General features: G+C 69.5%; 56 protein-coding genes and 1 riboswitch (2 of these 57 running past the window's edge). Of the genes, 29 read left to right on the forward strand and 27 right to left on the reverse strand.

The genetic code is table 11. The annotated features are described in order from the left end of the window. Together sigR and rsrA are read left to right on the forward strand one after the other, a co-directional pair. Positions 1-85, forward strand: partial view of an RNA polymerase sigma factor SigR gene (sigR, locus tag ACH4YP_RS07880; protein WP_361072152.1) — the end only. Its footprint begins 596 nt before the window's first position; only the last 85 of its 681 coding nucleotides appear in the window; its start codon lies off the left edge, out of view; its stop codon occupies positions 83-85. After that, complete coding sequence (gene rsrA / locus ACH4YP_RS07885; protein WP_055617006.1) at positions 82-399, forward strand: mycothiol system anti-sigma-R factor; 318 nt, start codon at positions 82-84, stop codon at positions 397-399. Before sigR ends, rsrA begins: the two co-directional genes overlap by 4 nt. A gap of 164 nt (positions 400-563) precedes the next feature. On the opposite strand, the gene ACH4YP_RS07890 is transcribed toward rsrA, so the two are convergent. Then, positions 564-929, reverse strand: coding sequence for a hypothetical protein (locus tag ACH4YP_RS07890; protein ID WP_361069976.1), 366 nt, complete (start codon positions 927-929; stop codon positions 564-566). A gap of 160 nt (positions 930-1,089) precedes the next feature. On the opposite strand from ACH4YP_RS07890, the gene ACH4YP_RS07895 reads away from it, so the two are divergent. The 9 genes from ACH4YP_RS07895 to ACH4YP_RS07935 all read left to right on the forward strand — a co-directional run bounded on the left by ACH4YP_RS07895 (position 1,090) and on the right by ACH4YP_RS07935 (position 10,871). Continuing rightward, positions 1,090-1,455 carry a hypothetical protein gene (locus tag ACH4YP_RS07895; RefSeq protein WP_361069973.1) on the forward strand — a complete coding sequence of 122 codons (366 nt, stop codon included), beginning with the start codon at positions 1,090-1,092 and terminating at the stop codon, positions 1,453-1,455. After that, positions 1,452-2,378 (forward strand): DUF4388 domain-containing protein, encoded by a 927-nt coding sequence (locus ACH4YP_RS07900; protein WP_361069970.1) that lies wholly within the window; start codon positions 1,452-1,454, stop codon positions 2,376-2,378. Before ACH4YP_RS07895 ends, ACH4YP_RS07900 begins: the two co-directional genes overlap by 4 nt. Before the next feature lie 494 nt (positions 2,379-2,872). After that, entirely contained in the window at positions 2,873-3,262 is a 390-nt protein-coding gene (locus tag ACH4YP_RS07905) for a roadblock/LC7 domain-containing protein (RefSeq protein ID WP_055617004.1), read from the forward strand. Between the two features lie 300 nt (positions 3,263-3,562). Next, entirely contained in the window at positions 3,563-4,957 is a 1,395-nt protein-coding gene (locus ACH4YP_RS07910; RefSeq protein ID WP_398489830.1) for an HD-GYP domain-containing protein, read from the forward strand. A 56-nt stretch (positions 4,958-5,013) separates the two neighbouring features. Next, positions 5,014-6,267: an HD-GYP domain-containing protein gene (locus tag ACH4YP_RS07915; RefSeq protein ID WP_398489831.1), complete on the forward strand. Its 1,254-nt coding sequence runs from the start codon at positions 5,014-5,016 to the stop codon at positions 6,265-6,267. A 117-nt stretch (positions 6,268-6,384) separates the two neighbouring features. Next, on the forward strand, positions 6,385-7,365 hold the full coding sequence (locus ACH4YP_RS07920) for a hypothetical protein (RefSeq protein WP_055617768.1): 981 nt from the start codon (positions 6,385-6,387) through the stop codon (positions 7,363-7,365). Positions 7,366-7,451: 86 nt separating this feature from the next. Next, a complete protein-coding gene (def, locus tag ACH4YP_RS07925; RefSeq protein ID WP_398489833.1) occupies positions 7,452-8,105 on the forward strand; it encodes a peptide deformylase in 654 nt (217 codons plus the stop codon). A gap of 313 nt (positions 8,106-8,418) precedes the next feature. Next, positions 8,419-9,504: an epi-isozizaene synthase gene (cyc1, locus tag ACH4YP_RS07930; RefSeq protein ID WP_361069982.1), complete on the forward strand. Its 1,086-nt coding sequence runs from the start codon at positions 8,419-8,421 to the stop codon at positions 9,502-9,504. Further along, entirely contained in the window at positions 9,501-10,871 is a 1,371-nt protein-coding gene (locus ACH4YP_RS07935) for a cytochrome P450 (protein ID WP_361069956.1), read from the forward strand. Before cyc1 ends, ACH4YP_RS07935 begins: the two co-directional genes overlap by 4 nt. Positions 10,872-10,886: 15 nt before the next feature. On the opposite strand, the gene ACH4YP_RS07940 is transcribed toward ACH4YP_RS07935, so the two are convergent. Next, on the reverse strand, positions 10,887-11,858 hold the full coding sequence (locus ACH4YP_RS07940; protein ID WP_398489834.1) for a helix-turn-helix domain-containing protein: 972 nt from the start codon (positions 11,856-11,858) through the stop codon (positions 10,887-10,889). Between the two features lie 94 nt (positions 11,859-11,952). Between ACH4YP_RS07940 and ACH4YP_RS07945 the strand changes: the two genes are divergently transcribed. Continuing rightward, entirely contained in the window at positions 11,953-12,189 is a 237-nt protein-coding gene (locus ACH4YP_RS07945; protein WP_361069950.1) for a hypothetical protein, read from the forward strand. On the opposite strand, the gene ACH4YP_RS07950 is transcribed toward ACH4YP_RS07945, so the two are convergent. The 10 genes from ACH4YP_RS07950 to ACH4YP_RS07995 all read right to left on the reverse strand — a co-directional run bounded on the left by ACH4YP_RS07950 (position 12,102) and on the right by ACH4YP_RS07995 (position 24,899). Beyond that, positions 12,102-13,124 (reverse strand): ribonucleotide-diphosphate reductase subunit beta, encoded by a 1,023-nt coding sequence (locus tag ACH4YP_RS07950; RefSeq protein ID WP_398489835.1) that lies wholly within the window; start codon positions 13,122-13,124, stop codon positions 12,102-12,104. The genes ACH4YP_RS07945 and ACH4YP_RS07950 overlap by 88 nt on opposite strands. Next, positions 13,121-14,464, reverse strand: a complete 1,344-nt coding sequence (gene iscB / locus ACH4YP_RS07955) for an RNA-guided endonuclease IscB (protein WP_398490039.1) — start codon at positions 14,462-14,464, stop codon at positions 13,121-13,123. The genes ACH4YP_RS07950 and iscB overlap by 4 nt, the downstream gene beginning before the upstream one ends. Positions 14,465-14,798: 334 nt before the next feature. Further along, positions 14,799-17,219, reverse strand: coding sequence for a ribonucleoside-diphosphate reductase subunit alpha (locus ACH4YP_RS07960; protein WP_398489836.1), 2,421 nt, complete (start codon positions 17,217-17,219; stop codon positions 14,799-14,801). Positions 17,220-17,379: 160 nt separating this feature from the next. Then, positions 17,380-17,474: riboswitch (cobalamin riboswitch) on the reverse strand. A gap of 87 nt (positions 17,475-17,561) precedes the next feature. Next, positions 17,562-18,104 carry a GNAT family N-acetyltransferase gene (locus ACH4YP_RS07965; protein ID WP_398489838.1) on the reverse strand — a complete coding sequence of 181 codons (543 nt, stop codon included), beginning with the start codon at positions 18,102-18,104 and terminating at the stop codon, positions 17,562-17,564. A gap of 59 nt (positions 18,105-18,163) precedes the next feature. Beyond that, positions 18,164-19,153 carry a nucleoside hydrolase gene (locus tag ACH4YP_RS07970; RefSeq protein WP_398489840.1) on the reverse strand — a complete coding sequence of 330 codons (990 nt, stop codon included), beginning with the start codon at positions 19,151-19,153 and terminating at the stop codon, positions 18,164-18,166. 260 nt (positions 19,154-19,413) lie between these two features. Continuing rightward, complete coding sequence (mctP, locus tag ACH4YP_RS07975; RefSeq protein WP_398489841.1) at positions 19,414-21,039, reverse strand: monocarboxylate uptake permease MctP; 1,626 nt, start codon at positions 21,037-21,039, stop codon at positions 19,414-19,416. Beyond that, positions 21,036-21,299: a DUF3311 domain-containing protein gene (locus ACH4YP_RS07980; protein ID WP_361066610.1), complete on the reverse strand. Its 264-nt coding sequence runs from the start codon at positions 21,297-21,299 to the stop codon at positions 21,036-21,038. The genes mctP and ACH4YP_RS07980 overlap by 4 nt, the downstream gene beginning before the upstream one ends. 206 nt (positions 21,300-21,505) lie before the next feature. Continuing rightward, positions 21,506-21,718, reverse strand: a complete 213-nt coding sequence (locus ACH4YP_RS07985; RefSeq protein ID WP_361066607.1) for a YbdD/YjiX family protein — start codon at positions 21,716-21,718, stop codon at positions 21,506-21,508. Beyond that, positions 21,690-23,867: a carbon starvation CstA family protein gene (locus tag ACH4YP_RS07990; RefSeq protein WP_361066604.1), complete on the reverse strand. Its 2,178-nt coding sequence runs from the start codon at positions 23,865-23,867 to the stop codon at positions 21,690-21,692. The genes ACH4YP_RS07985 and ACH4YP_RS07990 overlap by 29 nt, the downstream gene beginning before the upstream one ends. A gap of 267 nt (positions 23,868-24,134) precedes the next feature. After that, positions 24,135-24,899, reverse strand: a complete 765-nt coding sequence (locus ACH4YP_RS07995) for a GntR family transcriptional regulator (protein ID WP_055613737.1) — start codon at positions 24,897-24,899, stop codon at positions 24,135-24,137. A gap of 427 nt (positions 24,900-25,326) precedes the next feature. Here ACH4YP_RS07995 and ACH4YP_RS08000 point away from each other — a divergent pair, with 427 nt between their 5' ends. The 4 genes from ACH4YP_RS08000 to ACH4YP_RS08015 all read left to right on the forward strand — a co-directional run bounded on the left by ACH4YP_RS08000 (position 25,327) and on the right by ACH4YP_RS08015 (position 30,051). Beyond that, positions 25,327-26,604 carry an extracellular solute-binding protein gene (locus ACH4YP_RS08000; protein WP_398489842.1) on the forward strand — a complete coding sequence of 426 codons (1,278 nt, stop codon included), beginning with the start codon at positions 25,327-25,329 and terminating at the stop codon, positions 26,602-26,604. A gap of 91 nt (positions 26,605-26,695) precedes the next feature. Continuing rightward, the gene (locus ACH4YP_RS08005) at positions 26,696-27,697 is read left to right on the forward strand and encodes a sugar ABC transporter permease (protein WP_361066620.1); all 1,002 of its coding nucleotides are present in this window, start codon (positions 26,696-26,698) and stop codon (positions 27,695-27,697) included. Next, the gene (locus ACH4YP_RS08010; RefSeq protein WP_398489843.1) at positions 27,694-28,524 is read left to right on the forward strand and encodes a carbohydrate ABC transporter permease; all 831 of its coding nucleotides are present in this window, start codon (positions 27,694-27,696) and stop codon (positions 28,522-28,524) included. The genes ACH4YP_RS08005 and ACH4YP_RS08010 overlap by 4 nt, the downstream gene beginning before the upstream one ends. A 9-nt stretch (positions 28,525-28,533) precedes the next feature. Next, positions 28,534-30,051, forward strand: coding sequence for a glycoside hydrolase family 3 protein (locus ACH4YP_RS08015; RefSeq protein WP_398489844.1), 1,518 nt, complete (start codon positions 28,534-28,536; stop codon positions 30,049-30,051). A gap of 156 nt (positions 30,052-30,207) precedes the next feature. Here the strand turns inward: ACH4YP_RS08015 and nagB are convergent, their stop codons facing one another. Next, positions 30,208-30,993, reverse strand: a complete 786-nt coding sequence (gene nagB, locus ACH4YP_RS08020; RefSeq protein WP_361066592.1) for a glucosamine-6-phosphate deaminase — start codon at positions 30,991-30,993, stop codon at positions 30,208-30,210. Positions 30,994-31,242: 249 nt separating this feature from the next. Here nagB and ACH4YP_RS08025 point away from each other — a divergent pair, with 249 nt between their 5' ends. Beyond that, positions 31,243-31,875, forward strand: a complete 633-nt coding sequence (locus tag ACH4YP_RS08025) for a TetR/AcrR family transcriptional regulator (RefSeq protein WP_361066589.1) — start codon at positions 31,243-31,245, stop codon at positions 31,873-31,875. Between the two features lie 410 nt (positions 31,876-32,285). After that, on the forward strand, positions 32,286-33,752 hold the full coding sequence (locus ACH4YP_RS08030; protein WP_361066617.1) for a PAS domain-containing sensor histidine kinase: 1,467 nt from the start codon (positions 32,286-32,288) through the stop codon (positions 33,750-33,752). A gap of 257 nt (positions 33,753-34,009) precedes the next feature. Here the strand turns inward: ACH4YP_RS08030 and ACH4YP_RS08035 are convergent, their stop codons facing one another. Further along, the gene (locus tag ACH4YP_RS08035; protein ID WP_016639615.1) at positions 34,010-34,267 is read right to left on the reverse strand and encodes a WhiB family transcriptional regulator; all 258 of its coding nucleotides are present in this window, start codon (positions 34,265-34,267) and stop codon (positions 34,010-34,012) included. 318 nt (positions 34,268-34,585) lie between these two features. Then, positions 34,586-35,554 carry a diacylglycerol kinase family protein gene (locus ACH4YP_RS08040; RefSeq protein ID WP_359950157.1) on the reverse strand — a complete coding sequence of 323 codons (969 nt, stop codon included), beginning with the start codon at positions 35,552-35,554 and terminating at the stop codon, positions 34,586-34,588. A 134-nt stretch (positions 35,555-35,688) separates the two neighbouring features. Between ACH4YP_RS08040 and ACH4YP_RS08045 the strand changes: the two genes are divergently transcribed. Next, complete coding sequence (locus ACH4YP_RS08045; RefSeq protein WP_398489845.1) at positions 35,689-36,150, forward strand: hypothetical protein; 462 nt, start codon at positions 35,689-35,691, stop codon at positions 36,148-36,150. Between the two features lie 251 nt (positions 36,151-36,401). On the opposite strand, the gene ACH4YP_RS08050 is transcribed toward ACH4YP_RS08045, so the two are convergent. From ACH4YP_RS08050 to ACH4YP_RS08060, 3 genes are all read right to left on the reverse strand, one after another. Beyond that, positions 36,402-37,529 (reverse strand): SigB/SigF/SigG family RNA polymerase sigma factor, encoded by a 1,128-nt coding sequence (locus ACH4YP_RS08050; RefSeq protein WP_398489847.1) that lies wholly within the window; start codon positions 37,527-37,529, stop codon positions 36,402-36,404. 17 nt (positions 37,530-37,546) lie between these two features. Continuing rightward, positions 37,547-37,960, reverse strand: a complete 414-nt coding sequence (locus ACH4YP_RS08055; protein ID WP_055512819.1) for an anti-sigma regulatory factor — start codon at positions 37,958-37,960, stop codon at positions 37,547-37,549. Positions 37,961-38,211: 251 nt separating this feature from the next. Further along, positions 38,212-38,472, reverse strand: a complete 261-nt coding sequence (locus ACH4YP_RS08060) for a UBP-type zinc finger domain-containing protein (RefSeq protein ID WP_398489848.1) — start codon at positions 38,470-38,472, stop codon at positions 38,212-38,214. A gap of 61 nt (positions 38,473-38,533) precedes the next feature. On the opposite strand from ACH4YP_RS08060, the gene ACH4YP_RS08065 reads away from it, so the two are divergent. Then, positions 38,534-40,129, forward strand: a complete 1,596-nt coding sequence (locus tag ACH4YP_RS08065) for a Na+/H+ antiporter (RefSeq protein ID WP_398489850.1) — start codon at positions 38,534-38,536, stop codon at positions 40,127-40,129. On the opposite strand, the gene ACH4YP_RS08070 is transcribed toward ACH4YP_RS08065, so the two are convergent. The 3 genes from ACH4YP_RS08070 to ACH4YP_RS08080 form a co-directional block, all read right to left on the reverse strand. Continuing rightward, complete coding sequence (locus ACH4YP_RS08070; protein WP_398489852.1) at positions 40,126-41,103, reverse strand: 1-aminocyclopropane-1-carboxylate deaminase/D-cysteine desulfhydrase; 978 nt, start codon at positions 41,101-41,103, stop codon at positions 40,126-40,128. The two genes, ACH4YP_RS08065 and ACH4YP_RS08070, sit on opposite strands and share 4 nt — an antisense overlap. 76 nt (positions 41,104-41,179) lie before the next feature. Then, a complete protein-coding gene (locus ACH4YP_RS08075) occupies positions 41,180-41,770 on the reverse strand; it encodes an N-acetylmuramoyl-L-alanine amidase (RefSeq protein ID WP_186001135.1) in 591 nt (196 codons plus the stop codon). Positions 41,771-41,916: 146 nt separating this feature from the next. After that, positions 41,917-42,150: a hypothetical protein gene (locus ACH4YP_RS08080; RefSeq protein WP_398489853.1), complete on the reverse strand. Its 234-nt coding sequence runs from the start codon at positions 42,148-42,150 to the stop codon at positions 41,917-41,919. A gap of 300 nt (positions 42,151-42,450) precedes the next feature. Between ACH4YP_RS08080 and ACH4YP_RS08085 the strand changes: the two genes are divergently transcribed. The 3 genes from ACH4YP_RS08085 (at position 42,451) to ACH4YP_RS08095 (ending at position 46,728) form a co-directional block, all read left to right on the forward strand. Beyond that, on the forward strand, positions 42,451-43,857 hold the full coding sequence (locus ACH4YP_RS08085) for a family 2B encapsulin nanocompartment shell protein (protein ID WP_361066568.1): 1,407 nt from the start codon (positions 42,451-42,453) through the stop codon (positions 43,855-43,857). Positions 43,858-43,969: 112 nt separating this feature from the next. Then, complete coding sequence (locus tag ACH4YP_RS08090) at positions 43,970-45,100, forward strand: family 2 encapsulin nanocompartment cargo protein polyprenyl transferase (RefSeq protein ID WP_361066565.1); 1,131 nt, start codon at positions 43,970-43,972, stop codon at positions 45,098-45,100. Positions 45,101-46,131: 1,031 nt separating this feature from the next. After that, positions 46,132-46,728: a GNAT family N-acetyltransferase gene (locus ACH4YP_RS08095; RefSeq protein WP_398489855.1), complete on the forward strand. Its 597-nt coding sequence runs from the start codon at positions 46,132-46,134 to the stop codon at positions 46,726-46,728. 125 nt (positions 46,729-46,853) lie between these two features. On the opposite strand, the gene ACH4YP_RS08100 is transcribed toward ACH4YP_RS08095, so the two are convergent. Further along, on the reverse strand, positions 46,854-47,450 hold the full coding sequence (locus ACH4YP_RS08100) for a TetR family transcriptional regulator (RefSeq protein WP_361066559.1): 597 nt from the start codon (positions 47,448-47,450) through the stop codon (positions 46,854-46,856). Between the two features lie 119 nt (positions 47,451-47,569). Between ACH4YP_RS08100 and ACH4YP_RS08105 the strand changes: the two genes are divergently transcribed. From ACH4YP_RS08105 to ACH4YP_RS08120, 4 genes are all read left to right on the forward strand, one after another. Then, on the forward strand, positions 47,570-48,154 hold the full coding sequence (locus ACH4YP_RS08105; RefSeq protein WP_361066556.1) for a dihydrofolate reductase family protein: 585 nt from the start codon (positions 47,570-47,572) through the stop codon (positions 48,152-48,154). A 60-nt stretch (positions 48,155-48,214) separates the two neighbouring features. Then, the gene (locus tag ACH4YP_RS08110) at positions 48,215-48,478 is read left to right on the forward strand and encodes a hypothetical protein (protein WP_398489857.1); all 264 of its coding nucleotides are present in this window, start codon (positions 48,215-48,217) and stop codon (positions 48,476-48,478) included. A gap of 126 nt (positions 48,479-48,604) precedes the next feature. Then, entirely contained in the window at positions 48,605-49,024 is a 420-nt protein-coding gene (locus ACH4YP_RS08115) for a YciI family protein (protein WP_398489859.1), read from the forward strand. Beyond that, positions 49,021-50,271 (forward strand): RNA polymerase sigma factor, encoded by a 1,251-nt coding sequence (locus tag ACH4YP_RS08120; RefSeq protein WP_398489860.1) that lies wholly within the window; start codon positions 49,021-49,023, stop codon positions 50,269-50,271. The genes ACH4YP_RS08115 and ACH4YP_RS08120 overlap by 4 nt, the downstream gene beginning before the upstream one ends. A 32-nt stretch (positions 50,272-50,303) precedes the next feature. Here ACH4YP_RS08120 and ACH4YP_RS08125 read toward each other — a convergent pair whose 3' ends face one another. Then, positions 50,304-50,717, reverse strand: coding sequence for a helix-turn-helix transcriptional regulator (locus ACH4YP_RS08125; protein ID WP_361066545.1), 414 nt, complete (start codon positions 50,715-50,717; stop codon positions 50,304-50,306). A gap of 114 nt (positions 50,718-50,831) precedes the next feature. Beyond that, complete coding sequence (gene sodN, locus ACH4YP_RS08130) at positions 50,832-51,227, reverse strand: superoxide dismutase, Ni (protein WP_007491258.1); 396 nt, start codon at positions 51,225-51,227, stop codon at positions 50,832-50,834. A gap of 145 nt (positions 51,228-51,372) precedes the next feature. Between sodN and sodX the strand changes: the two genes are divergently transcribed. Then, positions 51,373-51,807 (forward strand): nickel-type superoxide dismutase maturation protease, encoded by a 435-nt coding sequence (gene sodX / locus ACH4YP_RS08135; RefSeq protein ID WP_200395911.1) that lies wholly within the window; start codon positions 51,373-51,375, stop codon positions 51,805-51,807. Here sodX and ACH4YP_RS08140 read toward each other — a convergent pair. Beyond that, complete coding sequence (locus ACH4YP_RS08140) at positions 51,711-52,340, reverse strand: CGNR zinc finger domain-containing protein (protein WP_361066542.1); 630 nt, start codon at positions 52,338-52,340, stop codon at positions 51,711-51,713. The genes sodX and ACH4YP_RS08140 overlap by 97 nt on opposite strands. Before the next feature lie 98 nt (positions 52,341-52,438). Between ACH4YP_RS08140 and ACH4YP_RS08145 the strand changes: the two genes are divergently transcribed. Continuing rightward, positions 52,439-53,197: a class I SAM-dependent methyltransferase gene (locus ACH4YP_RS08145; RefSeq protein WP_361066539.1), complete on the forward strand. Its 759-nt coding sequence runs from the start codon at positions 52,439-52,441 to the stop codon at positions 53,195-53,197. A 586-nt stretch (positions 53,198-53,783) separates the two neighbouring features. Here ACH4YP_RS08145 and ACH4YP_RS08150 read toward each other — a convergent pair. Together ACH4YP_RS08150 and ACH4YP_RS08155 are read right to left on the reverse strand one after the other, a co-directional pair. Further along, positions 53,784-54,575 (reverse strand): amino acid ABC transporter ATP-binding protein, encoded by a 792-nt coding sequence (locus ACH4YP_RS08150; protein ID WP_361068601.1) that lies wholly within the window; start codon positions 54,573-54,575, stop codon positions 53,784-53,786. Next, positions 54,572-55,424, reverse strand: the 3' portion of a protein-coding gene (locus tag ACH4YP_RS08155; RefSeq protein WP_398489862.1) for an amino acid ABC transporter permease. Its footprint extends 92 nt past the window's final position; the window shows 853 of its 945 coding nt (coding positions 93-945); the start codon falls outside the window, past its right edge; its stop codon occupies positions 54,572-54,574. Before ACH4YP_RS08155 ends, ACH4YP_RS08150 begins: the two co-directional genes overlap by 4 nt.

Consider the following 55,424-nt stretch of genomic DNA (forward strand, 5'->3'; position numbering starts at 1 on the left):
CATGCTCGAGGACTACGCGAAGGACCGCGGCCTGGTCCCGGCGGGCGCCGGGGAGTCGGACGGAACGAAAGGCTCGGGCTCATGAGCTGCGGAGAGCCGCACGAGACGGACTGCAGTGAAGTACTCGATCATCTCTACGAGTTCCTCGACCGGGAGATGCCGGATGCCGACTGCACCAAGTTCGAGGTGCACTTCGAGGAGTGCTCCCCGTGCCTGGAGAAGTACGGTCTGGAGCAGGCCGTGAAGAAGCTGGTCAAGCGGTGCTGCGGCCATGACGACGTGCCGACCGACCTGCGGGCCAAGGTCATGGGCCGTATCGAGCTGATCCGCTCCGGCGAGACCGTCCCCGAGCACGACGTCGCCGTCGCCGACATCCGCGGGGCGGCCACGGAGGGCTGACCGCCCTGATGCCCGGGCCGCCGCCCGGGTTCTGACACCGGCTCAGTCGCTCACACCGGCATGCGGGCCGGGTTCTGACACCGACACCGGTCGCCACGCTGCCCGCGGCCGGACCGGGTTGACCGGTCCGGCCGCGGGCAGCGGCGTCCGACGTCCGGGCCTCTTCAGATCTCCAGGCCGTTCTCGATCCGCTTCAGGCTGTGCCTGGCCAGTGCCAGGTTGCTGCGGGAGCGGTCGAGCGCGAGGTAGAGGAAGAGCGTGCCGCTGCTGCTGCCGAGCGGGCGGATCAGGTGGTACTGCTTGCCCAGCGTGATCAGGATGTCCTCGATGGTGTCGTCCATGGCCAGCGACGCCAGCGTGCGCATCTTCGAGCGCACCACCTCGGTGTTGCCGGCCGCGGCGAGTTCCAGGTCGAGCGCCGGCCCCCCGCCGAGCGTGCCGAGGGACATCCCGCTTTCATAGTCGACGAGGGCGATGCCGATGGCCCCGTCCACGGTCATGGCTTCCTTGAGTGCGGTCTCGATGTTCACGTTGCCCCAATTCCTCAGTGACGCTGCCGGTCGATGCTCGTGCAACTACGATCGGATACGAGTGGCTCCTGCGTCACAAAACAATAATTTTGTTACCTGTTGCGTTAGTTGATGTTCAAAGTACTGTGCGACGTTCGGACGTGAAGGGGGAAACGGGGAAATGACAACGGCCGTTGAAGCCGCACTGGCCCGGCTCCTCGACTCTCCCGGGGTCACCGGTGTCGCCCTGGTCGACGCGGTCACGGGCCTCACCTACGGGGTGGCCGGCGACTCCGAGGAGGCAGCGGGCGGCGCGGAGTGCGCGGAACTCGCCGCGCTCATCGCCGAACGGCTCGGACAGGCGGGCGCCGAGGGAGAATTGGAGAGCGTGATCACGACCAGCACGCGGCGCCACCAGGTGCTGCTCGCGGTGGCGCGGCCGGCCGGTGATCCCCTGCTGCTGGCGGCGGGCATGGACCGGGAGCGGGCCAACCTGGCGCTCGCCACGCGGAGTCTGGGCGACCGCGTCGCAGAGGTGCTCGCATGACGGGAGCCCCGGCGCGCAATCTGCCCGCGCTTCTCCAGGGGCTGCACGAGGAGGGCTTCACCGGCACGGTGCGGGTCTCCGGCGCCCCGGGCGGAACGATTCATTTGAGGGACGGTCTGATCGGCGCGGTCGAGACACCGGGCGCGCCGACCGCCACGTCGGTTCTGCTCACACCGGGCCGCATCGACGACGAGGCCTGGCTGGCCGCGTGTGCGGCGGAGCGTGACATGGACAGGCTGGGCGGGCAGTTGGTGGCCGCGGGTCTGATCGGCGCCGCCGAGCTGGAGATCGTGTGCGCCGCGGCCGTGTTCGACGCGGCCTTCGCCATGGCGCTCGGCCCGCCCGGCAACTGGACGCTGGACGACCCGGAGCCCACCCTCCTCGCCACGTCGGGTGTGGAGCCGCGGCGGCTGACCGAGGAGACCACGCGGCGGATGGTGCAGTTGTCCGGTCCGTGGGGGGCGCCGGGAGAACTCGCGCGCGTGCGGCCCACACTGGTTCCGGGCCCCGGGCCGGGGCGCTGGCTGCCGCTCCGCCATCAGTCCGTGCTGAACACCGTCAACGGACGCCGTACGGCCCGGGACATCGCCTTCACGCTCGGGCGCGGGCTGTACGCGGTCATGCTCGACCTGACCCGGCTGGACGGCCTGGACCTCGTCCGGTGGGGAGAGGGCCGGGAACCCGGCGGCAGGCCGAGCACCGCGCCGCGCGCACTGCCCGAACGGCACTCCGCGACACCGCAGCCGACGAGGTCGGGAGCCGGGTCGGGGTCGCAGTCGAAGGCCGAGCCGCTGCCGAGGCGCAGGCCCGGCGGTGCGTCGAGGGTGGGAGAGGGCCCGGCACGGGAGGGTCCGGCGGGCCAACGGCCCGCGGAGGGAAGCAATGCTTTTTCCGCAGGGAAGGATGGGGGGACGGGGGGGTAGTGAGTTCACGCAGACGTCGGGCAGCGATGCGCCGACGGAGCACGGAGGCCGAAGCGAGGCGGGCCGCGAAACGGCGGGCACGAGGACCGGACGCGGACGCCCCACAGGCGCGGCCGGGGCGCTCCGCCCAGTCAGGCACTCCACCACAGGCGCCGCGGGTCCCACAGGAACCGCAGGTGCAACAGGTTCCGCAGGTACAACAGGCACCGCCGCCCCGACCGGTACCACCGGTCGGGAGACCGCCGCTGCCTGTGCGGGGCGCGTCGCCTCCGGCCTCCGAGGCCGACGGGGAAACCGATGGTGAAGCTCCGGAGGCGCAGCCGTTCGTCCTCCCGATGCTCTCGCCCGAGGACCTGGCCGCCGACCAACCCTCCATCGACATGCTGAGGCGCGTCCGCCGGGGCCTGACCGGACTTTCGGAATCCGACTGACCCCTTGGAACGTATCAGTTGGACCGTACCAGGATTGCATATGCCTTTAGCAAGGAGCTCGTCATGAGTGAACAGCCGCCACCCAGTCCCCTGACGGAGATCCTGACCTCGCTGCGGGATCGGGTGATGGGCATATCCCAGAGCGTTCTGTCCACGGCGGACGGCCTCCTCGTCGTCCACGACTCGGACTCCGTCCACCCCGAGTCGGTCGCCGCGCTGGCCGCCGCGACGCTCGGGGTGGGGCGGCGGATGGCGGACCAGGCGGGCGTCGGCGCGCTCCGCGAGGTGGTGGCGAGGTGCGGCTCCGGACACGTCATCGTGATGGCGGTCGGCGACCGGGCACTGCTGACCGTCATGGGGGACGACGGCCTCGACATCCCCGCGTTCCAGCGCGAGTCACCGGCCACGGTGGAGCAGCTGAGCCGGGCGCTGGCGGCCGATGTGGCGCACTGACGGCCGTTTCGACGCGCTGATGGCTTCGATGAGGCTCCTGAGGCGCTGAGGGCGGTCTGACGGCAGTTCGGCGGCCGTCTGACGGCGGTCTGGCGGGGCAAGGACGGCGGAGCGCCCCGTGTGTACCCGGCTCACTCGAACGGGCGAATCTGCCTTCTGGGCCCGGCGAATCGTTCCATGCCTCCCCCGAGCCGTGCCCGGCCGCCCTATCGTCCATGTCCCAAGGCCTGTACGGGGCTTGTGCCGGAGCCGCCCCGCCCGGTCGGCCGACAGGGGCCGGGCCACAGGGAAGGGGACGCCATGCGGCCGGTTTCGCCGTGGGCGCGTGTCTACGTCGTCTGCGTCGCGCTCGGAGCGGCGTGCTGTGCGCTCCGGCTGCCGGCCACGCACGCCCCCTGGGGTGCGGTGCTGCTCTTCGCAGGGCTGTGCGCCGGGTGCGAACGGCTCGCCGGAAGCCGGTTCGCCGCCGGCCGCACACCCGAGGGCGCGGGGGTGGCCGGGGAGCCCGGCGGTTCCCCCAGGTGGCATACGCCCGTGCTCCTCGCCGCGGCCTTTCTGCTGCCGCCTCCGGCCGCGGCGCTCGTGGCCCTGCCGGGGGCGCTGCTGGCCCGGGTCGAACAGCGGCCGCGGTGGCTGCGCCGGGTGTGGCGGGCCGGACAGCTCGCGCTCGCCGCGTGGGCCGCCTCGTGGGCGCACTGGGCGCTGGGCGGGCGGGACGCGGTCCTCGCGTCCGACTTCCCGTACGTCCTCGTGACCGCCGGCGCGGCCGTCGTGGCGTTCTGCCTGGTGCTGACCGTGCTCGACGGGGGAATCCTGGTCCTCGCCGAGCGGGTGCCCGTACGGGCCGCCTGGCGCGGTCTCTTCCTCCGCTCGCTCGCGCCCGTCGCCGTGCACGGGCCGGCCGGGCTGATGATGGCGGTGCTCTGGCGCAGCCCGTACGGGCCGGTCGCCGCGCTCCTCGTGCTGTTGCCGATGTACGTGTCGTGGTGGGTGTTCGCGCAGTACCACCGGGAACGGGCCGCCCACCAGGCGACCATCCGGGCGCTCGTGCAGGCCGTCGACATCAAGGACGGGTACACGCGCGGGCACAGCGAGCGGGTGGGGCAGGCGTCGATGGTGATCGCGCGCGAACTGGGCATGGACGACGAGCGGGCCGAGGTGCTCAGGTTCGCCGGGATCCTGCACGACGTCGGCAAACTCGGGGTCCCCACACGGCTGTTGCGCAAGGACGGGCCGCTGACGCCGGAGGAGCGGCGGGTGATCGAACTGCATCCCGAGTACGGGCACGAGATGGTGCGCGGGATCGGATTCCTGGGGGAGGCCAGGTCGGCGATCCTGCATCACCACGAGCGGCTGGACGGGAGCGGGTATCCGTACGGGCTCAAGGGGGGCCAGATTCCGGAGTTCGCGCGGGTGGTGGCGGTCGCGGACGCCTTCGACGCGATGACGTCGAGCCGGTCGTACCGGCGGGCGCGGCCTGTCGCGGCCGCGCTTGAGGAGTTGGAGCGGTGTGCGGGGGCGCAGTTCGATCCGCGGATGGTGGAGGCGCTTGTGCGGGGGCTTGCCCGCGGGGGCTGGCATCCCGTCGTCACCGCTGACGAGACGCCGCTGCGCGGCGATCCTCACTCACCCGCTCCGCCCGTTTCCAGCACGCCACCAGGTCACCGCAAAAGCCTCGACGGAACCAGACCATGAGGGCCCCCCGGCCCCTCCTGCCGCGTGCCTCGGCATACAGCCCGTCGGAGGTCCCCGTGAACCCGTCGCGCCCCCTGCCAGTGCTCCCCCTCGCCCGCGCCACCGCCGCCCTCCTCGCGGGCCTCGCCCTCGTCGCCACCCTCTGGCACGGCCTCGACGAGCGCGGTGTCGCTCTCGCCTTCGGGGTGCTGATCGCCGTTGGGGAGCTGGCTCGGTGGGGTGGGGGTGAGCAGCGGGAGTCGGCGCCGCTGGGGGCGGCCGGGGCGCTGGCGTACGCGCTGCTGGGGGAGAACGGCGGGCAGAGCACGCACCACGGGGTGCTGCAGACCGTCGCCGTCGTCGTGGCGGCCTCGTTGGTGGGGTGCGTGCCCCATGTGGCCAAGGGGCACGGGCCCACCGCCGACCACCTCACGCGGCGCGTCCTGACCGTCGGCTTCGCCGCCGTCTGTTTCCAACCCCTCTACAACCAGGGCAGGTTGAGGGAGTGGGCCGAGGACGGACCCACGTACGCGGCCCTCGTCGTCGCGCTGCTCGTGCTGTCCGCGCTGTGGGACGCCGTGCTGGCCGCCGCCATGGCGAACGCGCGGACCCGCTGGCCGTTCGGGCCGCTGCTGCGGGACGAGCTGCGGGGCACCCTCGGCATCGGGTCGGCCGTCTGCGCGACCGGCGCCGTGATGGCGCTCGCGGTCGCCGTCGCCGGCCTGTGGGCGCTGCCCGTGTTCTCGCTGCCGCTGCTGCTCACCCAGCTGTCCTTCCGGCGGTACGCGGCCGTGCGGACCACCTACCGCCAGACCATCGCCTCCCTCGCCCGGGCCACCGAGATCGCCGGCTACACCCCGGCGGGGCACGCCAGACGCGTGGCCGCGCTCAGCCGGGCCGTCGGCCGCGAGCTGGGTCTCTCCGAGCCCGAACTGACCGTTCTGGAGTACGCGGCCCTGATGCACGACATCGGTCAGCTGTCCCTCGTCGATCCCGTTCCCGCGGGAGCCACGGCCTCCCTCGCCCCCGACGACCAGCGGCGCATCGCCCTGCTCGGCGGCGCCGTGGTGCGCCAGACCGGGGTGGACGCGGAGGTCGCCGTGGTGGTGGAGCGCCAGGCGGACCCGTACCGCGAACAGCCGGTCAGCGCCAGAATCGTACGGACGGTCAACGCGTACGAGGAGAAAGCCCGGGAAGCAGGTCCCGGCGGGCCCCTCAGGGCGTTGGAGGAGCTGAGGCTCGGCACCGGCCGGGACTATCAGCCCGAGGTGGTGGAGTCGCTGGCCAGGGTGCTGGCGAGGGGCAGTCTTATGCTGCCCCTGGCTGGGTAACCCATGGGTAATGAGCGCCCGTCCGACCGTCCGTGGTTGGATGCGAGGAAGAGGACATCAGGGGGCACAGTCCAGCCCGAGGCTGCACGCTCTTCAACGAACTGGCAGGCGGGAATCGTGAGGATCTTCGGCAAGGGACGGCACCGGCCCTCCGCCTCATGGCGGCAGGCCACCGACCGTGCGTTCACGCTGATCGGCGACGGCCGGTACGAGGACGCGGGGGCGCTGCTCACGCGCGCCGCGGACCTGGAACCGTGGCTGTCCGAGTCGTGGTTCAACCTCGCGCTGCTGCACAAGTTCCGGCACGACTGGGAGCAGGCGCGGGCGGCCGGTCTGAGGGCCGTGGCACTGCTCGACCGGGAGACCGGGGCCCCTGATTGGTGGAACGTCGGCATCGCGGCCACCGCGCTGCAGGACTGGCCGCTCGCGCGGCGGGCCTGGCAGGCCTACGGACTGCGGGTGCCCGGCGGTGCCACCGCCTCGGGCGAACCGGTGGGCATGGACCTCGGCAGCGCGGCCGTACGGCTGTCGCCCGAGGGCGAGGCCGAGGTCGTGTGGGGGCGGCGGCTCGACCCCGCCCGCATCGAGGTCCTCTCCATTCCGCTGCCGTCCTCCGGGCGGCGCTGGGGCGAGGTCGTGCTGCACGACGGGGTTCCGCACGGCGAGCGGACGACCGCCGCGGGCCACTCCTATCCCGTGTTCGACGAGATCGAGCTGTGGGCGCCCTCTCCCGTGCCGACCTGGGTGGTGCTCCTGGAGGCGGAGACCGAGGACGACCGGAACGCCCTGGAGCGCCTCGCGGCCGACGCCGGGTTCGCCGCCGAGGACTGGTCGTCCTCCGTGCGGCTGCTCTGCCGGATGTGTTCCGAGTCCCGGATGCCGTCCGACGAGGGGGACGGGGAGCATCTCGATCCGCACGACCACAGCGAGCCGGGGCATCCGGGGCCCCTCGGGCACCGGACCGACGGGCAGCTGTGGGTGCCCGAGCGGGAGTGTGGGCTCGCCGCCCCCGCCTCGTTGGTGCGGGGGCTGCTGGACGGGTGGGTCGCCGACAGTCCCGACTCCCGTGACTGGCGGGATCTGGAAGAGGTCTGTTAGCGGTCGCGCGGACCGTTGCAGGGGACGTGCCCCCGTACCCTGTTCAGCATCACAACCCTGTTTTCCGAGGAAGGCTTACGTCGGTCATGGCGCAGCAGGACACCGATCAGCAGCACGTGGGCGTGCTCCCCGTGGACGACGAGGGCTTCGTCATCGACAACGAGGACGAAGCGGGGGAGCGTGAGGAGGCCTATCGCGGGCGTGGCACCTCGCGGCCCATCACCGTCGTCGGGAACCCCGTACTGCACAAGGAGTGCAAGGACGTCACGGAGTTCGGCGACGACCTCGCCGAGCTGGTCGACGACATGTTCGCCAGCCAGCGCACCGCCGAGGGCGTGGGCCTGGCCGCCAACCAGATCGGCGTCGACCTGAAGGTCTTCGTCTACGACTGCCCGGACGACGAGGGCAAGCGGCACGTGGGCGTGGTCTGCAACCCCGTGCTCGTCGAGCTGCCCGCCGAGCGGCGCCAACTGGACGAGAACAACGAGGGCTGCCTGTCGGTGCCGACCGCGTACGTGGCGCTGGCCCGCCCCGACTACGCCGAGGTCACCGGGCAGGACGAGAAGGGCAACCCGATCAAGGTGCGCGGCACGGGCTACTTCGCTCGCTGCCTCCAGCACGAGACGGACCACCTGTACGGGTACCTGTACATCGACCGGCTCTCGAAGCGCGAGCGCAAGGACGCGCTGCGGCAGATGGCCGAGAACGAGCCGCGGTACCCCGTCGTCGCGAACGACTGATTCGGACAACCGCTGAGTCCGAGAACGACAGTTGGGGCGTGAGCGTCCCGTACCCACGGCGCCTGGTCGGATCCTCTCCGACCAGGCGCCGTTCGTCTGTGCGTCGCACGTTCGATCCCTTGTGCCCTCGTGATGATCCATATTCAGTCACGGGAGGGGAGATTCTCGGCACGGTGGGGTAGTGAAGGAAGCAAATCCGTTCCCAGAACGGTCAGTTGTGGTGCTGAATGGGAAGTGCGGGGATACGCAACGGCGCACGCCCGGCACAGCGGGAGGGGCGTGTCGCCAACAGGCGGCTGAGAGGGGTTTGTTCGTGCCTGCTTTCCCACAGAGCACCACAACGACGTACACCGCGATCTCGGTTCCACCGGCGCTCTCTCTCCCGGTGATCGAGAGGGAGTTTCCCCGTCAACTCCATCCGTATTGGCCCAGGCTTCAGGAGAAGACCAGGGCCTGGCTCCTGGAAAAACGCCTCATGTCCCCGGACAAGGTCGAGGCATATGCCGACGGGCTCTGCTACACGGACCTCATGGCGGGCTACTACATTGGCGCCCCCGATCAGGTCCTCCAGGCGATAGCGGACTACAGCGCGTGGTTCTTCGTCTGGGACGACCGTCATGACCGCGACGTCATACACGGCCGGCCGGAGGCCTGGCGCAGGCTCCGGCGTCGACTGCACAGGGCTCTCGACTCCCCGTGGGACCACCTGCACCACCAGGATCCCCTGGTCGCGGGGTTCGCGGACAGCATGGTGCGGCTGTACTCGTTCCTGGGCGAGGGGTGGAACAGCCGGTTCGCCGACGACTTCCACGCCGTCATCGAGGCGTACGACCAGGAATTCAGCAACCGAACGGAAGGAACTGTCCCGACCGTCGACGAATATCTCGAACTGCGGCGGATGACTTTCGCGCACTGGATCTGGATCGACCTGCTGGAGCCGAGCGCCGAGTACGAACTTCCCGCCGCCGTACGGGAGAACTCCGCATTTCGGCGGGCTTCTTTGCTGTGCCAGGATTTCGCCGCCTGGTACAACGACCTCTGTTCGCTCCCGAAGGAAATCGCGGGCGACGAGGTCCACAATCTCGGAATCAGTCTCATTCACCACGAGGGAATGCGCCTCGAAGCAGCGGTGAAGGAAGTGAGGCGTCGGGTCGAGGAATGCATCGCCGAATTCCTCGACGTCGAGAAGGAGGTATTGCGGTACGCCGACCGGATCGACAACGGCTCCGCGCGGGGCGCCGAATTGGCGGACGCCGTGCGCGCGTGTCTGTTCAATATGCGGAACTGGTTCAGTTCCGTGTACTGGTTCCACCACGAGTCCGGCCGGTACATGGTCGACAGCTGGGACGACCGCTCCACACCCCCGTACGTCAACAACGAAGCGGCAGGTGAGAAATGACCGTCGAGTCCGTGCGGCCCGCTGCACCCCAAGCGGCAGAACTGTCCACCCCGCCCCTCGCAGGAGGCGGTGTCCCCGGCCTCGGACACGGCCTGAAACTGGTCCGTGACCCGCTGGGCTTCCTGGCCCGGCTGCGCGACCAGGGCGACGTCGTCCGGCTGAGGCTCGGCCCGAAGACGGTGTACGCGGTCACCACGCCGGCCCTCACCGGGGCGCTGGCGCTGAACCCCGACTTCAAGATCGACGGTCCCCTGTGGGAGTCCCTCGAAGGCCTGCTCGGCAAGGAGGGAGTGGCGACCGCCAACGGGCCGCGGCACCGGCGCCAGCGGCGGACCATCCAGCCCGCGTTCCGGCTCGACATCATCCCCGAGTACGGGCCGATCATGGAGGAGGAGGCGTACGCCCTCGCCGAGCGCATGGGGTCAGGCGAGACGATCGACTGCACCTCGGAGTCGTTCCGGGTCGCCGTCCGTATCGCCGCCCGCTGTCTGCTGCGCGGCGACTTCATGGACGAGCGCGCCGAGCGGCTGAGTGTCGCGCTCGCCACGGTGTTCCGCGGTATGTACCGGCGCATGGTGATCCCGGCGGGACCGCTCTATCGGCTGCCGATTCCGGCCAATCGCAAATTCGACCGGGCCTTGGCCGATTTGCACCTCCTGGTCGACGAGATCGTCGCCGAACGCCGGGCATCCGGTCAAAAGCCGGACGATTTGCTGACGGCGTTGCTGGAAGCGAAGGACGACAATGGCGACCCGATCGGCGAACAGGAGATCCACGATCAGGTCGTCGCGATACTCACGCCCGGCAGCGAAACAGTCGCGTCCACGATCATGTGGCTCCTGCAAGTCCTCACCGAGCATCCGGAACACGCGGACCGCGTACGCGAAGAGGTCGAATCCGTCGCGGGGGACCGTCCGGTCGCATTCGCGGACGTGCGGAAGCTGTCCCACACGAACAATGTCGTCGTCGAGGCCATGCGGCTGCGTCCCGCCGTATGGATATTGACGCGCCGGGCCGTGACCGAAACCGAACTGGGTGGGTATCGAATTCCGGCCGGGGCGGACATCGTCTACAGCCCGTACGCGATCCAGCGCGATCCGCGGTCGTACGACGGCAACCTGGAGTTCGACCCCGACCGCTGGCTTCCCGAGCGCGCCAAGGACGTGCCGAAATACGCGATGAGTCCGTTCAGTGTGGGCAACCGGAAGTGTCCGAGTGACCACTTCTCGATGGCCCAGCTCAGCCTCATCACGGCGGCGGTGGCCTCGCGCTGGCGCCTGGAGCAGGTGTCCGGGTCCAACGACACGACCCGGGTCGGCATCACGCTGAGGCCGCACCGGCTGCTGCTGCGGGCGGTGCCCCGCTGAGTGCCCGGCGCACGTTCAGGCGGCCTCGGAGCCCCTGAACGTGCGCCGGTACGCGTTCGGGGTCGTCCCGAGCGAGCGGACGAACTGGTGGCGCAGCGCGGCCGCGGTCCCGAACCCCGTGCGGTCCGCGATGAAGTCCATCGTCTCGTCCGTGGCCTCCAGCAACTCCTGCGCCAGCAGCACCCGTTGGCGCAGCAGCCACCGGTACGGGGTCGTGCCCGTCTCCTGCTGGAAGCGGCGGGCGAACGTGCGCGGGGACATCAGCGCGCGAGCGGCGAGCTGTTCGACGGTCACCTCCTCGTCGAGGTGGCGCTCCATCCAGGCGAGCACCTCGCCGACCGTGTCGCACTGAGAGCGCGGCAGCGGCCGCTCGACGTACTGGGCCTGGCCGCCGTCCCGGTGCGGGGGCACCACCATGCGGCGGGCGATGGCGTTGGCGATCTCGGGGCCCTGCTCCTTGCGGACGATGTGCAGACAGGCGTCGATGCCGGCCGCCGTGCCCGCGGAGGTGATCACCGGGTCCGCGTCCACGTACAGCACGTCCGGCTCGACCCTCGCCCGCGGGTACTGCCGGGCCAGCGTGTCCACGTGCTGCCAGTGCACGGCGCAGCGCCGCCCGTCCAGGAGCCCGGCGGCGCCGAGCACGAAGACCCCGGAGCAGACGCTCAGGACCCGGGCCCCGCGGTCCACGGCCCGGCGCAGCGCGTCGAGCATCTCGGGCGGGTATTCGCGTACGGCATAGGTGCTGCCGGCGGGTACGACGACCAGGTCGGCCGCTTCCAGCCGGTCGAGGCCGTACGGAGTGGCGACCGTGAACCCGGCGACATGGGTGCTGAGGCTCGCGCCCGGAGCCTCGGCGGAGACCACCGCGAAGTCGTACACCGGCAGCCCCGCGTCGCTGCGGTCGAGGCCGAACACCTCGCAGACCACACCGAGTTCGAAAGGATGCACACCGTCGAGCAGGACGACGGCCACGTTGTTCAGCATGCTGCCAAGTGTGCACCCAGACTGGCAGGAAATCGAGGGTGTGCGGCAGTACTGCCACTCACGGTAAGGAGCAATCGGCGCGACAGTGGTGTCCATGAACACGACACAGCTGGAAGGCCTGATCTCAATGCTCTTCGTCCTCGGAATCCTGGTCCTGCTCGTCCTCCCCTCGGCGATCGGCATCGCGCACGACAAGCGCATCGACCGTCAGCTCAGGGAGGCCGAGCAGGGACACCGCGAGGATCAGAAGTCCTCGTCGAAGCCGACCGAACCCTCCACGGCCACCTGGTACGCCGAAGGCCGGCGCTCGAAGAAGTTGGTCAGCTCCTGAACACCCTGCAGCTCCATGAAGGAGAAGGGGTTCTCGGAGCCGTACACCGGAGCGAAGCCGAGGCGCGTCAGGCGCTGGTCGGCGACACACTCCAGGTACTGCCTCATCGAGTCGGTGTTCATGCCCGGAAGGCCGTTACCGCACAGGTCGCGCGCGAACTGCAGCTCGGCCTCGACGGCCTCCCGGAGCATGTCGGTGACCTGCTCCTGGAGCAGGTCGTCGAAGAGCTCCGGCTCCTCCTTGCGGACGGTGTCCACGACCTCGAAGGCGAAGCTCATGTGCATCGTCTCGTCGCGGAACACCCAGTTGGTTCCCGTCGCCAGACCGTGCAGCAGACCCCGGCTGCGGAACCAGTAGACGTACGCGAAGGCACCGTAGAAGAACAGCCCCTCGATGCACGCGGCGAAGCAGATGAGGTTCAGCAGGAAACGGCGGCGGTCGGCCTGGGTCTGCAGGCTGTCCAGCTTCTCGACCTCGTTGATCCACCTGAAGCAGAACTCGGCCTTCTCGCGGATGGACGGGATGGACTCCACCGCGTCGAAGGCCGCCGCCCTGTCCTCCGGGTCGGGGAGGTAGGTGTCCAGCAGCGTCAGATAGAACTGGACGTGCACGGCCTCCTCGAAGAGCTGACGGCTCAAGTACAGCCGCGCCTCGGGGGAGTTGATGTGCTTGTAGAGCGTCAGTACCAGGTTGTTCGACACGATCGAGTCGCCCGTCGCGAAGAACGCGACCAGCCGGCCGATCATGTGCTGCTCGCCCGCCGACAGCTTCGCCAGATCGGTGACGTCCGAGTGGAGGTCGACCTCCTCGACGGTCCAGGTGTTCTTGATCGCGTCCCGGTAGCGCTCGTAGAAGTCCGGGTAGCGCATGGGACGCAGGGTCAGCTCGAAGCCCGGGTCGAGCAGGTTCTTGTGTCGTTCTGGTGCGGTGGTCATGCGCTGCGAGGGGCGGATTTCCCAGAGGGTGTGCCTGGGGAGGCCCCTGCCTCCTTCTCTGTGGTGTAGGCGTATCCGTCAGCTCGCTGGAGGAGGATGACGTGCCGGTGATGGATTCCCTGCACAGTGCCGTGCCGGGTGGTGATGTTGAAGCTGCCCTTGGTGCGGACCGCGACGCGGCCCGTATAAGTTCCCGCCTTCTTGCCGGTGGGAACCACTGCCCGGACGAAGTCCCCGGTCTGAAACCGGTGAACCAACTTTTTCCGGGGCAGCCGTAAGCGGGGGAAGCCGTGCCTGTCCGTGCGGGTGCGGGCGTATGTGCCTCGTCCGGTGCAGCCGACTACCAGCATGAGCGAGGGATGGCGGGTGATGGCGTCGACTGTGCCGACGGAGAGGGCGTCCTGGGTGTGAGTCTTGGGGAGACAGTTGCGAATGCGATTCCACTTGGTGCGTCCGCCAGAAGCGACGCGGGTTCGCCAACGGGCGTCGAGGGCACGCCACAACGCCCATCTGGTGCTGTTGACAGCGGCAGCGTCCGTCAGCAATGCCTTTGCCTGAGCGAGGAGCTTCGTGAGCCGCTCGGGTTTACCGGCCAGGAACTCCTCGACCGGAGTGTTGTCCTTGGTCTGATTGCAAGGGATGCAGGCCAGGGTGAGATTGGAGATCCGATCAGTGCCGCCACGGGAGCGAGGTCTGATGTGATCGATGTTCAGAGGAACGCCAGTGGCTCCGCAGTAGGCACAGGAGTGGTGCCACTTGGCGAGCAGATATTCACGGACCTCGTAGCCGACGAGGGTGCCCTGTTGATACTCGATCCCGTTCAAAGACTTTTTCCCGAGAGCGAGGGCATGGGTGTCGAACACCGCACGTTCCATGTGTCCGGTTCTCACCGGAGCCCAGCGAGTGAGCCTCTCCGCCCAGGCGAGAGTGGTGTCCACCCGATGGCGGAGCGATGGCGGGAGCCAACCGGCCGCGACAGCACGGTTGTTGAAGCGCGGAGCACGGTAACGTAGATTCGCGACGCGCCGCCGACGCCGGAAAGCGGCACGCCGGAGCATGTTCCTGTGAATGGTCGCGCCACGGTGATCGAGCTGAAGCGCGAATCGGCCTTGCCGCTCTCCAGCAAGTGCGGTGAACACTGCGATCCCGGTGTGCCTGCTGCCGGGAACGACACCGATCTCCACTCCGTCCACCACGGATTCGGCGACGGTGCGGTCCTTGAGGCGGATCACGAACGGCGTGTGCCGGTGTACTACTGCCCGCCCTGAGCCCAGCAGCTTCCGCGCGCGGGCCGGACTGCACGGCTGCAACGGCACACCGTGTTTGTCGAGTACAAACACACATGGATGGGCCTCACGACCCTCCTCCCGGACCGGACGGTCCGGGGTGACGCGCCCGGCAGCAGGTGAACTGCCGAGCGTCTCCCCTCGCACATGTCCCGCACCGGATGCCGCGTTGCGGCGCCCGGCCCCCGTTTCGTCCATGCTTCCGAGATTGTCTGCTGAGCCGGGTTCCAGAGCCGACTGCTGAGGAAGCACAGTCGGGTGGGTCTGCTGTCCTGTACGGAACGTAGCCATCAGGTCACCTCCCTCTTGACGATGGCTGGTGCTGGTCACAGCAGGCGTCGGTCGCAAGGGCTGACGCCTTCCACTCTTCGAGTGGAGAAGCCTGTGACTACTGGCAGGCCTCGCAGCTCTCCGGGTTCTCCAGAGAACAGGCGACCACATCGGTCGGATCATCCAACTGCTGGGAGGGGAAAGAAGTTACGGATGTCGAACTTGCGGCCCGGGCGATGCGCGTCGCCGGGCGGGAGCGCAGGTAGTACGTCGTCTTCAGCCCCGACTTCCAGGCGTACGCGTACATCGAGGAGAGCTTGCCGATGGTCGGCGTCTCCAGGAACAGGTTCAGCGACTGGGACTGGTCCAGGAACGGGGTCCGGGCCGCCGCCATGTCGATCAGGTCGCGCTGCGGGATCTCCCACGCCGTGCGGTACAGATCGCGCACGTCCTGCGGCACCCAGGTGAAGCCCTGCACCGAGCCGTTCGACTCGCGCAGCGCCTCCCGGGTCTGCGCGTCCCACACGCCGAGCTTCTTCAGCTCCGCCACCAGGTAGGAGTTGACCTGGAGGAACTCGCCGGAGAGGGTCTCGCGCTTGAACAGGTTGGAGACCTGCGGCTCGATGCACTCGTAGACGCCCGCGATGGACGCGATCGTCGCGGTGGGCGCGATCGCGAGCAGCAGCGAGTTGCGCATGCCGACCGAGGTGATCCGCTCCCGCAGCGCCGCCCAGCGCTCCGGCCAGTTGAGCTCCACGTCGTAGTGGTCGGGGTGCAGCACGCCCTGCGCGGTACGGGTCTTCTCCCAGGCGGGCAGCGGGCCGTTGCGCTCGGCGAGATCGACGGACGCCTCGTACGCGGCGAGCATGACGCGCTCGGCGATCCGGGTGGAGAGCGCCTTGGCCTCGGCGGAGTCGAAGGGCAGCCGCAGCTTGAAGAAGACGTCCTGCAGACCCATCGCGCCCAGGCCCACCGGCCGCCACCTGGCGTTGGAACGGCCCGCCTGCTCGGTCGGGTAGAAGTTGATGTCGACGACCCGGTCGAGGAAGGTGACGGCGGTACGGACCGTCGAGTCCAGCCGGTCCCAGTCGATGTCGCCCGTCGCCGTGTCCACGAACGCGCCGAGGTTGACCGACCCCAGGTTGCAGACCGCCGTCTCCCCGTCGTCCGTGACCTCCAGGATCTCCGTGCAGAGGTTGGAGGAGTGGACCGTGTGGCCGGGCAGCGCGGTCTGGTTGGCGGTGCGGTTGGCGGCGTCCTTGAAGGTCATCCAGCCGTTGCCGGTCTGCGCGAGGGTGCGCATCATGCGGCCGTACAGATCGCGGGCCGGGATGGTCTTCTTGGCGAGGCCCTGGTCCTCGGCCTTGCGGTAGGCGGCGTCGAACTCCTCGCCCCACAGGTCGACCAGCTCGGGCACGTCGGCCGGCGAGAACAGCGACCACACGCGGTCCTCGTTCACCCGGCGCATGAACTCGTCCGGGATCCAGTGCGCGAGGTTCAGGTTGTGCGTACGCCGGGCGTCCTCACCGGTGTTGTCGCGCAGCTCCAGGAACTCCTCGATGTCGGAGTGCCAGGTCTCCAGGTAGACCGCGGCCGCGCCCTTGCGCCGGCCGCCCTGGTTCACGGCGGCCACCGAGGCGTCGAGCGTCTTCAGGAACGGGACGATGCCGTTGGAGTGCCCGTTCGTGCCGCGGATCAGGGAACCGCGCGAGCGGACACGGGAGTACGCGATGCCGATGCCGCCCGCGTGCTTCGAGAGGCGGGCCACCTGGTGGTAGCGGTCGTAGATGGAGTCCAGCTCGTCCAGCGGGGAGTCGAGCAGGTAGCAGGACGACATCTGTGGGTGCCGCGTGCCGGAGTTGAAGAGCGTGGGGGAGGACGGCAGGTAGTCGAGGTGGCTCATCAGCCGGTACAGGGCGGCCACTTCGTCGACGGAGCGGGTCCCCGCTTCCGAATCGAGCCCGGTGTCCTCGGCGAGACCGCTCGCCACGCGCAGCATGAAGTGCTGGGGCGTCTCGATGACGGACCGGGTGATCGGGTGCCGCAGCAGATACCGGCTGTGCAGCGTGCGCAGGCCGAAGTAGCCGAACCGGTCGTCCCCTTCGAGGTCGATCAGCGCGTCGAGCCGGGCCGCGTGGGTCCGTACGAACTCGGCGGTGCGGTCGGCGATCAGGCCCTCGCGGTGGCCGACCGCGACGGACTCGGAGAAGGACCGGACCCCCTGCGAGGCGGCCTCCTCGGCGATGCCGATCGTCAGCAGGCGGGCGGCCAGCTTCGAGTACACGGGGTCCTCGGAGATGAGGCCCGCCGCCGCCTCCGTGGCCAGCTCGCGCAGCTCCGCGGTGATCCCGTCGGCCCCCACGGAGGACCGGCCGCGCAGCGCGGCGGCGGCGACCTTGCCGGGATCGGCGCCGGGAAGGTCGGCGGTGAGGTCGGTCAGGGTCCGCAGCAACACGGTCCCCGGTCCGTCGGCCTCGGCCCGGTCCTGCTGGTACTGGGGCGCTTTCGCTGAGACCGGATCGGCTGGCGCGATGGTCACGTGGGGCTCTCCCTCGCTCGGCACGGGGCCTGCGTGGAGAGGGGTTCGGGGCACACGGGGGTACACGCTCTGCGCAGCGGTACGCCGCGTCCACCGGCCCACTCCGCGAGGCCCGGACGTCATGGCACCCGGGCCGGGTGGCCTGGGCACGCTGTCGACAGGTCCTCGGACTGACCGGGTGCACGGCTCTCCTCTGGGGACAGACATGCACAAGTACACCGTTGCGGGACAGTTCCGGATTCGCACCGGATTCCCCTGCGGCGACAGCGAGCATGAGCATACATCTTGTGCCAGGCTCGGGAAGCACCCCCACATGTTGTGTCGTGTCGGCTTCGGAGGGTGTCAGAGTGTCAACTCGTAGGTGAGCAGCATGATGTCGTCGAGGTCCGGGATCGGGTTCCAGTCGCGGTCGGGGGCGCGGGTGAAGCCGAGGCGTCCGTAGAGGCGATGGGCGCTGTGCATGGTGCGCTGGGTGGACAGCACGAGGCGTACGCAGCCGTCCGTGGCCCGGGCGCGGTCGACGCAGGCGCGTACGAGGGCCTCGCCCGTCCCGTGCCCGCGGGCCTCCTTCGCGACCGCCAGCATCCGTATCTCGGCCTCGCCCTCGCGCGCGATGTCGGCCATCGGCCCGCCGGACGGGACGAAGGTCACGCCACCGACGACACGCTCGCCGGCCCCGGCCCCGGCCCCTGCCTCAGTCCCAGCCCCCGCCACGGCCACCAGTACGTCGGCGGCCGCGGCCCGCTTCGCCACGTTCCGCAGCTCGCCCAGATACCTGTCGCTCTCCCCGAAGTCGAGCAGCCCGTCCCCGAGGTAGGCCTGCGCGGTGATCTCGCCCACAGCCTCGTACTCCTCGGGCCTCGCCCGCCTGATCACGATGTCCATGCCTGGCAGTGTGCCCGAGGGGTACGACAGGGGCGGCCGAGTTTTCCCCAGGGGATGGCTCAGCCCGTGGCCGGCCACTGCGGGAGGGTCGTCACGAAGTCCTTCGTGAAGTCGCGTGGGCCCGGGCCGAGGGCCACGCGGCCGGTGTGGCGGGTGCGGGCGGTCAGGGCGGGCGACTCCGTGTAGTAGTTCCGTTGGGCGGCCGCGGGGACGAACACGGTCTGGCCGCGGGTGAGTTCGCTGGAGCACTCGACGACGACGGCTCCCTCCGCGAGTGTCACGAACGACTCGTCCGCGCACACGCCCACGGCGAGCGGGTCGTGCAGCGGGCAGGAGTCGCCTCCGCCGTGGCGGCGGTAGGAGCCGATGTAGAACCGCAGCAGCCGGGCCGCGAGCGCCGCGCCTGCCCCCGCCGCCTCCAGCGCTGCGAGGTCGGCGGGGCCGAACAGCCAGCGGTGCGAGGCGTCCAGGTCGACCATGGTGAACGGGATGCCGGAGGAGAGCACCACCTCGGCGGCGTCCGGGTCCGCCCACATGTTGAACTCGGCGACCGGGGTGATGTTTCCGGGCACCTGCGCGTTGCCGCCCATGAACACGAACTTCTTCACGCGGCTTGCGAAGGCCGGGTCCTCCAGGAGTGCGATGGCCACGTTGGTGAGCGGGCCGGTGGCGCACACGGTCAACTCGCCCTCGTGCTCCCGGGAGAGCCGCAGCAGCGCCTGCGCGGAGGACTCCGTCGGGTGGGCGGCGGTCGAGTCGGGCAGCGTCTCGTGGCCGAGGCCCTCGGGGCCGTGGAAGTGGCCGGCGGCCGTGTACGGGAGGCGGGTGAGGGGGCGGGCCGCTCCGCGGTGGACCGGGACGTCGGTGTCGATGCGGAGGGCTCTCGCCAGGGCGCGGGCGTTGCGGTAGGTCTGCTCGGCGGGGAGGTTGCCGCCCACGGAGGTGTAGGCCCTGAGGTCCCACCTGCCCGTGCCGAGCAGGTACTGGAGAGCCACGGCGTCGTCTATGCCGGGGTCGCTGTCGAGGACGATCGGTGCGCGAGCGGTCACGCTGACCAGCGTAACCGTGGACTCCCGTGCCGCCAGGGGGAGTTGTCGCCCCCGCCGCCCTTACCCGTCCCGTCCCTGGGGGCTGCGCCCCCAGCCCCCCGCTGTCGCGCCGGCGCGCTCGTCCTCAAACGCCGGACGGGCTGAGGTGTGTCGGCCCGGGCCGCGGAAAATCTAGCCTCTCCGGCGTTTGAGGAGCGGGGGTTCGGGGGCCGGCCCCCGAAAGGGACGGGAATGGGGAGGGGCGGCGGGGGCGAAAAAAGCTAGTGGCCGGCCCCCGCCGTCGCCGACGGCAACTCGACCCGTACACCCTTGTCGCCCGAGTCCGCCGTGTAGTCCTCGGGGGACGTCTCGTCGATGCCGTCGGGTGCCTTGAGGGCCCGCAGGGCGAAGGTCAGCACGACCGTCACGACCACGTTCAGGACGAACGCCGTCAGACCGATGTACCCGATCTCCCCGATCCCGGGAATCTCCTTCGAGGACCCACCGAAGTGCTTCTGCGTCGGCGAGGCGACACCGTACGCGGCCACCGTCCCGTACAGCATGCCGACCGCCCACCCCGCGAGCAGCGCCCACCGGTGGAACCACCGCGTGAACAGCCCACCGACCAGCGCCGGGAAGGTCTGCAGGATCCAGATCCCGCCCAGCAGCTGGAAGTTGATGGCCACCGTCTTGTCCATGGTCAGGACGAAGACCAGCGCGCCCACCTTCACCAACAGCGAGACCAGCTTGGAGACCTTGGTCTCCTGGGCCGGCGTCGCGTCGGGCCGGATGAAGTCCTTGTAGATGTTGCGGGTGAAGAGGTTCGCCGCGGCGATGGACATGATCGCGGCCGGCACGAGCGCGCCGATGCCGATCGCCGCGAAGGCGACCCCCGCGAACCACGCCGGGAACATGTCCTCGAAGAGTTGCGGGATCGCCAACTGCCCGTTGCTGACCTTGACTCCGGCCGCGATCGCCATGAACCCGAGCAGCGCGAGAAGGCCCAGCATCAGCGAGTACAGCGGCAGGATCGTGGTGTTGCGCCGGATCACCTCACGGCTGCGCGAGGACAGTGTGGCCGTGATCGAGTGCGGGTACATGAAGAGCGCCAGGGCGGAGCCCAACGCCAGCGTGGCGTACGTCCATTGGCCCGCCTCGCCCGGTGCCAGCGCACCGCGTGGCGCACCCGTCGCCGGGTTGGTCTGGCTGTACGCCTCGCCCGCCTTGGCGAAGATCTCGTCGAAGCCGCCCAGCTTGATCGGGATGTAGATGATCGCCACCGCGATGACGATGTAGATCAGCGTGTCCTTCACGAACGCGATCAGGGCGGGCGCGCGCAGACCGGACGAGTACGTGTACGCGGCCAGCACACCGAAGGCGATGAGCAGCGGCAGGTCCTTGACGAACCAGTTGGTGTCCTCGCCGCCGCCGACGCCCATCACGTCCAGGACGGCCTGGATGCCGACCAGTTGGAGCGCGATGTACGGCATCGTCGCGAGGATGCCGGTCACCGCGACGGCCAGCGACAGGCCCTTCGAGCCGAAGCGTCCGCGCACGAAGTCCGACGTCGTCACGTACCCGTGCTTGTGCGAGACCGACCACAGGCGCGGCAGGAACGTGAAGATCAGCGGGTAGACGAGGATCGTGTACGGGACGGCGAAGAAGCCGGCCGCGCCCGCCGCGTAGATCGCCGCCGGGACCGCCACGAACGTGTAAGCCGTGTAGAGGTCGCCGCCGAGCAGGAACCAGGTGACCCAGGTGCCGAACGACCGTCCGCCCAGGCCCCATTCGTCGAGGCTCTCGGTCTCGGCCCTGCGCCAGCGCGCGGCCAGGAAGCCCATGACCGTGACGGCCACGAAGAAGAAGATGAAGACGGCGAGTGCCACGCCGTTCACGCCGTCGTTCATGCGGACGCGCCCTCCTGCTGGGACTTGCGGGCGCGCTGGTCACGGTTCCACAGCTTGTACGCGATCATCGTGAGCGCGGTCGAGATGAACACCCACAGCATCTGGTACCAGTAGAAGAACGGGATGCCGATGAAGGCCGGGTCGACCTTCGCGTAGGAGCCCACCCAGAGCATCGCCACGAACGGCGCGACCAGACAGACGGCGATCACCACACGGACCGGTGTGACGACAGGCGGTGTCACAGCCGGCGGGGTCTCCACCGGCGGTTTCCCTTCGGGCGCTCTTGGCGCATCCGGCGCTTCAGACATACGGCGGCTCCGTCCCCTCACTGATCACCTGTGCAACGCGCAGGAAATCTAAGGGACGGTTCCGCTTTATGGAACCCCCGTCCGCATAACGGATACGGCGTTACGCCCACTGCCGCCCACTGCCGGCTGCGGAGCCGGACGGCGAGCCGACACGCGGCTCAGCAGCAGCGGAAGCCCTGCCTGGGGTCCTCCTCCTGACGGTCCGTACGCATCCGCTCGAACTCCCGCCGCGACGGCACGACCGCGTCCGGGTGCCCCTGACGCACATGCGCGACATAGCGGTCGTACGCCGATTCGTCGGTGAGCTCCCGTACGTACCAGCGCACGCCCCTGACCGCCCGGCTAGCCGCCCGGTGCAGCGCCGACCGCATCGCGCGCCTCCTCCTTCTCCTCCTTGGTCGGGATCAGCCCGGCCGGGGCGACGATCTTCGACTCGACGTACGGCGCCTCGCTGAGTGTGGAGAGCGCGGGACGGCGTACGTGCCGGATGCACACCCTCGTGGAGTCCGCGATCACGATCACGATGAGCAGGGCGAGGACCGCCGTGAGGACGCCGTCGACCGTGGAGTTCGTGACGATCGTGTGCATGTCGTCCATGCTCTTGGCGGGCGCGACGAGTTCACCCCGGTCGATGCCGTCCTGGTAGACCGAGCGCTGTTTGAAGAAACCGACGCGCGGGTCGCTGGAGAAGACCTTCTGCCAGCTCGCGGTCAGCGTCACCGTGGCGTCCCAGACGAGCGGAATCCCCGTGATCCAGGCCCACTTGAGGCGTCCGGACTTCACCAGCAGGGTCGTGCAGACGGCCAGGGCGACCGCCGCGAGGAGCTGGTTGGAGATGCCGAAGATCGGGAACAGCTGGTTGATCCCGCCGAGCGGTTCATGGACGCCGACCCACAGGAAGTAGCCCCAGAGACCGCAGACGATCCCGCTCGTGATGACCAGTCCGGGCTTCCAGCTCACGTTCTTGAAGGGTTTGTAGAGATTGCCCAGCGTGTCCTGGAGCATGAAGCGGCCCACGCGGGTGCCGGCGTCGAGCGCGGTCAGGATGAACAGTGCCTCGAACATGATCGCGAAGTGATACCAGAACGCGCGCAGACTTCCCCCGGTGACCTCGGAGAAGATCTCCGAGACGCCGATCGCGAGGGTGGGCGCGCCACCGGTCCGCGACAGCAGGGACGCCTCCTCGACGTTCTTCGCCGCGGCGGCCAGGTCCTCGGGGGAGATCTGGTACCCCCAACTCCCCACCACCTGCGAGGCGTTCTGGACCGTGTCCCCGATGACACCGGCCGGCGCGTTCATCGCGAAGTACAGGCCCGGGTCGATAATGGACGCCGCGATCAGCGCCATCACGGCGACGGACGACTCCATGAGCATGGAGCCGTACCCGATCATCCGGACCTGCGTCTCCTTCTGGATCATCTTCGGCGTCGTACCGGAGGAGATGAGGGCATGGAAGCCGGACAGGGCCCCGCACGCGATGGTGATGAAGACGAACGGGAAGAGTGAACCGGCGAAGACCGGCCCGTCGCCGCGCGTGGCGAAGTCCGTGACCGGGTCCATCTTCAGCGTCGGCATCGCGACGACGACGCCGATCGCCAGCAGCGCGATGGTGCCGATCTTCATGAAGGTGGAGAGGTAGTCGCGGGGCGCGAGCAGCATCCACACGGGCAGGATCGACGCGACGAAGCCGTACGCCACCAGCCAGATCACCAGCGTCGAGGGCGCGAGCGTGAACGTGTCGGCCCACGACGACTCCGCGACCCAGCGGCCCGCGACCAGCGCGAGCAGCAGCAGGCCGACACCGATCAGCGAGACCTCGCTGACCCGGCCGGGCCGCAGGACCCGCAGGTAGAAGCCCATCAGCAGGGCGATCGGGATCGTCATCGCGATCGAGAAGGTGCCCCACGGCGACTGGGCGAGCGCGTTCACGATGACCAGCGCGAGCACCCCGAGCAGGATGATCATGATGGCGAACGCGGCGAGCAGGGCCGCCGCGCCGCCGAACGGGCCGATCTCCTCGCGTGCCATCTGGCCGAGGGACCTGCCGTCCCGGCGGGTGGAGAAGAACAGGACGACCATGTCCTGGACCGCCCCCGCGAGGATCACGCCGACGATGATCCAGATGGTGCCCGGCAGATATCCCATCTGCGCGGCCAGTACGGGTCCGACCAGCGGGCCCGCCCCCGCGATCGCCGCGAAGTGGTGGCCGAGCAGCACCCGCCGGTCGGTGGGGTGGAAGTCGATGCCGTTGTTGAGCCGCTCGGCGGGCGTGGCCCGGGTCTTGTCGACCTTCAGGACCTTGTAGGCGATGAACTTCGAGTAGAAGCGATAGGCGATGGCGTACGAGCCGAGGGCGGCGGCCACCATCCAGACGGCCGACACCTCCTCGCCCCGGGACAGCGCGAGGACCGACCAGCCGGCCGCGCACACCAGCGCGACGACGGTCCAGATGACGATGGTTTGCGGACTTGCCTTACGAGGGCCTTGTGGGGATGCCGTCTGTGGGCTGTCGGTGCGCACGGGTCGTCCTCCCGTCCATGGGTGACGGGAGGACCGTAGAACAGGAAGAGGAGCAGCGCTACACCACGTGCACCAGTCGGTGTGCGCCAGGTGAACTCCCTTGCCCTGGCGGGTGCTTGGGTTGGTGGGCATTGTGCGGGTGTGTCGGGGTCGAGCGCGCAGTTCCCCGCGCCCCTAAAAGACGAAAGCAGGGGCGCAGCCCCGCTTTCAGGGGCGCGGGGAACTGCGCGCTCAGCCTCCGCCCACCCGCACAACGCCCAACGACCTCTACTCCACGGGCCTCTTGAGGCGAGCAACGAACTTGTACCGGTCCCCCCGGTACACCGACCGCACCCACTCCACCGGCAATCCGCCCCTGTCGAGCGAGTGCCGGGACAGCATCAGCATCGGCAGTCCCACATCCGTGCCGAGCAGTCCGGCCTCCCGCGGAGTGGCCAGCGACGTCTCGATCGTCTCCTCGGCCTCGGCGAGATGAACGTCGTACACCTCCGCCAACGCCGTGTACAGCGAGGTGTACTTGACGAGCGACCGCCGCAGCGCGGGAAACCGCTTCGCGGAGAGATGCGTCGTCTCGATCGCCATCGGCTCCCCGCTCGCGAGCCGCAGCCGCTCGATGCGCAGGACGCGCCCGCCGGCGGTGATGTCGAGCAGCCCGGCGAGCGTCTCGTCGGCAGTGATGTAGCCGATGTCCAGGAGCTGCGAGGTGGGTTCGAGGCCCTGGGCCCTCATGTCCTCGGTGTACGAGGTGAGTTGGAGCGCCTGCGAGACCTTCGGCTTGGCGACGAACGTGCCCTTGCCCTGGATGCGCTCCAGGCGCCCCTCGACGACCAGCTCCTGAAGGGCCTGCCGCACGGTCGTGCGCGAGGTGTCGAACTCGGCGGCGAGGGTGCGCTCGGGCGGTACCGGCGTGCCGGGCGGCAGTGTCTCCGTCATGTCGAGCAGATGCTTCTTGAGGCGGTAGTACTTGGGCACGCGCGCGGTACGGATGGGTGCCCCACCCTCGTTCTCCGCACTGCTGACGTCGGTGCTCATACTCTGCCTTCCCGGCTCCAGGTGCCGATGGGCCGACGTGCGCGTCGGCCGCGGCTCACATCGTGGCACGGCTTGCCGTGCGAGTGTCCCCCCGCACGCTGCGTGATCCTCTCTATATACCGTCGGGGTCTCTTTTGGTCTAGTCCACAGGACTGAGAGCGGTTGCCGCGTGTGTCCTGCCGGGGCTGCTGAGGTGCCCGTCGAGGCATGCCCGTTCTGTTACTCGTGTAGTGAAAGGTCCCTGCATATATAGGTCGCGTAACGGACAGCCGGGAGCGGCTTTTCGGCCCTTGACACCCCTCTAGGTCTAGGCCAAGCTCCCCCTACTGGTCTAAACCATTGAGACCAGGTCCCAGCCCCACGGGCAGTACTCGTCGTAAGTCACGCGGTGGGCAGGGCGGTTGCTGGAATCCCTGAGGAGGGTGACGTGAAGCGCAAGCTCATTGCGGCTGTCGGTGTCGCGGGCATGTTGATGTCTGTCGCGGCGTGTGGCGGCGACGACGGTGACAGTGGCGAGAAGACGGGGGCCGACGGTTTCAAGGGGCAGACCCTGACCGTCTGGGCCATGGACGGCTCCACGCCGCCCGGCTGGACCAAGGACCTCACGGCCGCCTTCGAGAAGAAGACGAAGGCCAAGCTGAAGTTCGAGACCCAGCAGTGGAACGGCATCCAGCAGAAGATCACCACCTCGCTCTCCGAGGAGAACCCGCCGGACGTCCTGGAGGTCGGCAACACCCAGACCCCGGCGTACGCGGCCACCGGCGGTCTCGCCGACCTGTCGGACCTCAAGTCGGAGATAGGCGCCGACTGGACCGAGGCCCTCAACGAGTCCTCGGTCTTCGACGGCAAGCAGTACGCGGCCCCGTGGTACTTCGCCAACCGTGTCGTCGTCTACAACAAGAAGGTCTGGGCCGACGCCGGCATCAAGGACACCCCCAAGACCCGGGCCGAGTTCTTCGACGACCTGAAGGCCATCGACAAGAAGACCGACGCCGAGCCGATCTACCTGCCCGGCCAGAACTGGTACTTCTTCGACGGTCTGACCATCGGCCAGGGCGCCGACCTGGTGAAGAAGGACGGCGACAAGTACGTCTCCAACCTCGCGGACCCGAAGGTCGGCAAGGCCATGGAGATCTACAAGGAGTACCAGGCCTTCTCCAAGGCCCCCAAGGACAAGGACGAGGCGACCCCGCAGCAGGCCGAGGTCTTCGCCAAGGGCAACGTCGGCGCCTTCATCGGCATGGGCTGGGAGGCCGGCACGGCCATCGCCGCCAACAAGAAGATCGAGAAGGACATCGGCTACTTCACCATCCCCGGTGAGACGGCCGACAAGCCCGAGGGTGTCTTCCTCGGCGGCTCCAACTTCGCGGTCGCCGCGGGCAGCAAGAAGCAGGAGCTCGCCAAGGAGTTCCTGAAGCTCGCGCTGTCCGACAAGTTCGAGGGCGCGCTCGCCAAGGAGAACGGCGTCATCCCGAACAAGGAGTCGCTGCAGACCAACCTGTCGGCCAACCCCGCCGCGGTGGCCGCCGCCCCGGCCGCGGCCGGCGGTGGCACCACGCCGCTGATCCCCGAGTGGGCCGCCGTGGAGAACGACCCGAACCCGATCAAGAGCTACATGACCGCGGTTCTGAAGGGCAAGTCGCCCGCCGAGGCCGCCAAGCAGGTCGAGTCCGAGATCAACAAGCGGCTCGCACAGAGCAGTTGATCACCTGCGCGCCGGGGGCGGCCCACTCCGTCCCCGGCACGCCGGCGCATCGAACGATCTGCGACTCCTGAACCTGGAAGAGATGGCGAGCATGTCAGTGCAGACCGAACGCACGGACACAGGCACGGCCGCGGCGCCCGGTGTCCGTAAAACCGACGTAACCCCGCCCACCGACGGCACAGACACGGGCCCGGCGAGAACGCGCGGCGGCGCGTCCGCCCCGTATCTGCTCCTGCTGCCCGCGCTGCTCGCCACGGTGATCCTGCTCGGCTGGCCGCTGGTCAAGAACGGCGTGCTGTCGTTCCAGAACCTCAACCCGCGCCAGCTGATCCTGCACCTCACCGAGTGGCGGGGGTTCGACAACTACACGGACGTCCTGAGCGGTTCGGACTTCTGGAAGGTCGTCCAGCGGACGGTCGTCTTCACCGCGGTGAACGTCGCCCTCATCATGCTGCTCGGCACGCTCGTCGGCCTGCTCCTCGCCCGGCTGGGCAAGCGCATGCGGCTGCTCCTGATGCTCGGCCTGGTGCTGGCCTGGGCCATGCCGGTGATCGCCGCGACCACGGTCTACCAGTGGCTGTTCGCCCAGCGCTTCGGCGTCGTCAACTGGCTGCTCGCCAAGGCGGGCTGGTCGTCGATGGCCGACTACAACTGGTTCGGCAGCCAGCTCTCCACCTTCTCCGTGATCACCCTGCTGATCGTCTGGCAGTCGATCCCGTTCGTGGCGATCAACCTGTACGCCGCCACCACCACCATCCCGAAAGAGCTGTACGAGGCCGCCTCGATCGACGGGGCCGGCACGTGGAAGAGCTTCACCTCGGTGACCTTTCCCTTCATGCGGCCGTTCCTGTGGGCGACGACCTTCCTAGAGGTCATCTGGGTGTTCAAGGCGTTCCCGCAGATCTTCGCGATGAACGCCGGCGGACCCGACCGGCTCACCGAGACCCTGCCGATCTACGCGTTCGTCGAGGGCCCCGGAAACCAGCACTACGGCATGGGCGCGGCGATCTCGTTCCTGACGATCCTCATCCTGCTCGGCCTGACCGCCTACTACCTGCGTACCGTTCTCAAGCAAGAGGAGGACGAGCTGTGAAGCGCTCTTTGATGACCCGGCTGTGGCCCAACGCGACGGCCCTCGTCCTCTTCGTCGTCTTCGCGTTCCCCGTCTACTGGATGTTCGCGACCTCGCTGAAGCCGGCCGGCGACATCATCGCGGACGACCCGGTCTTCCTGCCGACCGACATCACCTTCGACCACTTCCGACGGGCCCTGGACGCCGACCACTTCTGGACGCTGGTCGGCAACTCCCTGACCGTGACCGTCCTCGCGGTGGTCTTCTCCCTCGTCATCGCGCTGCTCGCGTCCTTCGCGCTGGCCCGGATGCGGTTCAAGGGACGTCGCGGATTCATCCTGACCTTCATGATCGCGCAGATGGCGCCCTGGGAGGTCATGGTCATCGCGATCTACATCATCGTGCGTGACGCCGACCTGCTGAACAGCCTCGTCCCGCTCACCGTCTTCTACATGATCATGGTGCTGCCCTTCACCGTCCTCACGCTCCGCGGTTACGTCGCCGCCGTGCCGAAGGAACTGGAGGAGTCGGCGATGGTGGACGGCTGCACCCGCAGGCAGGCCTTCGTGAAGGTCATCCTCCCGCTGCTCGCCCCGGGACTGATGGCGACCTCGCTCTTCGGCTTCATCACGGCGTGGAACGAGTTCCCGCTGGTCCTGATCCTCAACAAGGACGCCGAGAAGCAGACCCTCCCGCTGTGGCTCTCCAGCTTCCAGTCGACGTTCGGCGACGACTGGGGCGCCACGATGGCGGCGGCCTCGCTGTTCGCCATCCCGATCCTGGTTCTTTTCGTCTTCCTCCAGCGCAAGGCCGTCAGCGGACTCACCTCCGGCGCGGTGAAGGGATAACGCCCCCCGATGACCACCATCGCCTCCGGCACCGACACGCTGACCCGTGACGCCCTCGCCGTCCTGCAGCCCGGATTCACCGGGACCTCCGCCCCCTCCTGGCTGCTGCGGCGGCTGGGCGAAGGCCTCGCCTCCGTCGGCCTGTTCGGCCGCAACATCGCCACGCCCGCCCAAGTGGCCGCCCTGACGGCCCAGTTGCGCGCGGAACGCGACGACGTCCTGGTCGCCATCGACGAGGAGGGCGGTGACGTCACCCGCCTGGAGGTCCGTACGGGATCCTCCTTCCCCGGCAACCACGCGCTGGGCGCGGTCGACGACACCGCACTGACCGAGGCGGTCGCCCACGAGCTGGGCCGCCGGCTGGCCGCCTGCGGCGTGAACCTCAACTGGGCGCCGTCCGCCGACATCAACTCCAACTCCGACAACCCCGTCATCGGCGTACGGTCCTTCGGCGCCGACACCTCACTGGTGGCCCGGCACACGGCCGCGTACGTCTCCGGGCTGCAGTCCGCGGGGGTCGCCGCCTGCACCAAGCACTTCCCGGGCCACGGAGACACAGCGATCGACTCGCACCACGCGATGCCGCGCATCGACGCGGAGCTCGCGGTTCTGGAGTCCCGCGAACTGGTGCCGTTCCGCGCGGCCATCGAGGCGGGCACGCGTGCCGTGATGACCGCGCACATCCTGGTCCCGGCCCTGGACCCCGTCCACCCCGCGACCCTCTCGCGCCGCATCCTCACCGGACTGCTCCGCGAGGAACTGGGCTACGACGGCCTGATCGTCACCGACGGCATGGAGATGCAGGCCATCTCGGCGACCTACGGCATCGAACGGGGCAGCGTCCTCGCGATCGCCGCCGGCGCCGACGCCATCTGCGTGGGCGGCGGACTCTCGGACGAGCCGACGGTCCTGCGACTGCGGGACGCCCTGGTAGCGGCGGTCCGTGCGGGCGAACTCCCCGAGGAACGCCTGGCGGACGCGGCGGCCAGGGTCCGCGCACTGGCGACCTGGACGGCTTCGACCCGGTCGACATCTTCAACGGCTGCGACGCCCGAGGCGGGGCCAGACGCCACAGACGCGAGCACCGATGTCGGACTGGTGGCGGCCCGGCGGGCGCTGACGGTCACGCGCGGGGCGCAATTCGCCCCGGTCACCGAGGCTCCGTACGTCGCCGCCCTCACCCCCGTCGCCAACATCGCCGTCGGTGACGAGACCCCCTGGGGCGTCGCCGCCGAACTGCGGCGCATGCTGCCGGGCACGGAGACCGGGAGCTTCACCGGGGAGCGCGCCGGGGCCGAGGCCCTCGCGGCGGCCGGCTCCCGCCGCGTGGTCGCGGTGGTCCGTGACGCCCACCGCCACAGCTGGATGGCCCAGGCCCTCGACACCCTGCTCGCCGCCCGCCCCGACACGGTCGTCGTCGAGATGGGCGTGCCGCAGTCACCGCCCCGGGGCGCCCTCCACATCGCCACCCACGGCGCGGCCCGCGTCTGCGGCCTCGCGGCGGCGGAGGCCATCGCGGGAGCGTGAGCCGACAGGGCATGGCCGATGGAGCCGCGAAAGCGCGGGTTGCCGCACCGGGGCTCTGGTCACCGTCCGAACGAAGATGCCGGGTTCACCACGGGGGAGCCCGGCACCTTCGTATGCGTACTCAGCCGTGCGTATTCGTCTCGTGAAGCGGGTCGCCTAAATGCCCTGCCAGTCCGGCTTGTTGGCGTACGTGTGCCGGAAGTAGTCGGCGAGCTTCAGCTTGGACGCGGCGCCCTCGTCCACGACGACCGTGGCATGCGGATGCAACTGGAGCGCCGACGCCGGGCACACCGCGGCCACGGGTCCCTCGACGGTCGCCGCCACGGCATCGGCCTTGCCCTCACCCGTGGCGAGCAGCACCAGATGCCGTGCCTCCAGAATCGTCCCGATCCCCTGGGTGATCACGTGATGCGGCACCTGCTCGATGTCGCCCTCGAAGAACCGCGCGTTGTCCACCCGTGTCTGCTCGGTCAGGGTCTTGATCCGTGTACGCGAGGCGAGCGACGAGCAGGGCTCGTTGAACCCGATGTGCCCGTCGGTCCCGATCCCGAGGAGCTGGAGATCGACCCCGCCGGCCTCGGCGAGCGCCTTGTCGTACGCCTCGCACGCGGCCCGCACGTCCTCGGCGGTCCCGTCGGGCCCCATGAACGAGTCGACGTTCAGCCCCAACGGCTCCAGCACCTCGCGCCGCAACACCGACCGGTACGACTCGGGATGCTCGGCCGGCAGTCCCACGTACTCGTCGAGCTGCGCGACCCGTGCCCGTGAGGCGTCCACGGCACCGGAACCCACCTTCGCGGCCAGCGCCTCGTAGATGGGCAGCGGCGTCGAACCGGTGGCCACGCCGAGCAGCGCGTCGGGCTTGTGCCGGAGCAGCTCCGCCATGGCCTCGGCAATGAGCTCGCCACCCGCCTTGGCGTCCGAAACGATGACAACTTCCACGCTGGGCCTGCCGTTCTGAAAGGTGAAGGGGACACAACCGAACATGTGGTATAGACCAATCTAGCAGAACGGCTCTTCCTGGTCGCCCCTCAGCCGCCCCTCACCCGCACCCCGCGCCCCCGCGAAGGTCACGGAAACCCGCTGATCCCCATAACCGGCACCCCCTTCCCATTTGCCTAGCGGTCGCTACAGAAAAACTGTAGGACACGATGCGGGCATTTCTCTAGCACCCGCTATACAATTCACTCCATGGTGAGCAGCCACGACATCAAGGACGCGGCAGGCCCGGCCTCGAAGCCTCGCGGCCGCCCCCGCTCATTCGACCGCGAGACCGCGTTGGAGAAGGCGATCCTCGCCTTCTGGGAGCACGGGTACGAGGCGACCTCCGTCTCGGACCTCACCCAGGTCATGGGCATCGGCGCCCCCAGCCTCTACGCCGCCTTCGGCGACAAGCGCTCGCTCTTCGACGAGGTCGTGCGCGAGTACGGCGAGAGGTACAGCTCGTTCGGCGACCGCGCCCTCGCCGAGGAGCCGACGGCCCGAGCCGCGGTCGAGCGGATGCTGCGCGAGGCCGCGGCCGAGTACACCGAGCCGGGCCGCCCGCACGGCTGCCTGGTCATCCACGCGGCCACCAACTGCACCACCCCGGAGGTGGGGGAGTCCCTCCGTGAGCGGCGCAATGCGGACATCGCCGCCATCGAGAGCCGCATAAGGGCCGGTGTCGCCGCGGGTGAGCTGCCCGCGGACTTCGACGCGGCAGCCCTGGCCCGGCATACCGGGGCCATGATCCAGGGCATGTCCCAGCAGGCCCGCGACGGCGCCACCAAGCGGGAACTGGAGGCGCTCGCCGAACTCGCCATGCGAATCTGGCCCCGCTCGTGAACCGCTCGGGGATAGGCTGCGTGGTGGATGTAGGACGCGAGTTGTTGGATAAAGAGACAACAACAAACATCCGCCAACGCATGGACAGTCGAGAGTGGTCTAGTCCACAATCGTACAAAGCTTGAGAATGCAACTTGATGATCAAGCCGTCCGAATGACCAAGCCTCCGTCTTCCCCGCACAGGAAGACGGACCGAGGAGCCGGCGCTCTCTGCCCTGACTGCACCGGATCCTCATCCTTCGGCCGAACGGGACCGCACACCCCGCGGCCGATGTTGCTCCGGGCTGCGGTGCCGGGAGGGTTGAGGGTCCCTCTCAGGCGCCGCGGCCCGCGGGTGTTTCCGGGCCCGTGCGGGTGGCCGATTTCGGAGCATGTCGCACCCGGCGGGTACGCTCGCACACGTGCCCTCCATGAACGACCTCGTCCGCCAGCACACCGCCCTCGGTGACTCCGACCTCGAGTGGCTGCACCTGCTGGTCTCGGAGTGGCAGCTGCTCTCCGACCTCTCCTTCGCGGACCTGGTCCTGTGGGTTCCCACCCGCGACGGCACCCGCTATGTCTCGGTCGCCCAGATGAGGCCCAACACCGGCCCCACCTCGTACCAGGACGACATGGTCGGCCACCTCGTCCCGCGCGGCCGCCGCCCGATGCTGGACGCGGCCCTGGACGAGGGCCGGATCGTGCGCGAGGGCGACCCGGAGTGGCGCGAGGAGGTTCCCGTCCGGGTCGAGTCGATCCCCGTGCGCAGGGAGGGGCGCGTCCTGGGCGTCATCGCCCGCAACACCAATCTCCTCACCGTGCGCACGCCCTCGCGGCTGGAACTCACCTATCTGCAGAGCGCGTCCGACCTCGCCCAGATGATCGCGGCGGGCTCCTTCCCGTTCCCCGACCAGCAGGTCGACATGGACGCCTCGCCGCGGGTGGGCGACGGCCTGATCCGGCTGGACGCGGAGGGCATCGTCCAGTACGCGTCACCGAACGCGCTGTCGGCGTACCACCGTCTCGGCCTCGCCGCCGACCTGGTCGGCCACCACCTCGGCAAGACCACGGCCGAACTCGCCCCTTCCCGGGGTCCGGTGGACGAGGCGCTGTCCAAGGTCGCCAGCGGCTGGGCGCCCCGCGAGTTCGAGATCGAGAGCGCCGACGGTGTGATCCAGCTGCGCGCGATCCCGCTCAAACCCAAGGGCACCCGGGTGGGTTCGCTCGTACTCCTGCGTGACGTGACCGAACTGCGGCGCCGCGAGCGCGAGTTGATCACCAAGGACGCGACCATCCGGGAGATCCACCACCGGGTGAAGAACAACCTCCAGACGGTCGCGGCCCTGCTCCGCCTCCAGGCCCGCCGCATCGAGTCGGACCGGGGCCGCGAGGCCCTCGAAGAGGCCGTGCGCCGAGTCGGATCGATCGCCATCGTGCACGAGACGCTCTCCCAGAACCTGGACGAGCGCGTGGAGTTCGACGAGATCGCCGACCGGGTGCTCGCCATGGTGGCCGAGATCTCTCCGGGCAAGGTCGTCGGCCGGCGCACCGGACGCTTCGGCATACTCGACGCCGAGGTCGCGACCCCGCTCTCCATGGTCCTCACGGAGATCCTGCAGAACGCGCTGGAGCACGGCTTCCGGGAGGGCGACCGCGGCACGGTCGAGGTGTCCGCGGTCCGCGGCGGCAGCACCAAGGAGGCCCGCCTCCTGGTCACCGTCCAGGACGACGGCGTCGGTCTGCCCGAAGGCTTCGACCCGCAACGCTCGGGCAACCTGGGCCTGCAGATCGTACGGACGCTGGTGGAGGGGGAGTTGGGCGGCACCTTCGACATGGTCCGCGCTCCTGAGCGCGGGACGCAGGTCGTCCTGGACATTCCGGTGGTGCCCCACAAGTGACACACAGGCAATCCGCACCATTACTTCACGCGCACGCTGCGTAATCATCACGGGTCGCAGGGAGCGGCCGGCGGTCGCCGGGCACCCCACGAAGACGCAGCCGCAAACAGCAATGAGCCCCGGACCGTTTTCCGGTCCGGGGCTCATCGTGTTTGTTGCTATCTGCGCATCGGGGGTACTGCGCGCTGCGGCTCGGGGGCGGGATATGCGTACTCGCTGTACGCGCCGCCAAGCTCAGGGCCGTGTGGGGTGGGTTGTCAGGCGGATGCCTGGCGGGCCCGGTTGCGGGCGGCGCGGCGCTTCATGGCGCGGCGCTCGTCCTCGCTGAGACCACCCCAGACGCCGGAGTCCTGGCCGGACTCGAGCGCCCACTGCAGACACTGCTCCATGACGGGGCAGCGACGACAGACGGCCTTGGCTTCCTCGATCTGCAGCAGCGCAGGACCGGTGTTGCCGATGGGGAAGAAGAGCTCGGGGTCTTCCTCGCGGCAAACGGCGTTGTGACGCCAGTCCATGGCTGCTACCTCTCCTTGGTATTACATGCACGTTGCTTGTGAATGTGAACGCTTTCACGAATCCCTCAACAAGTGAAGGGCCGACTACCAGACGGACTGGTGTGGTCCTGTGAATTGAGGAGGGGTTCCGGCGCTCTGTGGGGGCGATGTTGCGGCCCGTCCCGAGCGCCACAAAGAGACTCGCAAACCTCAGCGGCGGATACAACCCCTACCGGAAAGTTTTTTTTGATTCCTCGGTGTCGACTAGGTCACAGCCGTACTTCCATGGGGTGGATCCTGGCCTAAACGTTCGAGTGGAAGGACTTTAGCCCGTTCCGCTCACACAATCACACGCAGTGCACGACGAACGCCTGTGAACGTCACGCTCGTACGCAGCCCTAGGTGGTCGCCGTCCATCTGGAGGGGGAGTGGGACCTTCGAATGCAAGGTGAAGTCGGTCAGGTCGTGCAGGGACACCGCGTGCTTCCCGTGGGGTCCGCGTTCGGGGGACGAAGTGAGCAACTGGGTGCCATACCGGGCAACAGCGGGCGTCGACATGCGGCTGAGACCGAGTACATCGAGCCCGGTATCGAACGAGGCCTTAGGTGACGCGTACACCGGGCGATTGCCCAGATACGTCCACGGAGAGGTGTTGCAGACTATCGACAGCACCAAATCGGTCACCGGGTCCGCGCCCGGCCGATCCAGTGTGATCGTGCCGTGGCGGCGGTGGGTCTCCCCGAAGAACTGGCGCATCGCCTGGCGCAGGTAGAGGGAGTGCGTGGAACGCTTGCCGCGCTCGCGGTGCTGTTCGACGCGGCCGACCACACCGGCGTCGAAGCCGAGACCCGCGTTGAAGGTGAACCAGCGGGCGGGGACGCCTTCGTCCTCACTGCCCGGGGTGCCCGCGGCGAGGCCGAGGCCCACCGTGCGCTGCCGGCCCTCGCGCAACGCGTCGAGGAGGGCGCCGGTGGCCTCCACGGGCTCGTTCGGCAGGCCGAGGGCGCGCGCGAAGACATTGGTGGAGCCGCCGGGGACGACGGCGAGGCCGGGCAGCCGGTCAGGGTCGGGGCCGCCGTGCAGCAGACCGTTCACGACCTCGTTGACCGTGCCGTCGCCGCCGAGGGCCACGACCAGTTCTATGTCCTTGCTCTCCGCGGCCTGCCGGCCGAGGTCCCTGGCGTGCCCGCGGTACTCGGTGGTGACCGCTTCGAGCTTCATCTCGCTCGCCAGTGCGTGGATCAAGACGTCACGCGTGCGCGCGCTTGTGGTGGTTGCCGCCGGATTGACCACGAGAAGTGCACGCATGCGATGCAGCGTACCTACCGCGTGGTACTCGGCCCATACCGAGGTATGGATCAGGTGTGAGGGGCGCCACGCAGTGGGTTTCCCGGGGTGCCCGGGGCCGTTGGCGGGTATGGGGCGAGGGCTACTCTTCAGGGGTGAGCTCTGAGCAGAAACCGACCCCGGACACCGCCCCTGGCACCTCCGACGCCGAACCCCGTCCCACGCGGCTGACCGTCGCGGCGGCGCTCGCAGCGCTGGAGGGGCTCGCTCTTGTCGCCGGTGGCGCCTACATGCTGGTGATGGGTCTCACGGGGCACCCGGACGACCGCAGCCAGGCCGTCACCGGAGGCGTGACGCTGATCGTGCTCGCGCTGCTTCCGCTGCTGGCCGCGCGTGGGCTGTTGTTGCGGCGCGGCTGGAGCCGGGGGCCGGCGATCATCACGCAGATCATGGCGCTGCCCGTCGCGTACAACCTGCTTCAGGCCGACAGTCTCGCCATTCCCGGGGGGATCGCCCTCGCGGTGGTGGCCGTTGCGGCGCTGGTGCTGATCGTGAATCCGGAGACGACCAGGGCCCTGGGGATCACCGGGCCGGGTGGGGTACGGGAGTCGAAGTAGTCCGGGGTACGCGTGGGGCGTACGACCGAGGGCGTACCCGCTGGGGTGTGCATCGGGTGTTGTACTGCCGGGGTGTGCTTGAGGGCGTTGTGCTGAGGGTGAACTGAGTGTGCGGGTCCGCTGTGGCTGATCGCGCGGTTCCCCGCGCCCCTCGAAAGCGATGCGTCCCCCGTGCCCCTGGGGAGACGCAGTTGCCCGTGTCGCCGAAAACCCCGTAGTTGCCCGCGCCCCTGCCTCAGGGGCGCGGTCTGTTACTCCTCCACCAGCAGCTTCTCCCGCAGCTGGGCCAGGGTGCGGGCCAGCAGGCGGGAGACGTGCATCTGGGAGATGCCCACCTCCTGGGCGATCTGGGACTGGGTCATGTTGGCGAAGAAGCGAAGGAGGAGGATCCGCTTCTCGCGCGGTGGGAGGTCCTCAAGGAGGGGCTTGAGGGACTCGCGGTACTCGACACCCTCCAGGGCCTCGTCGTACGAGCCCAGGGTGTCCGCGACCGCCGGGGACTCGTCGTCCGTGTCGGGGACGTCCAGGGACAGCGTGGAGTACGCGTTGGCCGACTCCAGGCCCTCCAGGACCTCCTCCTCCGAGATGCCCAGCTTCTCGGCCAGCTCGTGGACCGTGGGCGAGCGGCCGTGCCGCTGTGAGAGCTCCGCGGTCGCCGTGGTGAGCGCGAGCCGCAGTTCCTGCAGCCGGCGCGGCACCCGCACCGCCCAGCCCTTGTCGCGGAAGTGCCGCTTGATCTCGCCGACCACCGTCGGAGTCGCGTACGTCGAGAACTCGACGCCGCGCTCCGGGTCGAAACGGTCGACCGACTTGATCAGGCCGATGGTGGCGACCTGCGTGAGGTCGTCCAGCGGCTCACCGCGGTTGCGGAAGCGGCGCGCGAGGTGCTCCACGAGCGGCAGGTGCATCCGGACCAGCCGGTTGCGCAACTCCGCGTACTCGGGACTGGCGACATCCAGCTTGCGCAGCTCGATGAACCTGGCCCGCGCCGCGCTGCGGTCGTGGGGGTCGCGCTGCGTCCCCGACGCGCCGCTGTCGGCATTTCGTTCGTGCTCGTGCTGCTCGCTCATGATCCCGCCCGTCACCCGCCGCCGCCCTTCCGAGGACGTCCCCCCAGACTCCGTCCGGGGGGACGTCCGCTGCGCGGCAACGTCTGGATCCTGTCGCCCGTCACTGTCGGAGAGCGCCTCGCGCCCGTCCTTGTCGACCGGCTCTTCCCGCTGAGGCGCTTCGGCCGCCGAGGAGGCGTCGTCCTCCGGATGCGGCCGGGCCTGCTGCTCGGGGATGCCGTCGACACCTTCCGCCAGAGGCCGCGGCCCGGTCGGGCCGCTCTCGCCCTCGCCGGGAAGCTCCCGTGTGCCGCGCTCTTCGTCCCGCACCGGCCCGTCCCCGTTCCTCACGCCGGCCCGGGTCCCGCGCCGCGCTGTTTGTAGAGGCTGATCGAAACGGTTTTGTCGTCGGCCACCGAGGAGGACACCTTGCCGGCGAGGGCCGACAGCACGGTCCAGGCGAAGGTGTCCCGCGCGGGGGCATGGCCGTCGGTGGTCGGGGCCGAGACGGTCACCTCGAGCGAGTCGTCGATCAGGCGGAAGACACAGCTGAGCACGGAGCCCGGCACCGCCTGTTGCAACAGGATCGCGCATGCCTCGTCCACGGCGATGCGCAAGTCCTCGATCTCGTCGAGGGTGAAGTCCAAACGCGCCGCGAGGCCGGCTGTGGCCGTGCGCAGCACCGACAGGTAGGCACCCGCAGCCGGCAGCCGGACTTCCACGAAGTCCTGGGTCGCGGGCTCGCCTGCGATCTGGGACACCCTCACCTCCAAGGTGGTACAAGCTCTTTCGGGGGCCGAGGGTCGCCCCCCGGGGTAACGCGCAACGTGGTTCAGCGGTGACGCTATCGCGCTCTCAGGTTTCCTGTCCTCGGGACCCCAACCCCGTGCTGTCACTCATAGTAAACCTACGGATACGCACAGTGGCTAGGGGTCTGCGGGCCCAATTGGGAAGAGCGCGCGCCGGGTTGACGTACCCAACGGTCAGAGGGTCGAACCGTCCGGATCCCTCGTCACACGAGTACGTGGTCGACGAAGCACCAGCGCCAGTTCTCTCCGGGCTCGAACGTGCGCATGATCGGGTGTCCCGTCTCCTTGAAGTGCGCCGTGGCGTGCCGCAGCGGCGACGAGTCGCAGCAGCCCACGTCTCCGCAGCTGAGACACAGTCGCAACTGCACGGGGTGCGAGCCGGCCGCCAGACACCCCAGGCAGGTCTCGCTCAGTGGCTCGGGTTCTGGATGCGGCAGCGCGTCGGCGTGCGTGCACTGTTTCATGATTGCCAGATTACGTCGGGCGTGCGGGAATCCGCGCCGAAACGAAGGCGGGCCGAATCCGATGCATGTGATGCCCCTCCTCCTGCTGGTCGCGGGCAGCGCCGTGATCGCCGGCGCGGCCCGCCGTACCCCGGTGCCCGCGCCGCTGCTGCTGGTCACCGCGGGCCTGGTCGTCTCGTACCTGCCCGGGGTCCCCGAATACACCCTCGACCCCGACGTGGTGCTTCCGCTGGTGCTGCCCCCGCTGCTCTACACGGCGGCCACGGACAGCTCGTACCTCGATCTGCGGGCGCAACTCAGGCCGGTCGCGCTGCTGTCGGTCGGGTACGTGCTCTTCGCGACGTTCGTCGTCGGCTGGGCCGCCTACATGATCGTGCCGGACCTGTCGCTGACGGCCGCGCTGGTGCTCGGCGCGGTCGTGGCGCCGCCGGACGCGGTGGCGGCGACGGCGGTGGCACGCCGGGTCGGACTGCCCTCCAGGGTCACCACGATCCTGCAAGGAGAGTCCCTGGTGAACGACGCGACCGCGATCACCGCCTACCGGGTGGCGCTCGCCGCCGTCGTCGGAGAGGGCGCGACCTGGGCGGGCGGCATCGGAGAGTTCCTGCTCGCGGCGATCGGCGGTGTCGGGATCGGAGTCGTCCTGATGGTGCCGCTCCACTGGCTGCGTACGCACCTGACGGAGGCGCTGCTCCAGAACTCCCTGTCGCTGCTGATCCCGTTCTTCGCGTACGCGGTCGCCGAGCAGGTGCACGCCTCCGGAGTGCTCGCCGTGGTCGTCGTCGCGCTCTACCTGGGGCACCGCAACTGGGAGGTCGACTTCGCGACCCGGCTCCAGGAGGAGGCGGTGTGGAAGATGGTCGCGTTCATCCTGGAGTCGGCGGTCTTCGCACTGATCGGCCTGCAGCTCCCGATCGTCCTCAAGGGCCTCGACGAGTACGAGGGAGCGAGCGCCGCCTGGTACGCGGTGGCCGTCTTCCTGGTCGTCGTCGTGTCCCGCTTCGTGTGGGTGTATCCCGCGACCTTCCTGCCGCGCATGCTGTCCAAGCGGATCCGGGAACGGGAGGACGACCCCTCCTGGAAGGGTCCGTTCATCATCAGCTGGGCCGGGATGAGAGGTGTGGTCTCGCTCGCCATCGCCTTCTCGATCCCGCTCACCGCGGAGGGCGGCGAGGAGTTCCCGGGCCGCAATCTGATCCTCTTCCTGACCTTCACGACGGTGATCGGCACGCTGGTGGTGCAGGGGCTGACACTGCCCCCGCTGGTCCGGCTGCTGAAACTGCCCGAGCGGGACCGGCAGGCCGAGACGCTCGCGGAGGCGAACGCCCAGGCGCAGGCGTCCCGGACCGCTGAGCGCCGCCTGGACGAGCTCCTCGACGACGAGCGCAACGCGCTGCCGCCTCCGCTGGCCGACCGGCTCCGCACGGTCCTGGAACGCCGCCGCAACGCCGTGTGGGAGCGGCTCGGGACGGTGAACCCCGTGACCGGGGAGACCGTCGACGACACGTACCGGCGGCTGTCGCGCGAGATGATCGGCGCCGAGCGGGAGATGTTCGTGAGGCTCCGGGACGGCCGTTACATCGACGACGAGATGCTCCGGACGCTGCTGCGACGCCTGGACCTGGAGGAGGCGGCGGCCTTCCGCGAGGCGACCTAGGCCCTGGAACAGGTCTGGAACCGGTCGGCGGCCCGGGGGTGGGGGCTGCCGGTGACGACCGCCGCGACCGTCGTCCCGCGCGCGAACGCGCCTTCCTCGACGAGGGCGACAAGTCCGTACAGCAACTTGGCGACATAGAGACGCTCCACGGGCAGACCGTGGCGCTGCTCGAAGTCGGCGGCGAACGCGTCGAGTTCGGGTGGTGTACGGGCGTAACCGCCGAAGTGGAAGCGGTCGTCGAGCGACCAGTCGCCGCGCGGGCCGCCGAAGGCCTCGCCCTGGAGCGTACGTATCTCGGCGTCGAGGAAGCCGCCCTTGAGCACGGGGACGCCGAGAGCGCGCCGGCCCGGGCCGAGGCCGGCGGCCAGGCCCGCGAAGGTGCCGCCCGTGCCGCAGGCGACCGCGGCCACGTCGACACCGCCGTGGTCCCGCAGCTCCTCGCCGAGGGCGCGGCAGCCCAGGACGGCGAGGGAGTTGCTGCCGCCCTCCGGGATCACGTACGCGTCCTCGGCGGCGCACGCGCGAAGGAGCGCGGCCAGCGTCTTCGGCTCGCTCTTGCGGCGGTACGTCGATCTGTCGACGAAGTGGAACCGCATGCCGTCGGCCGCGCACTGGGCCAGGGACGGGTTGAGCGGGCGGTCGGCGAGCTCCTGGCCGCGGACCACGCCGACGGTGGGCAGGCCCAGGAGGCGGCCCGCGGCGGCGGTGGCCCGCAGATGGTTCGAGTACGCGCCGCCGAAGGTGAGGACCGTGCGGCCCGCCGCCGCCCGCAGGTTCGGGGCCAGCTTGCGCCACTTGTTGCCGACCAGCTCCGGGTGGATCAGATCGTCCCGCTTGAGCAGCAGCCGGACGCCGCGCCGCGCGAACCGCTCGTCCACGGCCTCCCGCACCGGGGACGGCAGCCGTGGCCGCAGGGCGCCGAGGCCGAGCGCTTCGGGGCTCTCGGGTGTCTCGGAGGGCTCGGGGCTGATCACCCACCCATTGTCGGACACGTGTCCGAGCGGGGCAGAGTCACGGTGGCACCGGCGGCGCGGGCCCGCCACGCAGGCGCTACTTCAGTCGTTCGTGGATGCGATCCCGCATGGCCGCCATCGTGAAACCACGGGGGTCGATCTTGCCCGGCTGCCATTCGAGGTGGCCGATGACCGAGCGTGCCGTCCAGCCGTGGTGGCGGCAGACCGCCGCCGCGGCGCGCTCGATGGCGTCGAGCTGGGCCTCGGGCCAGGGGTCCTCGCCGTCGCCGAGGTTCTCGCACTCGAAGCCGTAGAAGTGGCGGTTGCCGTCGGTGTTCGCCTCGTTGTCCGGCGGGAGGGCCTTCTCCGCGATGACCGCGCGCAGGACGTCGTCGTCGCCCAGGCCCGCGTGGTTGGAACGGCCGTAGCCGACGAGGTGGACTCTGCCGTCCTTGGTGATGACACCGTGGCACAACGGGCCGGGCAGGCCGCTGTAGCCGTCGCGGCAGATCTCGACCGTGCGCTGACTGCCCGATGTCACCGTGTGGTGGATCATCACGCCGTGGACCGGGCCCCACGGGCCCTTGTGATTGCGGTTGTGATGTTCCCAGTCGCCGACCTCGACGACCGTGAGCCCTTCCGCCTTGAGCCGGCTGAGAAAGCTGCCCGCGGACATGGGTGGGGCCATGACCGCCTCCTTACAGGCCGCGACGGCCACCCGACGCGGCCGTCTCGTACCGCTGCTTGTACCCGGATCTCCTCGGTCGGAGCCACTTCTTCGCACGGCGTGCGAGCCGATCCGGTCAGGCGGGGCAGCGGTACGCGCGGACCGCCTCAGGCGCGCAGAAAGCCGTCCCCGTGCGTCGCGATGTGGCTCTCCACGGCCTGGAGGGCCTGCTGCGTGGCCTCCGGAGAGCCGCTGCCGCGCCGCTCCGCGAGGTAGGCCGCGCCCAGGCTCTTCAGCAGATCGCTGCCCGCCCGCTGTGCCTGGACGTCGTCGAGCTTCTGCTTGCCCTGCGTGAGGCCGCGCTGTGCTTGTTCCTTGGCGCGGTCCAGGAAGCCTGCCATTGCCGTCTCCTCATCATCGTTCGTCGTCATTCGTCCGTTTCGCCGGTTCAACGGGCGGCCCGATCTTGAAGTTCCCGATCGGGAAGTGATCGCGAAGTGATCGGTGAGCGATCCGTGAGCGATCGGGGAGATCCACGTCGCCGGGCCGGCCGGTCGCCAGGACCGGCCGGCCCGGACGGGGCCCTCCGTTATGCCCTGCTTTCGAAGATCCATTCCCGCTCGTTCGTGTAATAGCACCGGCACGGTCCGTGATGAAAGTGTTCTCGGCGCAGCTCATTGCACGATGGGGAGGGCAATTTCATGTCGGTAGGCGAAGAGATCCGCGCGGACCAGGACCAGCCGCAGAAGAGTCTCGGCACATCCGCGGCGCGGAACCTGGCCACGACCACCAAGTCCGCGCCACAGATGCAGGAGATCAGCTCACGATGGCTGCTGCGCATGCTGCCGTGGGTGAACGTGCAGGGCGGCACATACCGCGTGAACCGCAGGCTCAGCTACTCGGTGGGCGACGGTCGCGTGACGTTCGTGAAGACGGGTGACCGCGTCCAGGTCATCCCCGCGGAGCTCGGCGAACTGCCGGCACTGCGCACCTATGAGGACCCGGAGGTGCTCGCCGAGCTCGCACAGCGTTGCCAGCAGCGGGAGTTCGACCCGGGCGACGTGCTCGCCTCCTTCGGCAGCCAGGCCGACGAGGTGTTCCTGCTCGCACACGGCAAGGTCGAGAAGATCGGCACGGGTCCGTACGGGGACGACGCGGTCCTGGGCGTCCTCGCCGACGGCGCCTACTTCGGCGAGCAGGCGATCACCGACCCGGAGGCGATCTGGGAGTACACGGCCCGCGCGGTCACGGCCTGCACGGTCCTCGCGCTGCCCCGCCAGGACCTCGACCAGATCGCCGAGCGCTCTGAATCCCTGCGCGAGCACCTTCAGCAACTGCGCGCGATTCCGACACAGCGCGCCAACAACTACGGCGAGAAGGAGATCGACCTCGCCGCCGGCCACACCGGGGAGCAGGCCATCCCGGGGACGTACGTCGACTACGACGCGGCACCGCGCGAGTACGAACTCAGCGTCGCCCAGACCGTACTGCGCATCCACACGCGCGTGGCCGACCTCTACAACCAGCCGATGAACCAGACCGAGCAGCAGTTGCGGCTCACGGTCGAGGCGCTGAAGGAGCGCCAGGAGCACGAGCTCATCAACAACCGGGAGTTCGGGCTGCTCAACAACTGCGAGTACGACCAGCGGCTGCAGCCGCACGACGGCGTACCCAGCCCGGACGACCTGGACGAGCTGCTCACCAGGCGGCGCGGCACCAAACTGCTGCTCGCCCACCCGCGCGCGATCTCGGCGTTCGGCCGCGAGCTCAACAAGAGGGGTCTCGTCCCGGAGACCGTCGACATGGGTGGCAACCGCATTCCCACCTGGCGCGGTGTGCCGATGTTCCCGTGCAACAAGATCCCGGTCACCGAGGCCCGCACGACCTCGATCATCGCCATGCGTACGGGCGAGGCCGACCAGGGCGTCATCGGGCTCCAGCAGGCCGGCATCCCGGACGAGATCGAGCCGAGCCTGTCCGTGCGGTTCATGGGCATCAGCGAGCAGGCGATCATGTCGTACCTGGTGACGACGTACTACTCGGCCGCGGTCCTGGTGCCCGACGCGCTCGGGGTCCTGGAGAACGTCGAGATCGGCCGCTGGAGGTGACGTCCCGCACGGCGCGCGCCGTGTCCCCGTCCGCCGGTGCGGGGGGACCGAAGGGGTACGCGCCCGTCGCCGGCGGAACCGCCACCGTTCACGCACTCCGCGAGGCGGATCCATGGGTGAGCTCATGACGGAGACGCAACAGAGCCCGCTGCCGGCCGTGGAAGGACCGGAAGCGCGGGGAGGACCGGTGCCGGGTGGCGTGCCCGGCGGGCGACGCGGTTCGCCCGACGGACAGGAGGCCGCCGGGATCCTGGAGCGGTCCCGGGCGTCGGTCGACCCCGAACTGCGCCGCGTCATCGAGTCGTTGCCCGGCCCGTTGCGTCGTATCGCGCTCTACCACTTCGGGTGGGAGCACGCGGACGGCAGCCCGGCGGCGGGGAACGCGGGCAAGGCGATCCGGCCGGCGCTCGTGCTGACCGCGGTCCGGGCGCTCGGCGGACAGCAGGAGACGGCCGTACGGGCGGCCGCCGCGGTGGAGCTGGTGCACAACTTCACCCTGCTGCACGACGACGTGATGGACCGGGACACCACCCGCAGGCACCGGCCCACCGCGTGGGCCGTGTTCGGCGACGCCGACGCGGTCCTGGCCGGGGACTCCTTGCAGGCGCTGGCCCACCGGCTGCTCGCCGAGGATCCGCATCCGGCGTCCTCGGCGGCGGCCGCGCGGCTCGCGAGCTGTGTCGTCGAACTGTGCGCGGGCCAGCACACGGACACCGCGATGGAGCGCCGCGGTCCCGACGACGTCACGCTCGACGAGGTGCTCGCCATGGCCGAGGCCAAGACGGGGGCGCTGCTCGGCTGCGCGTGCGCGCTCGGGGCGCTGTACGCGGGGGCCGGGGAGGAGGACGTCGACGCCCTCGACGCGTTCGGGCGCGAGGCCGGCCTCGCCTTCCAGCTCATCGACGACGTGATCGGTATCTGGGGGGACCCGAGCCGCACCGGCAAGCCGGCCGGGGCGGATCTGATGGCCCGCAAGAAGTCCCTCCCGGTCGTCGCCGCGCTCGCCTCGGGCACACCGGCCGCGGCCGAACTGGCCGAGTTGTACCGGGTTCCGTACCGCGACGGCGATCTGGAGCGTACGGTCCTCGCCGTCGAGCGGGCGGGTGGCCGTGACTGGGCCCAGGTCCAGGCCGCCGACCGGATGGCCAGGGCCCTGCAGCACCTGTCCCGGGCCGTCCCGGATCCGGAGGCGGCGGGAGGGCTTCTGTCGCTGGCGGAGTTCGTGACGCGGCGGAGCACATGAGGCGGCGGAGCGCGTGAGTTCGGGCCGCCGATGGGGGTGACGAGTGGGACGCGTGAGACGGGTGCGACGAGTGAAGGGTGACCGAAGGGCGGCGCATATGTAGAGATCAGGTGGCCGATGCCGTGCGGTGCCCGCGGGGACGCGGCAGCCGAAGCCGCACGGCGTCGGGGGACAGGGGAACGGGGAGGCAGGGAGGGGCAGGGGGAACAAGGGGCGAGGACGGTCGAGGAAGGCCGGGGGCCGGCGAGGGCAGAGGAAGACTGAGGGGGACGTGCGGGGGCGGGGCGGGAAGGCACTGCCCGGGTGGGACGGCTCGGCTGGGCGCGGTGGATGAGGCTGCGCGGCGGGTGGGCTGTCGGTGCCTGGAGGTGGGGGATGGGGTCCCGATCCGGCTTGGCCGGGCCTGACTCGGCTCGACTGGTCCCAACCCAACCCAACCCAACCCGACTCAGCTCGACCTAACCTGGCTCATCCGGGCCCGGCTCGGCTCAACCGGGCTCAACTCGGCTTGGCCGAGCCCGATCCGGCTGGACCGAGCCCGATCCGGCTCGGTACGGCGGGGAGTGGTACCGCCTGTTCGGCCCTGCCCGGTCGGTCTGGCTCAGCCCGACTCGGCGCGGTCTGCCGGGCCGGGCGGTACGCGACCGTTCCCAGCCCAGCCCAGCCCAGCCCAGCCCAGCCCAGCTGAGCTAGGCCCAGCTGAGCCCGGCTCGCTCCCAGCTCGCCCCGCTTTCGGTCCGGGCCGCCTCCACACCGCCCGTCTAGGGCCCGTCTACGGTCCGCCTCCACTCTCACTTCACTTCCGCCACTCCACCCTGAGCGGTACGGCGTTCGTCGGCCGTAATGGGTACGAGACTCCGGAGCTCTCTTCGCCGCGCGGTGCCTGACAACGCGGTGAGGCGGAGGGGCTCCGGTTCTGGCGGGCCCCGCGCATCCCCACGGTGTGCGGGGCCCGTCGCCTTCCGCCGAAGTGATCGCCTAGGCTGCAACGGCCGAGTGGGCATGGGCGGTTGAGCCATAAGGGGCGGGCTATGGGTGTGGCGATCCGCAGAGCGGGCGAGAACGACCGGGAGGCCGTGACACGGCTGCTCGACGAGGCCTTCCAGAACGACCCGGTGAGCAGCTGGGTCTTTCCCGACGCGGAACACCGGCGGCTCAGGCATCCGTTGCTGATGGGCGCCTTCTTCGACGCCGTGCTCGCCGAGGGGTACGTGGACGTCACGGAGGATGGTTCGGCCTGTGCGCTGTGGCTGTCCGTGCCCGCGGAGCCCGCCGAGGAGGACGACGAGGACGGGCCCGCCCAGATGCGCGAGGAAGTCGACCCCGAGAACGAACGGGTCGAGCTGATAGGCCGGTTGACCGCCGGGATCCACCCGGAGGGGCGGGCCCACGAGTACCTCTGGATGATCGGCGTCGCGCCGGGCCGGCAAGGGGAGGGGCTCGGTGCCGCGCTTGTCCGGCATGTGCTGGACCGGTGTGATGGTGAAGGTGTGGCCGCGTATCTGGAGGCGAGCAGTGCGCGCAGCCGGGGGCTCTATGAGCGGCTCGGGTTCGAGTTCACGGGGAACGCGCTCGAACTTCCGGCCGGGCCGTTGATGTGGCCCATGTGGCGCGAACCGCTCGGTTAGCCGGGCGGTTCACGGAACGGCCGATCGTTCCGCGAACCGAACCGCGAGAGGGCTGTTCGTAGTCTGCGGGCCGGTGAAGGCCGGCCGCGCAGTCCCCCGCGCCCTGATGGGGCGCCCCCGTGCGCTCAGTCGTCCCGCTCCGGCACGATCGTCGCGACGATCCGTTCCACCAGCCCGTCCGGGACGGTCACTCCCGGCAGCACGCCCTCCAGGACGCCCGGCAGGGTCAGGTGTTCGAGGATCAGACCGAGCATGGCGAGGTACAGGACCGTCACCGTCTCGTCGCCGCCGGGGAGGCCTGCCCCGCGGTGGAACTCCATGCCGTGTTCGAGGTCGGCGCGGATCGTCTTCGTGTAGGAGGCGCGGAGTTCGGGGCGGCGGGTGGCTTCCAGCCGCATCTCCAGCAGGGCCAGATAGCCCGTGCGGTCGCGCTGGGCGCGGGCCATGAGGTCGTGCATGAACGCCGTGACCAGGGTGCGGTCCTTGGGGGCCTTCATGAGCTCGGCCAGGACCTCGGGGTCCGGGGCGAGGCGTTGGTGGAGGCGGGCGTCGATCTGGCGGAGCAGGTCGTCGCGGCCGCCGAAGTAGTTCGAGGCCGTGCCCACCGGCACCTTGGCCTCGCCGTCCACCGCGCGGAACGTCAGCCCGCGTGCCCCCTCGCGCGCCAGCACCTCCACACCGGCGTCGACCAGGGCGGCCCTGCGCTCCGGATTGCTCGCCATGCGGAATCCCCTCTCCTGCTTGAGTCCCGTACGGGGGATCCTCGGAAATCCTCTTGCAACCACTACAGATGGAGCACTATGAATGGAGTGGTTCACGCATCCTACGGAAAGAGACCGGCTTGCGAAAGCTCACGTATTTCATCGCCTGCTCGATCGACGGCTTCATCGGCGACCCGAGCGGCGACGCACAGATGATGGTGGAGATGGTCGACGAGGAGTTCTTCGACTTCCTCAAGACCGAATACCCGGAGACGCTGCCGACCCACGGCCGTCGGGCGACGGGCACGGACCACCTGGCGAACCAGAAGTACGACACGATCATCCAGGGCCGCGCCAGCTACGACATCGCGCTGGAGATCGGCGTCACCAGCCCGTACGCCCACATGCGCGAGTACGTCGCCTCGCGCAGCCTGAAGGAGTCGCCCGACCCGCACGTCGAGATCATCTCCGACGACCTGGTCGGCAAGGTCCGTGAGCTCAAGGCGGAGGACGGCGATCTCGGTATCTATCTGTGCGGCGGCTCCCGGCTCGCGGGGGAACTGGTCGACGAGATCGACGAGCTCGTCGTCAAGACGTATCCGATCGTGCTGGGCTCCGGCATGCCGATGTTCGGCTCCGGGTTCGCCGTCGGCGAGTTCACGCTCGGCGAGGTGCGCACGTTCAAGAACGGGGCGGTCGTGCGGACGTACAGCAGGAAGCGCTGATTCCGGCGCGGGTTCGTCGCCCGCCTGTCGGGGCGCGAGCTCCCGCAATACCCTGGGGACATGACCAGCGATGAGTACGTCTGTCCGGTCTGCAAGCAGGCCGTGGACACGGTCGTTCGTCGGCACAAGACCCTCGGGGTCTTCGTGCCCCTGTGGGGCGCGGGCCCCTGCCAGAACCCCCAGTGCGCGGAGTACGAGGAGGGGGAGGCCGACAAGGCCGAGTCGGAGCGCGTCCTCGCGAGCGAGCCCGGGCCGCCCGAGGCACCGCAGGCGGTCGCCGGCCCGGCGGCTGCGGACCAGGCGTCCGTGGAGCGGGATTCCTGAGTGCGACGGCCCGCGAGAAACCGCAGGAAAAATTTTCCGCGCCCTTGTAGAGAACCGCGGCCCGGCTCCGACGTCCCCTGTGAGAGCCGCCCACCGCGGGCGGCCCCCAACCGAAGGAGCGGACTCATGAAGTACCTCGTGATGATCCAGGGCACGCAGGCGGACTACGCGGCGCAGAGCGGCAAGGGCTCCGCCGACGCGCCCGTCTGGACCGAGAAGGACGTCCAGACCATGTACGCGCACATGGGCGCGATCAACAACGACCTCGCCGAGACCGGGGAGATCGTCGACGCCAACGGTCTGACGGAGCCCGCGAAGGCCCGGTTCGTCGAGCGGGGCCCGGACGGGAAGCCCGTGATCACCGACGGACCGTACAGCGAGACCAAGGAAGTGCTCGCCGGGTACTGGGTCCTGGACTGCGCCAGCCTGGAGCGGGTCACGGAGATCGCCGCCCGCGTGCTTGAGTGCCCCGTCCCCGAGGGCACGAAGCAGTACCCGCTGGTCATCCGCCCGATTCCCGACTTCGACGGCGGCGGGGACGTGTGAGCCGTCCCCCGAGACGCCCCTCGGGACGTACGACCGAGATCGAGGACCTGCTGCGCCGCAACGCGCCGCAGGTCCTCGGCGCGCTCGTGCGCCGGTACGGGCACTTCGACGCCGCCGAGGACGCCGTGCAGGAGGCGCTTCTTGCGGCGGCCGGGCAGTGGCCGGAGGCCGGGGTGCCCGACAATCCGCGCGGCTGGCTGATCAAGGTCGCCTCGCGGCGGCTCACGGACGTGCTGCGCAGCGAGGAGGCACGGCGGCTGCGCGAGGAGCGGGCGGCGGCGCTCACTCCGCGCGACGCGTTCACGGCGCCGCCGCCCGGCGCGGACCGTGCGCCGTCCGAGGACGACACGCTCACACTCCTCTTCCTCTGCTGCCACCCCGAACTGCCCCAGCCCGCGCGGATCGCGCTCACGCTGCGGGCGGTCGGCGGTCTGACGACGGCCGAGATCGCCCGGGCGCATCTGATGCCCGAGGCGTCCATGGCGCAGCGGATCAGCCGGGCCAAGCAGAAGGTGAAGGGCACGAGCTTCGGCCGCCCCGAGAACTGGGAGGAGCGGCTGCCTGCGGTCCTGCACGTCCTGTACCTGATCTTCAACGAGGGGTACACGGCCACCTCCGGCGCGGCGCTCCAGCGGGCCGAACTCGCGGGTGAGGCCATCCGGTTGACCCGTACGGTGCACGCGCTGCTGCCCGCCCACTGCGAGGTGACGGGCCTGCTGGCGCTCATGCTCCTCACCGACGCCCGCCGTGCCGCGCGCACCGGGCCGCACGGCGAACTGGTGCCGCTCGACGAGCAGGACCGCGCGCTGTGGGACAAGGCCGCGATCGACGAGGGCGTGGCACTCGTGACGCAGGCGCTGGCCCAACCGCGGCTGGGCCCCTACCAGTTGAGGGCCGCGATCGCCGCCGTCCACGACGAGGCGGCCTCGCCCGACGACACCGACTGGCTGGAGATCCTCGGCCTCTACGACATCCTCGTGCGCCTGGTCCCCGGTCCCGTGGAGCGCCTCAACCGCGCGGTGGCCGTCGCGATGGCCCATGGCCCGGAGGCTGGTCTCACCGAACTCGACTCACTGGAAGGCGAGTTGTCGACGGGCCACCGCCTCGACGCGGTCCGCGCCCATCTCCTGGAACGGGCCGGTGACACCGAGGCCGCCCGCACCGCCTACGAGTCGGCCGCCGCCAAGACCCTCAGCCGCCCGGAACAGCGCTACCTCCGGGCGCGCGCGTCCCGCCTGGAAACCTGAAGCGCGCCGCTGCCCTCAGGACGCCCTGGCCCTCAGGACGGGGGCTCGGGGGCCCGGACGCGTGTGGGCCGCGTGTACATCTTCGCCACGCAGGCCGGGATCGCCGCCCCCGCGTCGTGCGGCCGGGCCCGGTACGCGCTCGGCGACTCGCCCACCAGCTCGGTGAAGCGGGAGCTGAACGACCCCAGAGACGTACACCCCACCGCGATGCAGACCTCCGTGACGGTCAGATCACCGCGCCGCAGCAGCGCCTTCGCACGCTCGATGCGCCGCGTCATGAGATAGCCGTACGGAGTCTCGCCGAAGGCCGCCCGGAAGCTGCGCTGGAAGTGGCCCGCCGACATCAGCGCCGTACGCGCGAGCGCAGGCACGTCCAGCGGCTCGGCGTACTCACGGTCCATCCGGTCGCGCGCCTTGCGCAGCCGGACCAGATCCTCCGTGTTCATGCTCCTCAGCATGCCACGGCCCACCGACAGTGGGCCCACCGACAGAGGAACGCGGAAGGGGCCCGGCCAAGGTATTGGCCGGGCCCCTCCACCGCGAAAACGGAAGGCGTTGGGTCACGCCTTCTTGGTCTCCCAGAAGATCTTGTCGATCTGGGCGATGTAGTCCAGCGCCTTCTGGCCCGTGGCCGGGTCGGTCGAGCCCTTGGCGGCCGAGAGGGCCTTGAGGGCGTCGTTGACCAGCTGGTGCAGCTCCGGGTACTTCTCGAAGTGCGGGGGCTTGAAGTAGTCGCTCCAGAGCACCGAGACGTGGTGCTTGGCGAGCTCGGCGCGCTGCTCCTTGATGACGGTGGCGCGGGCCTGGAAGTGCGGGTCGTCGTTGGCGGCCATCTTTTCCTGCACGGCCTTCACCGACTCCGCCTCGATGCGGGCCTGGGCCGGGTCGTACACACCGCAGGGCAGGTCGCAGTGTGCGCTGACCTTGACCTTGGGGGCAAACAGGCGGGAGAGCATTGAGCTGTCCTTCCTCGTGATCGTCTTCTCAGGTGGGACATTACTCCGTGAGGGACGGGTTTTCGCGAGTGCCCCCATGGGCTTAGGACAAAAGTCCAGGGTGAGACTGGGACTCGTGGAGGATAGGACCGGGGAGGTGCCGGTGATGCCGGAGCTGTCGCAGGAGACCGAGCGTGGAAGGGCCGCCCTGCCCTTCGGTACGGCCGAGGTGACGGGACCGTCCATGGTGCCCACGCTGCAGCACGGGGACCTCCTCGTCGTGCAGTACGGGGCCCGGGTCAGGCCCGGTGACGTGGTCGTACTGCGTCATCCGTTCCAGCAGGACCTGCTGGTCGTCAAGCGCGCGGCCGAGCGGCGCGAGGGAGGCTGGTGGGTGCTCGGCGACAACGCGTACGCGGGTGGGGACAGTACCGACTACGGGACCGTGCCCGAGGAGCTCGTCCTCGGGAAGGTGCGGTTCCGGTACCGGCCGCCGAAGAAGGGTCAGCGCTCGCCGTTCGCGGTCGCGCGCTGGGTGCTGTCGGCCGCCAGGCCGGTGCTCTCCGACCGGTCCGCCTCCAGGCGTTTGCGGGCCCGGTAGGCGGCGACGTTCGCCCGGGTCGCGCAGCGGTCCGAGCAGTAGCGCCGGGAGCGGTTCGTCGAGGTGTCGAGGTAGGCGTTGCGGCACGGTGCTGCCTCGCACAGGCCCAGGCGGTCCACGCCGTACTCGGTGAGGTGGAAGGCCAGGCCCATCGCGGCGGTCGCGGCGTACCCCGCGGTCGCGTTCGACGGGTGGTCCGCCAGGTGCATGTGCCACAGCGGGCGGCCGTCGTCGTCCCTGAAGTCGTGGCCGGAGATCTGCGGGCTCACCGGGAACTCCAGGAGCAGTGAGTTCAACAGGTCCACGGCGAGGGTCTCGTCGCCGCCGTCGGCCGCCTCGAAGACCGCGCGCAGGCGGGCCCGTACGCCGCGGAAGCGGGTCACGTCCGAGTCCGTGGCGCGGCGGGCCGCCGACGAGTTGCCGCCGAAGAGGTCGCGGACGGCCTCGACCGAGGTGAGCGCGTCCTTGCCCCGGGCCGGTTCCTCGCTGTTGACGAGTCGCACGGCGTGATCCGAGTAATAGGCCAGTTCCACTTGTAGTCCTTACGGAGGCACTCTATCGTCGTGGTGCGGACAGGTAATGGCTAATTGCACTTCCAGGGTATTACAACCTGGAGGGGAGAGGGGTATCCATGACGACCGACATCGGAGCCGACTGGACAGCCTGGCAGGAGAGCTGGGACCGGCAGCAGGAGTGGTACATGCCGGACCGTGAGGAGCGCTTCCGGGTCATGCTCGACATGGTCGAGGCCCTCGTGGGCCCCGAGCCACGCGTCCTGGACCTCGCGTGCGGTACGGGGAGTATCACGGCCCGTCTCTTCGAGAGGTTCCCGAAGGCGGTCAGCGCCGGCGTCGACCTCGACCCCGCGCTCCTGACCATCGCCCGGGGGACCTTCGAGGGCGACGACCGGGTCACCTTCGTCACGGCCGACCTCAAGGACCCCGACTGGCCGGCGAAGCTGCCGTACGACTCGTACGACGCCGTCCTCACGGCCACCGCCCTCCACTGGCTGCACAGCGAACCCCTCGCGGTCCTCTACGGTCAGGTCGCGGGACTCGTCCGTGACGGTGGGGTGTTCATGAACGCGGACCACATGATCGACGAGACGACTCCTCGGATCAACGCGGCGGATCGTGCGCAGCGGCATGCGCGCATGGACGAGGCCAAGGCCGCGGGTGTTCTCGACTGGGCCGAGTGGTGGCAGCTCGCCGGTCAGGATCCCGTGCTCGCCGAGCCCACGGCTCGGCGCTTCGAGATCTATGGCGAGCATGCGGATGGTGACACTCCGTCCGCGGAGTGGCATGCGCGGACGCTGCGCGAGAAGGGGTTCGCGGAGGCCCGGTCGGTCTGGCGGTCGCCGTCGGACGGGCTGGTGCTGGCCCTGAAGTAGCGGGTTTTCTCGCCCCCGCCGCCCCTACCCTCCCCCACTCTCGGCTTCGCTCGAGCGGGGGGACCCCCATCGTCCCTTACTCAGGGGCTCCGCCCCCGAACCCCCGTATCGCGCTGCCGCGCTCGTCCTCAAACGCCGGACGGGCTGAGTGGGTGGGCGGGGCTGATGGGGGTGGGTGGGACATCCGCGTGAACGGCCTTGTGCTCAAGTGCCGGACGGGCTGGGTGGGTGGTGGCCGGCCGGGGTCGGTGGGGAATCGGCCTGAACGGCCTCGTCCTCGAACGTCGGACAGGCTGGGTGGGCGGGGCTGACGGGGCTGGGTGGGGAATCGGCCCGAACTGCCTTGTCCTCAAACGCCGGACAGGCTGAAAATGAGCGCCGTGCGGGCTGAAAGGTGAGTTCCAGGCGGGCTGAAAGGCGGGGCGCGGGCTCGCTTTTCAGGGGCGCGGGGAACTGCGCGATCAGCCCCACCCGGCCGGCCCGCAGGCGTCGATCCGGTCTGGCGGCGGTCGCGCGGCCGCGGTACGCGAAGGGGCGGTACGGATGATCCGTGCCGCCCCTCGAACGTCTGCCGAACCGCCGGAGGCTAAAGCACCTTCGACAGGAACGACTGGGTCCGTTCCTGCTGCGGGTTGGTCAGCACGTCGCGTGGGTTGCCGGACTCGACCACCACGCCCTCGTCCATGAAGACCAGCGAGTCGCCGACCTCACGGGCGAAGCCCATCTCGTGGGTGACGACGATCATCGTCATGCCGGACTCGGCGAGGTCGCGCATGACGTCGAGGACGTCGCCGACGAGCTCCGGGTCGAGGGCCGAGGTCGGCTCGTCGAAGAGCATCAGCTTCGGGTCCATCGCCAACGCCCGGGCGATGGCTACCCGCTGCTGCTGGCCGCCGGAGAGCTGCGAGGGGTAGTTGCCCGCCTTGTCGGCGAGACCGACCCGCTCAAGGAGCTGCGCCGCGCGCTCCCGCGCCTGCGCCTTCGTGACGCCCTTGACCTGGATCGGCGCCTCCATGACGTTCTCCATGGCCGTCATGTGCGGGAACAGGTTGAAGCGCTGGAACACCATGCCGATGTCCCGCCGCTTCAGCGCGACCTCGCTGTCCTTGAGCTCGTACAGCTTGTCGCCCTTCTGGCGGTAGCCGACCAGCTCCCCGTCCACGTACAGGCGCCCGGCGTTGACCTTCTCCAGGTGGTTGATGCACCGCAGGAACGTCGACTTGCCGGAGCCGGAGGGGCCGATGAGGCAGAAGACCTCGCTGGGCTTCACTTCGAGGTCGATGCCCTTGAGGACCTCGACCGGGCCGAACGACTTGTGGACGCCCTCGGCCTTCACCATCGGTGCACCGGAGTCCACCTTGGTCACGTTGGCGGTCATGCGCTTGCTCCTCCGCCCGAGCGGTTGGACAGGGACAGCATGTTCGCCCTGATCTTCTGGAACGGCGTGGCAGGCAGCGAACGGCTCGAACCACGGGCGTAGTACCGCTCGACGTAGTACTGCCCGACGCTGAGCACCGAGGTCAGGACGAGGTACCAGGCGGCGGCCAGGAAGTACATCTCCACCGGTGCGCCCGAGGACTGGCCGATGTCCTGGGCGTATCTGAAGAGTTCGGCGAACTGGACCACCGACACCAGCGAGGTCGTCTTCAGCATGTTGATGACCTCGTTGCCCGTGGGGGGCACGATCACGCGCATCGCCTGCGGGATCACGATCCGCCGCAGGGTCTTGCTGTGGCTCATGCCCAGGGCGTGCGAGGCCTCGGTCTGGCCCTCGTCGACCGACAGGAGACCCGCGCGGCAGATCTCCGCCATGTACGCGGCCTCGTTCAGGCCGAGTCCCAGGAGCGCCGTCAGCAGCGGCGTCATGAAGCTCGACCAGTAGTCCTTGTAGATCGGACCGAGGTTGATGTACTGGAAGACCAGGCCCAGGTTGAACCAGACGACGAGCTGCACCAGGACCGGGGTGCCGCGGAAGAACCAGATGTAGAACCACGCGATCGACGAGGTCACCGGGTTCTTCGACAGGCGCATCACCGCGAGCAGGATGCCGCCCGCGATGCCGATCACCATCGAGAGGACGGTGAGCAGCATCGTCTGGCCGACGCCCCTGAGGATGCGGTCGTCGAGGAAGTAGTCCGGTACGGCGCCCCAGTTGATCTGGCCCTGGGCGAACGCGTAGATGATCGAGACGAAGATCGCGATCGCGATGACGGCCGAGACGTACCGC

It is taken from the genome of Streptomyces sp. NPDC020747, assembly GCF_044334695.1.
In the GTDB taxonomy this organism is placed as follows: domain Bacteria; phylum Actinomycetota; class Actinomycetes; order Streptomycetales; family Streptomycetaceae; genus Streptomyces.

Excerpts from the sequence above, each read along its gene's own strand:
- ACH4YP_RS07940 (WP_398489834.1), bottom strand. The coding sequence starts at position 11,858 with ATGCTGAACAACGTGGCCGTCGTCCTGCTCGACGGTGTGCATCCTTTC.
- ACH4YP_RS07945 (WP_361069950.1), top strand. The coding sequence starts at position 11,953 with ATGAACACGACACAGCTGGAAGGCCTGATCTCAATGCTCTTCGTCCTC.
- sodN (WP_007491258.1), bottom strand. The coding sequence starts at position 51,227 with ATGCTCTCCCGCCTGTTTGCCCCCAAGGTCAAGGTCAGCGCACACTGC.
- ACH4YP_RS08085 (WP_361066568.1), top strand. The coding sequence starts at position 42,451 with ATGTCGGTAGGCGAAGAGATCCGCGCGGACCAGGACCAGCCGCAGAAG.
- ACH4YP_RS08060 (WP_398489848.1), bottom strand. The coding sequence starts at position 38,472 with ATGAAACAGTGCACGCACGCCGACGCGCTGCCGCATCCAGAACCCGAG.
- rsrA (WP_055617006.1), top strand. The coding sequence starts at position 82 with ATGAGCTGCGGAGAGCCGCACGAGACGGACTGCAGTGAAGTACTCGAT.
- ACH4YP_RS08080 (WP_398489853.1), bottom strand. The coding sequence starts at position 42,150 with ATGGCAGGCTTCCTGGACCGCGCCAAGGAACAAGCACAGCGCGGCCTC.
- ACH4YP_RS07995 (WP_055613737.1), bottom strand. The coding sequence starts at position 24,899 with ATGAGCACCGACGTCAGCAGTGCGGAGAACGAGGGTGGGGCACCCATC.
- ACH4YP_RS07895 (WP_361069973.1), top strand. The coding sequence starts at position 1,090 with ATGACAACGGCCGTTGAAGCCGCACTGGCCCGGCTCCTCGACTCTCCC.
- ACH4YP_RS07985 (WP_361066607.1), bottom strand. The coding sequence starts at position 21,718 with ATGCGGTCGGCGCTGCACCGGGCGGCTAGCCGGGCGGTCAGGGGCGTG.
- ACH4YP_RS08025 (WP_361066589.1), top strand. The coding sequence starts at position 31,243 with ATGGTGAGCAGCCACGACATCAAGGACGCGGCAGGCCCGGCCTCGAAG.
- ACH4YP_RS08035 (WP_016639615.1), bottom strand. The coding sequence starts at position 34,267 with ATGGACTGGCGTCACAACGCCGTTTGCCGCGAGGAAGACCCCGAGCTC.
- ACH4YP_RS08115 (WP_398489859.1), top strand. The coding sequence starts at position 48,605 with ATGAAGTACCTCGTGATGATCCAGGGCACGCAGGCGGACTACGCGGCG.
- ACH4YP_RS07910 (WP_398489830.1), top strand. The coding sequence starts at position 3,563 with ATGCGGCCGGTTTCGCCGTGGGCGCGTGTCTACGTCGTCTGCGTCGCG.
- ACH4YP_RS08040 (WP_359950157.1), bottom strand. The coding sequence starts at position 35,554 with ATGCGTGCACTTCTCGTGGTCAATCCGGCGGCAACCACCACAAGCGCG.
- ACH4YP_RS07935 (WP_361069956.1), top strand. The coding sequence starts at position 9,501 with ATGACCGTCGAGTCCGTGCGGCCCGCTGCACCCCAAGCGGCAGAACTG.
- ACH4YP_RS08110 (WP_398489857.1), top strand. The coding sequence starts at position 48,215 with ATGACCAGCGATGAGTACGTCTGTCCGGTCTGCAAGCAGGCCGTGGAC.
- sodX (WP_200395911.1), top strand. The coding sequence starts at position 51,373 with ATGCCGGAGCTGTCGCAGGAGACCGAGCGTGGAAGGGCCGCCCTGCCC.
- ACH4YP_RS08015 (WP_398489844.1), top strand. The coding sequence starts at position 28,534 with ATGACCACCATCGCCTCCGGCACCGACACGCTGACCCGTGACGCCCTC.
- ACH4YP_RS08030 (WP_361066617.1), top strand. The coding sequence starts at position 32,286 with ATGAACGACCTCGTCCGCCAGCACACCGCCCTCGGTGACTCCGACCTC.
- ACH4YP_RS08090 (WP_361066565.1), top strand. The coding sequence starts at position 43,970 with ATGGGTGAGCTCATGACGGAGACGCAACAGAGCCCGCTGCCGGCCGTG.
- ACH4YP_RS08075 (WP_186001135.1), bottom strand. The coding sequence starts at position 41,770 with ATGGCCCCACCCATGTCCGCGGGCAGCTTTCTCAGCCGGCTCAAGGCG.
- ACH4YP_RS07900 (WP_361069970.1), top strand. The coding sequence starts at position 1,452 with ATGACGGGAGCCCCGGCGCGCAATCTGCCCGCGCTTCTCCAGGGGCTG.
- ACH4YP_RS08145 (WP_361066539.1), top strand. The coding sequence starts at position 52,439 with ATGACGACCGACATCGGAGCCGACTGGACAGCCTGGCAGGAGAGCTGG.
- def (WP_398489833.1), top strand. The coding sequence starts at position 7,452 with ATGGCGCAGCAGGACACCGATCAGCAGCACGTGGGCGTGCTCCCCGTG.
- ACH4YP_RS08095 (WP_398489855.1), top strand. The coding sequence starts at position 46,132 with ATGGGTGTGGCGATCCGCAGAGCGGGCGAGAACGACCGGGAGGCCGTG.
- ACH4YP_RS07905 (WP_055617004.1), top strand. The coding sequence starts at position 2,873 with ATGAGTGAACAGCCGCCACCCAGTCCCCTGACGGAGATCCTGACCTCG.
- ACH4YP_RS07965 (WP_398489838.1), bottom strand. The coding sequence starts at position 18,104 with ATGGACATCGTGATCAGGCGGGCGAGGCCCGAGGAGTACGAGGCTGTG.
- ACH4YP_RS08100 (WP_361066559.1), bottom strand. The coding sequence starts at position 47,450 with ATGGCGAGCAATCCGGAGCGCAGGGCCGCCCTGGTCGACGCCGGTGTG.
- ACH4YP_RS08150 (WP_361068601.1), bottom strand. The coding sequence starts at position 54,575 with ATGACCGCCAACGTGACCAAGGTGGACTCCGGTGCACCGATGGTGAAG.
- ACH4YP_RS07950 (WP_398489835.1), bottom strand. The coding sequence starts at position 13,124 with ATGACCACCGCACCAGAACGACACAAGAACCTGCTCGACCCGGGCTTC.
- ACH4YP_RS08065 (WP_398489850.1), top strand. The coding sequence starts at position 38,534 with ATGCATGTGATGCCCCTCCTCCTGCTGGTCGCGGGCAGCGCCGTGATC.
- ACH4YP_RS08005 (WP_361066620.1), top strand. The coding sequence starts at position 26,696 with ATGTCAGTGCAGACCGAACGCACGGACACAGGCACGGCCGCGGCGCCC.
- ACH4YP_RS08125 (WP_361066545.1), bottom strand. The coding sequence starts at position 50,717 with ATGAACACGGAGGATCTGGTCCGGCTGCGCAAGGCGCGCGACCGGATG.
- mctP (WP_398489841.1), bottom strand. The coding sequence starts at position 21,039 with ATGAACGACGGCGTGAACGGCGTGGCACTCGCCGTCTTCATCTTCTTC.